Here is a 56017-nt window from a genome sequence, read left to right on the forward strand (position 1 = left end):
GGCGGCCGGACGGTCCCGGCATGACGCCAGGGCAGGAAGTGAGAGATTTACCGATGGACGCAGCCGTTCATGCCCATCCGGCCGAAGCCATCCCGCATCCGCCCCGCTGCGGCGTGGTCGATCTGGGCTCGAACTCCGTGCGGCTGGTGGTCTTCGAGGGGCGGGGCCGCAACCCGGTGCCGATCTTCAACGAGAAGGCCGTGCTGGGGCTGGGGCGGGGCCTGGAGACCACGCGGCGCCTGAACGAGGAGGCGGTGGAACAGGCGCTGACCGTGCTGGAGCGCTACCATGCCGTGGCGCGGGCCATGGCGGCCGATCCGCTGGAGATCCTGGCCACCGCGGCGATGCGCGACGCCGAGAACGGCCCGGCCTTCGCCGCCGCGCTGCGCGAGCGCATGCCGGGCGTGCCGATCACCGTGCTGAGCGGGGAAGGCGAGGCGACCCTTTCCGCCGAGGGCGTGCTGCTGGGCTTCCCCGAGGCCGACGGCATCCTGGGCGATATCGGCGGCGGCTCGCTGGAGGTGGTGGACCTGAGGCACGGCCGGGTCGGCGATTCCGCCAGCCTGCCGCTCGGGGTGATCCGCCTCGCGGAACGGGCCGGGGGCGACATGGCCCAGGCGCGCGCCATCGCCGAGGCCGAGCTGGCCCGGGTCCCCTGGCTGTCGAATGGCAAGGGGCGGGACCTGTACCTCGTGGGCGGCGCCTGGCGGGCGATCGCCAAGGTGCACATGGTCGAGGCGAACTACCCCCTGTCCATCGTGCACCACTATGTCCTGACGCGGGAGGAGGCGCGGAACCTCTGCGGCACGCTGATCGGCGCCAAGAAATCGGCGATCGAGAAGGTGCCCGGCGTTCCGGCCAAGCGCGCCGGGGACCTTCCCTTCGCCGCCGTGGCGCTGCGCCGCCTGTTGCGCGCGACCGGGGCCGACCGCGTGGTGTTCAGCGCCAACGGGCTGCGGGAGGGCTGGTATGCCCGCCACATCGCCCCGTCGGTGCGGGCCGAGGACCCGCTGCTGGCCGCGAGCTACGAGATGGCGGCCCGGTTCGGGCGCGACGACAGCCTGCCGCCCGCCCTGTTCGACTGGACATCGCCGCTCTTTCCGGAGGAGACCGCCTATGACCGCGCCCTGCGGCTGGCGGCCTGCTGGCTGTCCGACACGGGCAGCCACGATCATCCGGACTACCGGGCGGAGCAGTCCTTCCTCCGCATCCTGCGCCAGCCCGGGGTGGGGCTGGACCATCACGCCCGGGCCTTCCTCGCCCTGGCCGTGGCGCTGCGCTACGAGGCGGCCCCTCCCGCCGCGACCCTGGCGCCGGCGCGGGTGCTGCTGGGGGCGGCCGAGATGCGCCGGGCGGAACTGCTCGGCGCCGCCCTGCGGCTGGCCTATACGCTCTCCGGCGGGACGCTGGCGCTGCTGAACGCCGCCGCGCTGTCCGTGGCGGACGGAACCCTGCATCTGACGCTGCGGCAACACAGCGGGCTCTTCGCCGGGGAGGGCGCGCAGCGGCGGCTGGACCTGCTGGCCGGGATGCTGAACCTGAAGGCCGGGATCGGGGTCGGCTGAGCCGGGCGGGGGCCACCCCCCCCCCCGCTTCAGCCGCGCGGGCGGCGTTCCTGCATGATCTCCAGCTGAAGCTGCTGGATCTCCGCGAGCCTCTCCCATTGCCGCATCAGCAGGTGATCGAGCTTCTCGTGGAGGTTCCGCACCTCCAGCTCGACCTTCAGGTTCACGGCATAGTCGTTGAGCGCCCGGGCGCGGTCCTTCGCCTCCTGCCGGCGCTGGCTCATCATGATGACCGGCGCCTGGATCGCGGCCAGGCAGGACAGGACCAGATTGAGCAGGATGAAGGGATAGGGATCGAAGGACCCCTCGCCCCTCCAGAGGTTGTAGGCCATCCAGGCCAGGAGCACGACCGCGAAGCTCAGCAGGAAGGACCAGGAGCCGCCGAAGCTGGCCATGACGTCCGCCAGCCGCTCGCCCAGGCTGCGATGCTCGTCGTAGTCGTCGTCGGTGTTGGTGGAGAGGGTGGAGGAACTGGCGAGGCTCTGCGCCACCTTGTGCTCCAGCGCGCCCAGCTCGCCGCGCTCCTGCTCCAGCATCTCCTCGACGCGGGCGGCGCGCAGCCGGGCGACCTCGCCGCGCGAGACCAGCGATTCCTCCGTCAGCCCCGGATACTGCTGCATGAAGCGTTCGGCCAGGGAGGGGCGGAGCAGGGCCAGCGGCACCAGGTCCTTGCGCGAGAGCGTGCGGCCGGTGATGGCGCAGACCCCTTTCCTGGGCGGCGGCCCGGCGCGTGACGGATCGGCGGAAGCGGGGTCTTCGGCGGTGTCGTCGGGCATGGGGCCGTTCCGGGGGATGATTCTGCCGCGCTGCGGCATGTCCCCGATCCCAGAAAACGGGCCCGGCGGGCAATGGGAGAAGCCGGGGATGGCCTCGCCCTGGCCGCACGTCTGGCATGCGGAGCCTTGACCGTGGCGTGGCACCGCCGCCAGAAGGATGCCTGACCGGCGCTGGGCCGGCGCGCCATCCCGGCGGCCGGACCGCGGCACCCGCGACGGTTCTCGCACCCCGGCACCCGAAGGCATTCCCGTTCCGCCCGTCCTGTCTTCACGAGGGGCTTTCCGGGCGAGGAATGTCCTGGAAGAAGCGGCCGGCGCGCACACCTGTCCCCGTGCCCAGGGCGCGGTGGCGGGCCGCGGGATGGGAAGGGAGCAGGATAGCGTTCATGTCGCCGAACAACACGCCGGAAGCGCCGATGGCGGCCCCCCTGGTTTCCTCGAACCGCCACCTGCGCCTGACCATCGCTGGCGCCATGCTGACCATGATCCTGGCGGCGCTCGACCAGAACATCGTCAACACCGCCCTGCCGCGCATCGTGGCCGATCTCGGCGGCGCCTCGCACCTGTCCTGGGTGGTGACGGCCTTCCTGCTCACCTCCACCGCCACCACGCCGCTCTACGGCAAGCTCAGCGACATGTACGGGCGCAAGCGGCTCTTCTACCTCGCCATCGCCGTCTTCCTGATCGGCTCCGTGCTGTGTGGCCTGGCGCAGAACATGCTGCAGTTGATCCTCTTCCGCGCGCTGCAGGGGCTCGGGGCAGGCGGGCTGATGACCCTGGCACAGACCGTGGTCGGCGATGTGGTGGCGCCCCGCGACCGCGGCCGCTACCAGGGGCTCTTCACCGGCGTCTTCGCCGTCAGCTCGGTGGCCGGGCCGCTGGTGGGCGGCGTGCTGACCGAGGCGCTGTCCTGGCGCTGGGTCTTCTATGTCAACCTGCCCGTGGGCGCGGCGGCGCTGGCGATGATCGCGATCGGCCTGCGGCATCCGCCCGCGCTGAGGCGCCGGCAGATCGACTATCCCGGCGCGGGGCTGCTCGCCGCCGGCACCACGGCCCTGCTTCTCCTGCTGAGCTGGGCTGGGACGCTCTTCGCCTGGGCCTCCATGCCGATCCTGTGGCTGGGCATCGCCGCGGCCGGCTTCTTCGTGGCCTTCGTCCTGTGGGAGCGCCGGGCGCCGGAGCCGATCATCGGGCTGCACCTCTTCCGCGAGCGCGTCTATGTCTCCGGCGTGGTGGCCTCCGCCATGCTGGTCTTCGCCATGATGGGCACCACCGTCTTCCTGCCGCTCTACTTCCAGCTCGTGCTCGGCATGACGCCGACCCAGGCGGGGCTGATGATGCTGCCGCAGGTGGCGGGCATGATCTTCTCCTCCATCCTCGGCGGCAGGCTGGTGTCCGCCACCGGGCGCTACAAGCCCTTCCTGATCGCGGGCGTCGGCGCCGAGGCCATCGGGCTTTGCGGCCTCGCCATCCTGGCGCGCCTCGCCGCGCCCTTCTGGGCCTTCGAGTTCTGCATGCTGGTCCTCGGCCTGGGCATGGGCGTGGCCATGCCGAACATCACCACCTCCGTGCAGAACGCGGTGAACCCGCGGGAACTGGGCGTCGCCACCTCCTCCATGTCCTTCCTCCGCTCCCTGGGCGGGGCGCTGGGCGTGGCGCTGTCCGGGGCGCTGATGATGGCCTGGCTGAACAGCATCCTGGCCAACACCGTGCAGGGCCTCGACGTGCAGGCGCTGCTCGAACACGGCGTGCGCGCGCTGGAGGGGCTGGGCGCGGAGGAGCAGACCCTCGTCGCCTCGGCCTATCGCGGCGCCATCGCCATGAGCTTCACCATGAGCGGTGTGGTGATGTGCTGCGCCTTCCTCCTCGTGCTGACCCTGCCGGCCCTGGCGCTGCGCAAGGCTCATGAAGGCCCGGCTCCCGGTGCCCCGCAGGCCCCCGCCCGGCAGGCGGCGGAATAGGCCCGGCCGCGCGGGCACCAGCGCTTGTTGATGCGGGCGGTGGCGTGCAGGACCTTCAGGGGCACCACGGTCCGGCGCCGTCCGCCTTCACGGGGCCGGGCCTTCCGCCATGCGGGCCGGTTCAGGCTTTAGGGTTTTAGCATTTTAGGCTTTTAGCCCTTTATCCGCCCGGACGAAGGCGGGGCGAACGGGGGCTGCCCTGGATTCTCGCCCAAAGGAGCGATGAGGCTGGGGCGGGAAATGCGCGATGCGCATGACCAGCCGGGATGTGCGCGGATCATGTGATGGTGTTGATTATATTCCTATAGCCGGGGCGGGGTGCGGGAAGCAAGGGTTGTTGGGGTGCGTGTTCCGATCCGTGCAGCGGGATGTGTGGCCCGGGGGGGAAGGCTCTGCCTTCGCCCCCGATACCCCCCATCCGCCAGGACGCTGCGCGCCCTCGACCCGGGGATTGGGCGCCTGCTGAGGCCGGATCGCGCCGGAGAGCCATGCTCTCCGGCGGCGGTGGGTGCCGCGCGTGCCAACACATGGGGTCCAGGGTGCGCAGCATCCTGGCGGAGAGGGGGTCCGGGCGGAGAGGCGGAGCCTCTCCCCCGGGGCTGGCCCAGGGAGCGTGGCACCGGAGCGTGGGAGGCGCTGCGTGGGGCGAGGTGTTCCGTTGTCCGGATGACACCGGCCAGCGGGGGCTGCGGCCTTACCGGTTGCCCCCCTGGCCGACGCGGCGGGACACGGCCTCGCCGACGATCAGCAGGGCAGGGCCGCCCCGGCTCCAGTCCGGGCCTTGCGCCGCCAGGTCCGGCAGGGTGCCGGTCAGCACGCGCTGGCTGTCCCGCCCGCCATTCTCGATCAGCGCCGCCGGGGTGGCGGGGTCCAGCCCCGCGCCCAGCAGCCCGTCCCGGATGCGCGGCAGGGTGACGACCCCCATGTAGATCGCCAGCGTATGGCCGGGCCGGGCCAGGGCGGCAAAGTCCAGCCCGACATCCCCGTTGCGGGTATGCCCGGTGGCGAGCACCAGGGCCTGGGCACAGTCGCGATGGGTGAGCGGGATGCCCGCCCCGGCGGCGCAGGCCAGGGCGGCGGTGATGCCGGGCACGGTGGCATGCGGGATGCCGGCGGCGTCCAGCGCCTCCGCCTCCTCGCCGCCACGACCGAAGACGAAGGGATCGCCGCCCTTCAGCCGCACCACGCGCTTGCCCTCGCGCGCCAGGGACACCAGCAGCGCGTTGATCCGGTCCTGCGGCACGCAGTGGTTGGAGCGGGCCTTGCCGACGAAGATGCGCTGCGCGTCGCGCCGGGCGAGGTCCAGCACCTCCTCCGGCACCAGCCGGTCATGCACGATGACATCGGCCTCCCCCAGCACGCGCAGGGCCCGCAGCGTCAGCAGGTCCGCCGCGCCCGGGCCGGCGCCGACGAGATGCACGAAGCCGCGCGGCGCGGCATCGGCCTGTTCCAGCGCGGCGGCGACGGCGCTCTCGGCCTCCGTCGTGTGGCCGGCCAGGGCGAGATCGGCCTCCGGTCCGGTCAGCACACGCTCCCAGAAGCGGCGGCGGGCGCCGGTCTCGGGCAGGGCGCGGCGGGCGCGTTCCTTGAAGCGTTCGGCCAGGGCGCCGAGCCGGGCGAGGCCGGGCGGCAGCACCGTCTCGATCCGCTGGCGCAGCAGCCGCGCCAGCACGGGCGCGGCGCCGCCGGTGGAGATGCCGATCGTCACCGGATCGCGGTCCACGATCGCACCGGTGATGAAGGAGCAGAGTTCCGGCCGGTCCACCACATTGACCGGCAGGCCCCGGGCGCGGGCGGCGTCGGACAGGGCGCGCAGCTCCTCCTCCGGTGCCCCGGCGGCGAAGGCGGCGGCGCAGCCGTCGAGCAGGCCGGGATGGAAGCGCGCCGCCCGGCGGAACTCGGCCCCGGCGGCGCGGGCGAGGGCCTCCTTGGCCTCCAGCGCCTCGCCTTCCCCGAGCAGCAGGACCAGCCGGCCGCGGAGATCGAGAAAGGCAGGGAAGTGACGCATCAGGCCGGTTCCGGAACAGGACTCTCCGCGGCCGGGGCTTCCGCCTGGACACGGGCGAGCAGCGCGGCGATCTCGGGGCGGCAGGCGCCGCAATTGGTGCCGGCGCGCGTGGCCTCGCCGACCGCCGCGACGCCACAGGCCCCGGCGCGGATCGCCCCGCATATAGCGTCCTCCCGCACGCCGTGACAGACGCAGATGGCGGGGGAGGGGGGTGGCCCGCCCACGGGGCGCCCGGCCAGCAGCGCGGCGCGGCGGGTTTCCGGCACGCCGCCCGCGAGCAGCGAGGCCAGCCAGTCGCGCGGCGGCAGCGCCGCGTCCGGCGCCACGGCGATGGCGGCGACCAGCCTGTCGTCCTCGATCAGCACGGCGCGGTGCAGCCCGGCGGCGGCATCCTCCAGCAGCATCCATTCCCCCGCTGGCAACAGGGCGCGGAGGCGCGCGAAGGCCTCGGCCGGGGCTTCCCCGCCCGCCAGCTCGTGCCGCCAGCCGCCCTCGACCGGCGACACGGCGCACCAGGGGGCGAGGTCCGTGCCGTGGTTCTCCCGCCCGATCAGGAAGCCGTGCCAGGCCGCCGCGAAGGGGCTGGCGCGGAAGGGGACGTGCTTGAGCTCGGGCTGGCCGCTCACCGGGTCGGGCGTGCCGCCCATGCCGGCATTGACCCGCGCCGCCGGGGCGAAGCGGGCCGTCCAGTGCATCGGCACGAAGCCGCAGCCGGGCTGCATCCCCACATCGAGCTTCAGCCGCAGCACCGCCGCGCCATGCGGGCTTTCCACCCGCACCAGGCTGCCATCGGGCGCGGGCGCGTCGCCGGGGTTCAGGGTGAGCAGCGGTTCCGGTGCCTGCGCCATCAGGCGCGGCACGGCGCCGGTGCGGGTCATGGTGTGCCACTGGTCGCGCAGCCGCCCGGTCATCAGGCGCAGCGGGAATTCCGCGGAGACGCTCTCGGCCGGGGCGCGGAAAGGCGTGGCCACGAAGCGCAGCCGGTGCGCCAGCGGGTCCTCCGAGCCGAGCAAGCGGGCCGGGGCCGGTCCCTCCACCGGGCAGGGCCAGCGGGTCGGCGGCATGGCGTCGTAGCCGGCCTCGTCCAGCGCGGCGAGGGCGGAGATGTCGAAGCGGCGCGTGCCGCCGTTGCCGAGGCCCGACAGGGTGGCGTGCTCGCGGAAGATGTCCGCCGGCCCTTTCCAGGCGAAGCCGTCATGCCCCAGGCGCTTGGCCACCTCGGCCAGGATCCACCAGTCCTGCCGCGCCTCGCCGGGCACGGGCAGGAAGCGGCGCTGGCGGCTGATGACGCGCTCGCTGTTGGTGACGGTGCCGTCCTTCTCGCCCCAGGACAAGGCGGGCAGGCGCACATGCGCCATGTCCAGCGTTTCGGAACGCCAGGAATTCTCCGACACCACCAGGAAGGGGGCGTCGCGCAGGGCGGCGCGCACCGCGTCGCCGCGCGGTAGGGAAACGGCGGGGTTGGTGCCCATCACCCAGAGCGCGCCGATGCGGCCGGCCCCCAGCGCGTCGAAGAGGTCCACCGCCTTGAGGCCCGGCTTCGAGGGCAGGGCGGGCGCGCGCCAGTAGTCGCGCAGCAGCGCCACATTCTCCGGCCGGTCCTGGCGCAGATGCGCGGCGAGCATGGTGGCCAGCGCCCCGACCTCCCGCCCGCCCATCGCGTTGGGCTGGCCGGTGATGCTGAAGGGCCCCATGCCCGGCGCGCCGATGCGGCCGGTGAGGAGATGGCAGTTGATCAGCGCATTGGCCTTGTCGGTGCCGGCGCTGGACTGGTTCACGCCCTGGCTCCAGAGCGTCACCACCTTCGGGTGCCGCGCGAAGAGGCTGCAGAAGGCGGCGACCAGGGAGGGGGCGAGGCCGGTGAGATCCGAGGCCCGTGCCGCCACCGGACGCGCCGCCTCCAGGGCCGCGTTCAGCCCCTCCGTGCGCGCGGCGAGGAAAGCCGCGTCGGCATGGCCGTTGTCGTGCAGATAGACGAGCAGCGCGGCGAAGAGCGCGACATCGCTGCCGGGGCGCAGCGGCAGGTGCAGCGTGGCGCCCTCGCAGCTCGCGGTGCGGCGAGGGTCGAGCACGATCAGCTTCATTTCCGGCCGCGCGGCGCGGGCGGCGACGAGGCGCTGGTAGAGCACCGGATGGCACCAGGCGAGGTTGCTGCCGACCAGCACCACGAGATCGGCGAGTTCCAGGTCCTCGTAGATGCCGGGGACCAGATCCTCGCCGAAGGCGCGGGTATGGGCGGCCACGGCGCTGGCCATGCAGAGGCGCGAGTTGCTGTCGATATTCGCCGTGCCCAGCACCGCCTTCGCGAGCTTGTTGGCGGCGTAGTAGTCCTCGGTCAGCAACTGCCCCGAGACATAGAGCGCCGTGCCCTCCGGCCCATGGCTGGCCAGGGCGCGGCGGAAGCCTTCCGCCACCGCGTCCAGCGCGGCGTCCCAGGAGGCGCGCCTTCCGTTGACCTCGGGATGCAGCAGCCGGTCCGCGAGGCCGATGGTCTCGGCCAGGGCCGAGCCCTTGGAGCAGAGCCGCCCGCCACTCGCCGGATGCGCCGCATCGCCCGCGACCGGGCTGCCATCCGGCTTCGCGAGCACGCCGCAGCCGACGCCGCAATAGGGGCAGGTGGTGCGGACGGCTTCCATCTCAGTACACGTCCCGCAGGTAGCGGCCCTGGCGCGCCAGCGCGACGATCCAGTCGCGCGCCGCATCGGCATCCATGCCGCCCTGCGACATGGCGACCTCGCGCAGCGCCGTGTCCACGTCCTTGGCCATGCGAGCGGCGTCGCCGCAGATGTAGAAGCGGCCGCCCTCCTGCAGCCAGCGCCAGAGATCGGCGCCCTGCTCCCGCATTCGGTCCTGCACGTAGACCTTGCGCTTCTGGTCGCGCGACCAGGCGAGGGAGAGCCGCTCCAGCGTGCCGTCCCGCTGCCAGGCCTCGATCTCCTCACGGAAAAGGAAGTCGCTGGCCTCGTGCTGGTCGCCGAAGAAGAGCCAGGTGCGGCCCTTGAGCCCCTGCGCCGCGCGGTGCTGCAGGAAGGCGCGGAAGGGCGCGATGCCGGTGCCGGGGCCGCACATGATCACGGGGATGGCGGGGTCGTCCGGCAGGCGGAAATGGCTTTCCTGCATATGCGCCGGGAGCGGCACGCATTCGGGCAGCACGCGCTCGATGTCGTGCGGCTCGGCATGGGCGCCGCCCTCGGCGAGCGGCAGGGCACGGAAGCCCAGATGCGCCGAAGCCACGCCGTCGCGCACCCGCCCGCGGCGCGGCGCGCGCACCACGCTGACGCAGAGCTCCACGCGGCCCGGCACGGCGAGCGGCGAGGAGGCGATGGAATAGAGCCGCGGCTTCAGCCCCGGCAGCGAGGCGGCGAGGTCGGCCAGCGGCGGGCGGGCGGAGGGGAAGTGCTCCAGCAGGTCCAGCAGGTCGGCATCGGCGGGCCCGGCGCCATCCTCGCCCTCCGCCAGCCGGCGCAGCGTGGCGGCCTCGCCCGGCTCCTTCGCCGCGCCGGCCAGCAGGTCCAGCGTGCGGTCGAGCGGGCGGGCGATGGCGAGGTGCAGCGAGAAGGCCTCGCGCAGCGGGCGGCTCTCGCCATCCGGGCAGGGCACGGCTTCCTCGCCCGTGGCGCCGAGCGCGGCGATGCTGGCCTCGACCAGCGCCGGATCGTTGGGCGCCAGCAGGCCGAGGCTGTCGCCGGGCAGGTAGTGCAGCCCGCTGCCCTCCAGCTCCAGCACCACGTTGCGCACATCCTTGGCCGAGCCCGGGCCGGTGAGGCGGCGCGAGGCGCGCAGGCGGATCGGCACCAGCGCCGGTCCCTTTGCCCCCGGGGATGGCTTCGCGGCTTTCGGCGCGGCGGCGGGGGCCTCGGCCAGCAGCGCCTTCAGCATCTTCTGCGTCGCCTTGCCGCCGGGCACGCAGAGGCCGAGCGAGGCTTCCTCGCCCCCGGCCAGCGCCTCCGCATAGGTCTGGCAGACATAGCCGCACTGGCCGCAATCGAGCTGCGCCATGGCCGCCATCAGGCGGCGCGGCTGCGGCCTGCCCTCGGCGAGCTTCAGCCGCTCCTCCATCCCCAGCGCCGGGTCGTGCCAGGGGAAGTCCTCTTCCTCCTGCGGCGCGGGCTGGGACATGTTCTCCGCCGCCCCGCCATAAAGGCCGGCGAGGAAGCCGTTCAGCCAGGCGCGCTGGACGGGGCTGAAGGGCGCGCTGTCGGGGATCAGCGGCACCGGGGCGGGCTGGCCGAAGCTCTGGGGAAGAAGGGCGTTCATGCGGCGCTCTCCAGCAGGCAGGCCTCGGCGATGGCGCGCAGCGCGGCCTCGTCATGCCGGGCGGCGAAATCGTGGAAGGAGGCTTCGGGGTCCTCCTCGGCCCAGGCGCGCAGCAGGTTCAGCACCATCGGGCCGAGCTCGTCATGCGCGACCTTGGGGCGGATCAGCCGGCCGATGCGCTGCTGCGACCCGGCGCCGCCGCCGACATGCAGGTCATAGCCCTCGACCTCCTCCTCGCCGCGTTCCACCTTGGCGCCGATCAGGCCGATATCGCCGATATAGTGCTGGGCGCAGGAGTTGTGGCAGCCGGTGAGGTGGATGTTCACCGGCTGCGGCACGGTGATGCGGGCATCGAGATAGTCCGTCAGCGCCGCGCCGTGCTGCTTGGTGTGCGCGGCCGCGAACTTGCATCCCGCCGCGCCGGTGCAGGCGACGAGGCCGCCGCGGATATGGCTCGCCTCCCAGCCCAGGCCGAGCGCCGCGATTTCCGCCTGCACCTGCGGCATCGCCTCGCGCGGGATGTCGATGATCAGGATGTTCTGCCAGGGCGTCAGGCGCAGGTTGCCGGAGCCGTGGCGGTCGGCGATCGCGGCGATCCCGCGCATCCGCTCCGCCGTCACGCGGGCCATGGGCAGGGTCAGGCCGATATACTGCAGACCCTCCTGCCGCTGGTCGTGCACGCCGAGATGGCCGTGCTTCTCCTGTGCGGAGAAGTCCACGATGTTCTCCGCCCGGCGCAGGGGCGCGCCGAGCTGCTTCTCGACCTCGGCGACGAACTTCTCGAAGCCCCAGGCGTCGAGCACGTATTTCAACCGCGCCTTCTTGCGGTCGGTGCGGTCGCCGCTGGCGACGAAGACGCGCAGGATGGCGTCGGAGACCTTCACCGCATCGCCGGGCGGCAGCACCACGCCGGTGTCGCGGGCGAAGTCCTTGTGTCCGGTGATGCCGCCCAGAGCCAGGCGGAACAGCGGCTCGCCTTCCACCCGCACGGCGGTGAAGGCGACATCCGCCGTGTCCTCCAGCACGGGGATGCGCCCGCCGCCGTCGAAGGAGATGTTGAATTTGCGCGGCAGGCCGAACAGGTCGCGCGTGTGCAGGATGTGGACGTGCAGCGCCCGTACCATCGGACGGACATCGATGATCTCGTGCGGGTCGATCCCCGCCGTGGGGGTGGCGGAGATGTTGCGGACATTGTCCGCCCCCGTACCCTTGGGCAGGATGCCGATCTCGCCCAGGCGCTCGATCACCTCCGGCCCCTTGGCCGCCGGGATCATGCGGATCTGCAGGTTGCAGCGGTTGGTGACGTCCGTGTAGCCGCCGCCGCATTCCTCGGCGATCGCGGCGATGCCGCGGAACTGGTGCGTGGTGATGTAGCCGCCCGGGATGCGCAGCCGGCACATGAAGGCATCCTGCGTCGGCCCCACGAAGAAGAGCCCGTGCCAGCGGGTCAGCAGGTTGTCCACGCCGTGCGGGAACTTGCCCTGCTCCGCGCGCGCCACGACCTCGTCCCAGCGGTCCAGCGGGTGCTTCTCGCGCTTGGCCTTCTCCTCGGCCGTCAGCTTGCCGCCCCGGGCGAGGGCGGCATCCTGGGCCGCGCGCATCGCATCGGCGGGCGCATTGCCGCCGGCACCGCCGCCCGCGGGGGCGAGGCTGCCGCGCCGGGCCTCGACGCCCGCCATGAAACCCTTGAGGTAGTTCTGCTGCTCGTCGCTGAACTGCTCGTTCATGCCGCGTGCTCCAGGTAGTCCGGGCCCAGCACCAGACCCGCGCGGTCCGGCCCCACGGGCCGCCCGCTGACGATGAGGTCGAGATAGAAGGCGGAATCCCCGGCATCGCCGTAGAGCACGGCGCCGACGAGGCGGCCGTCGCGCAGCCAGAGGCGGCGGAAATGGCCGGAGACGGGGTCGTTGAAGGTGATGGCCTCGGCATCGGGTGGCGCGATCTGCCCGCCTGACCAGACCGCGACGCCGGAGACCTTCAGCGCCGCCGCGTCGGGGCGGGGCGCATAGGCACCGGCCTCGCCCGCGATGGCTGCCGCCGCCGTCTCCGCCATGGCGAGCGCGGGCGCGACCAGGCCGACCACGGCGCCGTTGTGCTCGGCGCATTCGCCCACGGCATGGATCGCCGGGTCCTCGGTCCGCATCGTGTCGTCCACCAGGATGGCGCGGTTGACCGGCAGGCCGGCGGCGGCGGCGAGCGAGGGATCGGGCCTGACGCCGACCGCCAGCACCACGATCTCCGCCGGGATCAGCCTGCCATCGGCGAGGCGCAGGCCCGTGGCCCGGTCCTCCCCCTCGATCGCCGCGGTGGCGGCGGGCATGGCGAAGTCGATGCCGCCCCGGCGCAGCCAGCCGGTCAGCAGCCCGCCCGCCGTGGCGTCGAGCTGCCGTTCCATCGGCCAGCCCAGCGGATGCACCACCGTGACCTTCAGCCCTTGGCGGGCGAGGCAGTCGGCGGCCTCCAGCCCCAGCAGTCCGCCGCCAACCACGGCGGCATGGCGCGCGCCGCCACGGGCGAGGCGCAGCATGGCCTGCACGTCGTCCATGGTGCGGTAAAGGAAGACGCCGGGCAGGCCGGCACCCGGCAGGGGCAGGCGCACGGCGCGCGAGCCGGTGGCGAGGACCAGCCGGTCATAGCCGATGCGCTCGCCCTTCCCGGTCACGACCTCCCGCGCCGCGCGGTCGATGGCGGCGATGCGCGTGCCGGGGCGGAAGCGGATGCCGAGATCGCGCAGACGCTCCCGCGGATGGGTGATCAGCGCCGGCGGCTCGTCCTTGCCCGACAGCACGCGGCCCAGCGCCACGCGGTCATAGGGCAGGGCACGCTCCTCGCCGATCAGCGTCACCTCGGCCCCGGGCAGGCGCTGCGCCACCCGTTCCGCCACCCGGGCGCCCGCCGGCCCGGCCCCGATCACGACGACCCGCATCGCCCCGTTTCCCTCAGTGCGCGGCCGGGAGGGAGTGGCGCTCGTGCAGGAAGCGCAGCACCGCCTCGCGGGCATGGAGGAAGTTCGGATCGGAGGCGAGCGCCAGCCGGTCGCGCGGGCGCGGCAGCGCGACATCCAGGATCTCGCCCACCTGGGCATTCGGCCCGTTGGTCAGCATCACGATGCGGTCGGAGAGCAGCACCGCCTCGTCCACGTCATGGGTGATCATCATCACCGTGGTGCCGAGCCGGGCATGGATGTCCATCACCTGGTCCTGCAGATGCGCGCGGGTCAGCGCGTCCAGCGCGCCGAAGGGCTCGTCCAGCAGCAGCACGGAGGGCTTCATGGACAGGGCGCGGGCGATGCCGATGCGCTGCTTCATGCCGCCGGAGATCTCGGCCGGGCGCCGGTCCTTCGCATGGGTCATGCGGACCAGCTCGATATTCTCCAGGGTCCAGTCGTGCCGCTCGGCGCGCGACATCTTCCGCCCCACGGTGCGGTCCACGGCAAGGCGGACATTCTCGTAGCAGGTGAGCCAGGGCAGCAGGCTGTGGTTCTGGAACACCACGGCACGGTCCGGCCCTGGCTGGTTGACCTCGCGGCCCTCCAGCACCACGCCGCCGAGCGAGGCGGGCAGCAGCCCGGCCACCACGTTCAGCAGCGTGGACTTGCCGCAGCCGGAATGGCCGATCACCGAGATGTACTCGCCCTTCGCGATGCGCAGGTCCACGTTGCTCAGCACCGGGATGTTGGTGCCGAAGCGGATGGAAAGGCGGGTGATGTCGAGGAAGGCGGGGCCGTGCGGGGCCTGGATCTGGGTGTTCATGACGCTCGCTTCCTTCAGGCCGTGGCCGTGCCACGGGTGACGAGGCGGCCGATCAGGGCGACGAGGCGGTCGAGCAGGAAGCCGACCACGCCGACATAGACCAGCGCCACGATGATGTCGGAGAGGTTGGAGGAGTTCCAGGCATCCCAGATGAAGAAGCCGATGCCGACGCCGCCGATCAGCATCTCCGCCGCGATGATGGCGAGCCAGGACAGGCCGACGCCGATGCGCAGCCCGGTGAAGATGTAGGGCGCGGCGGAAGGGATGACGATGCGCAGGAACCAGTCGGGCAGGCTCATCCGCAGCACCTTCGCCACGTTGCGGTAGTCGGCGGGCACGTTGCGCACGCCGACGGCGGTGTTGATGATGATCGGCCAGACCGAGGTGATGAAGATCACGAAGATCGCCGAGGGCTGCGCCTCGCGGAAGGCGGCGAGGGAGAGCGGCAGCCAGGCCAGCGGCGGCACGGTGCGCAGCACCTGGAACAGCGGGTCGAGGCCACGCATGGCGAAGTCCGAAGTGCCGATCAGCATCCCCGTGGCGATGCCCACCACCACCGCGATGGAGAAGCCCATGGCGACGCGCGACAGCGAGGCGGCGAGGTGCCAGAACAGGCCCTTGTCCAGCCCGCCGCGGTCGAAGAAGGGATCGACGATCAGGTCGTGGCTGTCCGACCAGACCTTGGTGGGGGAGGGCAGGGTGGCGTCGGGCTGCGAGCACAGCACCTGCCAGACCAGGCCCAGCACCAGCAGCACCACCAGCGGCGGCACCACGTGCTGCGCCACATGGCGGGCCTTCAGCGCCAGGGCGGAGGGCTGGCGGAACTCCGGGGGCGCGCTGGTCGGGCCGCCCGCGGGCACGCCCTTGATCGGGGTCACGGCGTTCATCGGGCTCAGGCTCCGGCCAGCTTCTTGATGGAAAGGGAGTCGAGATAGGCGCGCGGATTGGCCGGATCGAAGCGCTTGCCGTCGAAGAAGGTCTCGACGCCACGGCTCTCGCCCTGCGGCACCTCGCTGTCCGGCACGCCCGCGCGGGCGGCGGCGGCGCGCCAGACATCGGCGCGGTTCACCTGCGCCACGAGCGCCTTCGTGTCGGTGTTCTCCGGCAGCACGCCCCAGCGGATATCCTCGGTGAGGAACCACAGGTCGTGGCTGGCGAAGGGGAAGGAGGCGTTGTCGCGCCAGAACTTCATCAGCAGCGGCGAGGATTCCACCTTGCGCCCGTCGCCGTAGTCGATGTTGCCGCGCGAACGCTCCAGGATGTCGGCCACCGGCACGTTGAACCAGGCGCGCTTGCCGATGATCGCGCACATCTCGGCCTTGTTGGCGTCGGCATCGCACCAGCGCTGCGCCTCGATGACGGCGGCGGTCATCGCCTCGGCGGCCCGGGGATTGGCCTTCACCCAGTCGGCGCGCAGCGCGAAGGCCTTCTCGGGATGGTCCTTCCATAGCTCGCCGGTGACGGCGGCGGTGTAGCCGAGCTTCTGGTTCACCGTCTGGGCCGGCCAGGGCTCGCCGACGCAGAAGGCATCCATGGTGCCCACCTTCATGTTCGCCACCATCTGCGGCGGCGGCACCACGATGGTCTGCGCGTCCTTCTCCGGGTCGATGCCGGCGGCGGCGAGCCAGTAGCGGATCCACAGGTCGTGCGTGCCGCCGCGGAAGGTCATGGCGACCTTGCTGTCGGGCGTGAGCGCCGGCTTCAGCGCGGCGGCGTCGATGGTGGCGCCCTTGTGCTTGGCGGCGACGCAGAGGCCCTGGCCGTTCACGTTCAGCCGCGCCAGGATGTTCATCGCCAGGGGCTGGCTGTTCTGCGTGATCCTGCCGGCCTGCAGCAGATAGGCCATCGGCGTCAGCAGATGCGCGCCGTCGATGCCGCCGGCCCCGCCGCCGAGCACGAGGTTGTCGCGCGTGGCGCCCCAGGAGGCCTGCTTCACCACCTCGACATCCGGCATGCCGTATTTCGCGAAGAGGCCCTTCTCCTTCGCCACGATCAGTGGCGCGGCATCGGTGAGCGCGATGTAGCCCAGCGTGGCCTTGGTCACCTCGGGCGTGGTCGTGCCCTGGGCGAAGGCACCGCGCGGCGTGGCAGCACGGGCGGCGGCGAAAAGGGCGGCGGTGGCCGAAAAGGCGGCGCGGCGGGAGATCGTCATGCCGGTCTTCGTCATGCTTGGGGCTCCGGGCGGGAAGGGGCGGGTTCGGGTTCGGCGAGACGGGCGGCGGCGTCGCGCCACAGGCCGTCGTCATAGGGGGCGAGGGCCTCGGCCTCTTCGATCCCGGCGGGCAGGTGCCCCCAGCGCCGCATCTGGCGCAGCCACCAGTCCGCGCTGTCCGCGCGCGGCAGGGTGGCGGGGCGGAAGCGCAGACGTGCCTCCTCCGGCAGCGGGGTTCCGTCCGGCAGCACGCCGTCCAGGGCCAGGGCGATGGTCTCGGGGGCGAGGCCCGGAAAGGCACGGGCGCGCAGGATGGCGACGGCGTCGTCGCGGTTCGCCGGGTCGTCCAGCCAGCGTGCGGCGGCGATCACGGCGGCGGTGCAGGCGATGGTCTCCTCGCGTCGCGTGGCGACGAAATCCTCGGAGAAGGCCAGCATCTTCTCCGGATGGCCTGCCCAGATCTCGCCGCTGCTCAGCACGACGTGGCCGGCGCCGCGCACCGCCGCCTCGCTGCCCCAGGGCTCACCGGCGCAGAAGCCGTCGATCTCCCCGGCCGCCAGCGCCTCGCCCGCCCGGGAGGGCGGCAGCACGGAGAGATGCAGGTCCTGGTCGGGGTTGAGCCCGCCCAGCGCCACCCAGTGTCGCAGCAGGTAGTTGTGCGAGGAGAAGGGGAACACCACGGCGATGCGCGGCGGCGCCTGCAGTCCGCGCACCAGCGCTGCAAAGCCCTCGGGCGTCAGTGGAATGGCCGGATCGAGCTTCCCGGCCAGCGCGTTGGACAGGACCAGCCGGTTGCCGTTGAGGCCGAGCCCGGCGCCGACCACCAGCCGGCGCCTCACCCCGCCCAGGCCGCAGGCCAGCGCGATGGGCATCGGGCCGAGCAGATGCGCCGCATCCAGCCCGCCAAAAGCGATCTTGTCGCGCACCGCCGCCCAGGACGTCTCGGCCGAGAGTGCGACACGCAGCCCGGTGGCGGCGAACATGCCCAGTTCCTGTGCGACCAGCAGCGGCGCGGCATCGGTCAGCGGCACGAAGCCCAGACGGAGCAGGCCGGAATTCTGTTCGCTGAGCAGAACGGGACGGGGAGGGGCGAGGGTTGCGACGGGCACGCGGATCGGGTCCAGACCCCAGGCGGGGTGGCTGGCGATCCGTCCTTGGACCGCGGGTCTCGATCCGGGTTGGCGTGCCGTGCGCATCCTTGAGCGCGGCCCCGGTAAGACCTGCTTAGATCACGGGCAAAAGGAGAGAAGCAAAGGTTTTGTGATTCTGAAAGGAGCAAAAATGGAGTGTCCTTTCAGAAAAGCCCAAAAAATAATCTTTTGCCTATGAATTGCTCATAATTTCTGCTGCGAGATCGATCAGTCTGATCCGCCGCTCCATGGCTATCCGGCGCAGGCGCTTGTGCGCCTCCGGCTCGCTCAGCTTCGCACGCTGCATGAGCCGCAGCTTGGCGGCGTCGATCAGCTTGCGTTCCGCGAGGCTGGCCCGTGCCTCCTCCAGCTCACGCCGCAGGGCCTGATGGGCGCGGAAACGCAGGATGGCCACCTCGATGACCGGGCGGACCCGCTCTGGCGACAGACCTTCCACCACATAGGCGGCCACCCCGGCCTCCAGCGCCGCCTGGATCTGGTCCGTGTCGCCACGCGCGGCGAAGACCACCACCGGGCGCGGTTCGTCCCGATGCAAGGCTCCCATGCTTTCCAGCGCATCGCGCGACGGATCGTCCAGCGCGCAGACGATGACGTCGGCGCCGCTTTCCCGCACGCGGCGGGTGAGCTGCATCGCATCCGGCGCCACGGCCACCACCGTGCAGCCGGCGGCGGTCAGCCCGGCGCTGACCGTGGCCGCGCGGTCCTCTTCGTCATCCACCAGCAGCACGCGCAAGCGGGGCTCCTGCTTATCCCGGCTGTGCCGTTCCAGTTATTGTGCGGTGCAACGACAAGCAAGGAGGGTGCCGCGCCCCTGCCCGGGCGGGCAGGGCGGCCCGTGCCGCGCGGCGAGGCGGGACCGGTTCAGGAAGCCAGGAAACTGGCGCCGAAAGCGGCACCCTGTTCCACCAGGGCTGCAGCCTCCCGCGCCAGCGCCACGCCCAGCACGCCGGCCGGGATGGAGAAGGCGAGCTGCCGCGTCCGCCATTGCACCAGCACCGCCAGTGCCGCTCCGCCCAGCCCGGCGGGGCCCTGCATCCAGAGCGCGGGGGCGACATAGGCGACGAAGAGCGGGCCGGGCAGCTCCCGCAGCATGGTTTCCACGAAGGGCGGCAGGCGGAAGGCCTGGCGCAGGATATGGCCACCGATCCGGCACAGGAAGGTGACCAGGCCCATGCCCAGCACGGCGATCAGCACGTCGCCGCGCAGCAGCCAGGGAGAATGGGTCATGATCCGGTCCTGCGGCGCGTGGCCAGCCAAGCCGCGAGGGACGCGCCACCCAGGGCGCCGGAGAGCAGCGGCACGGGCGTCGGCGCGCCGAGGAGGAAGAGGCCCAGCGACAGGATGGCCGCCAGGAGCCAGGGCAGCAGGTCCCGCCCGAAGCCGCGCCAGAGCGGCACCAGCAGCGAGATGAAGGCCGAGACGGAGGCGAAGTAGAGCGCATGGCCGGGCGGCAGCACCACGGCGCTGCCCAGCATGTGCCCGGCCACGCAGAAGACGACCCAGCCGACCCAGGTGACGAGGCCGAGGCCGAGCAGGAAGCCCGCATCGACCCGCCCCGCCCGTTCCTCGGTGACGGAAAAAGCCAGGGCATGGTCGGTGACGGTCGCCAGCGTGCCCCAGACGCGCCAGCCGCGCAGCCGCACGAACCAGTGCGACAGGGAGGCCGTGATCGGCAGGAAGCGCAGGTTCACCACCAGCGCCGCCACCATCGTGGCCACCACCGGCACCGGATCGGCCCAGAGTTCCAGCGCCAGGAGCTGCGAGGCGCCCGCGAAGACCGTGGCGCCCATCAGCCCGGTCTCCAGCAGCGACAGGCCGCGCCCCTGGGAAATGACGCCGATCACCAGGGCGAAGGGCAGGTAGCCGATCAGCAGCGGCAGGGCGGTGCGGCTGCCGCGCCGGACCCCCTCGCGGGTGAAGGGGGCGCGTGGGGCCGCGCCGTTCGCCGGTTCCGCCATGCCCGCCTCAGTCGCGGCGCGCAGCGAGGAGGCGGTCGGTGGCCTCTTCGGGGGAAAGGTCCAGCGCGCGTTCGGCGATGTCGCGCGGGAAGCCGGCGCGCGCCAGGGCGCCCAGCGCCTTCAGCCGCGCAGCCTCGTCCGCTGCGCCTTCCTGCGCGGCACCAGGGGCGAAAGGGCCCTGCCGCCTGCGGCGCAGATGCGCCAGCGCGGCATCGAGCTCGTCGGTGGTGCTTTCCTCCAGCACCGTGCCCGCCGTTTCCGACGCCACGCCCTTGGCCGCCAGATGCGCCGCCACGGCGCGGCGGGAACGCCCCGCCCGGCTCAGCCGCCGGGCCCGGGCGGCGGCGAAGGCGGCATCATCCACCGCGCCGGCGGAGACCATGTCGCGCGCCGCCTGCGCCGCCATCTCCCGCGCCGCCGCGACGCGCCGGGTGACTTCCTCCGGCGGCTGGCCCTCGCGTTCCGCACGCTGCGCCCAGCGGGCGATGCGCCGCTGCAATACGCGGACGAGGTTGCTTTCCGTGCTGGCGAAGCGGGCCAGGTGGTTCAGCGCGGCCTCCCGCAGAGAGGCCGCGTCCGGGGCCGGGCCGGCCGGAATCTCGCGCGGGAGCCGCGGGGCACGCGATGGTCCCGCCGCCCTTCCTCCCATGCCTCGTGCCTTCCGGCCGGGCCGTTCCTGATCACCTTGCGCCACGCCGGCATAGTGGCATGGAAGCCGTGGGTTGGCCTATCGCGCCCGGTCCCCGGCGGATGCGGCGGGGCCGGGTTTTCGCGCATGGCGCGCATGAACGATTCGCAACCGTGGCCGGGCGGGGCGCGTTCCAGCGGCATCGGCGAAACCCAGTCCGGAGAGATATGCAACGATGCGCAAGAACCTCCTCAGCATGACCGCCGTGGCCGCGATGCTGGCCCTGCCGGTGATGGCGCAGAACACTTCCACGCCGCGCGATGGTACGCCGGGCAACCCCCCTTCCACCGCTACGCAACGGGCGGCGGATTCCGCAACCGGCAGCACCACCCCCGCCGACGGCACGCCCGGCAATCCGCCGGGCACGGCGCTGGGCCGCGCGGCGGACCGCGCGCTTGGCACGAACATGACCGGCGCCTATCCGCAGAACAGCGACGGCACGGCCAACAACCCGTCCGGCACCGCGGCCAGCCGCGCCGCCGACCGCGCGACCAACGACACGGGCACCAACAATGCCGCCCGCAGCGGGACCATGGGCATGACCCATGCCGCCCAGTCCGACCGCGCGAGCAAGGTGATCGGCTCCAACGTCTATAACGACCGCAACGAGACCATCGGCTCGGTGGACGACCTGCTGATCGGCACCGGCAACGCGCCCACGGCGATCCTGTCGGTGGGCGGCTTCCTGGGCATCGGTGCCAAGCTGGTCAGCGTGCCCTTCGATCAACTGCGCTGGAACAGCGAGAATGATCGCTGGGTGCTGAATGGCGTGACAAAGGAAAGCCTGACCGCCCTTCCGTCCTTCAGCTACGACGCCACCCGCAACCGCGGCTGATCTGCTGCCGGACATCGTGAGCGGCCCGGGCGCCCAGGCGTCCGGGCCGTTTCCATGTGTGGCCTTCCGGTATGCTCTTACGTCGCCGTAACTTCTTTGCGCGGAACCCTCTTCGCCGGGCAACGTTGCGGTCATGTCCCCCCGTTGGGGCAAGAACAGATCAGGAGTTCCTCTGGGATGATCCATCGCCCGATGCTACGCGGCCTTATCGCCTTCACCGCCCTGGCCGGTCTGGCCGCCTGCGATCATGGGCCCGGCAGCCGGGGCAATCCGCCCGGGACGGCAGCGGAGCGGGCCCTGGACCGTGCCGCCGGGACGAACACCTCGGGCGCCTATCCGGCGCAGTCCGACGGCACGCGCGTGAACCCGCCCGGGACGGCGGCGGAGCGGACCCTGGACCGCGCCGCCGGGACCAACACATCCGGTGCCTATCCGCAGCAGCGCGACTGCACGCCCAACAACCCGCCGGGCACCGCGGTCAGCCGCACGCTTAATACCACCGATCCGAACGACTGCCGGCGCTGAGACCTGGGCCTGCCGGGGCGACAGCCTATTGCGCCAGGATGAGGCGGAACGAAGGGGGCTGGCACGCCAGCCCCCCTTTTTCATGCCCTGGGGAGGCAGCGAGCGAATTTTTCGCGGTCCCCGGCCGGTCCACGCTTTGACCGTCTTTTGCCTTTGCGGCATGGTCTTGACTCCCCGCCCGGCTGCGGCCGTCGCACCGGGCCGGGAGTCGATTTCTGGATGAACTGACACGTGATCCCCGCCTTGATGCCGACCTACAACCGCGCCGACCTCGCCTTCGAGCGGGGCGAGGGCGCTTGGCTGTGGACGGCGGACGGGCGACGATTCCTCGATTTCGGCGCCGGCATCGCCACCACCAGCCTTGGCCACGCGCATCCGCACCTGACCGCGGCCATCGCCGAGCAGGTCGGCAAGGTGATGCACGTCTCCAACCTTTACCGCGTGCCGCAGGCCGAGCGCCTGGCGCAGCGGCTGGTGGAAAGCTCCTTCGCCGACAGCGTCTTCTTCTGCAATTCGGGCGCCGAGGCGAACGAGGGCATGATCAAGGCGGTGCGCAAGCATTATGCCGAGACCGGGCGCCCCGAGCGTTTCCGCATGATCTGTTTCGAGGGGGCCTTCCACGGCCGCACCCTGGCCACGCTCTCGGCCACGGGCAACCCGAAATACCTGGCCGGCTTCGGCCCGCCGGTGGACGGCTTCGATCACGTCCCCTTCGGCAACATGAACGCCGTGCGCGATGCCATCGGGCCGAACACCGCCGGCATCATGATCGAGCCGATCCAGGGGGAGGGCGGCGTGCGTCCTGCCGACCTGCGCTTCCTGCGGGAGCTGCGCGCCGTTTGCGACGAATACGGCCTGCTGCTGGCGCTGGACGAGGTGCAGACGGGCATGGGCCGCTCCGGCAAGCTCTGGGCGCACCAATGGGCCGGGATCGAGCCGGATATCATGTCCTCGGCCAAGGGCATCGGCGGCGGCTTCCCGCTCGGCGCCGTGCTGGCGCGGGAGCATGTGGCCAAGTATCTCGTGCCCGGCACCCACGGCACGACCTATGGCGGCAATCCGCTGGCCTGCACCGCCGGCAATGCCGTACTGGACGTGATCCTCGCCCCGGGCTTCCTGGATGGCGTGGACCGGGTCGCGCGCCATCTCTGGCGTGGGCTGCAGGATCTCGCCGCGCGGCATCCGCGCGTGGCGATGGGCGTGCAGGGCGCCGGTCTGCTGATGGGCCTGCGGCTGCGGGAGGATGTCTCCAACACCGCCATGCAGGCCGTGGCGGTGGAGGAAGGGCTCCTCACCGTCGCCGCCGGGATGAACGTGCTGCGCCTGGCGCCGCCGCTGATCATCACCGAGGCCGAGGCCGACGAGGCGCTGCGCCGCCTCGACCGTGCCGCGATCCGCATGACGCCCGCCCGGAACGAGGTGGCAGCCCAATGAGCGCCGCGCTCAGGCCGGTGCGGGGGGAGGGGAAACCCTCCCTCCGGCACTTCCTCGACCTTTCGGACCACGATTCCCCGACGCTGCGGCACATGCTGGACCTCGGCATGCGCTGCAAGCGCGGTGAGATGGCGAACAAGCCGCTGGCCGGCAAGACCGTCGCGCTGATCTTCGAGAAGCCCTCCACCCGCACCCGCGTCTCCTTCGAGGTCGGCATCCGCCAGCTCGGCGGCGACGTGGTGGTGCTGAGCGGCAAGGACAGCCAGCTCGGGCGCGGCGAGAGCCCGGCCGACACGGCCCGCGTCCTGTCCCGCTACGTGGACGCCATCATGCTGCGCACGGATTCCGCCGGGAAGCTGCGCGAACTGGTGGAGCATGCGACGGTGCCGGTGATCAACGGCCTCACCGACCTGTCGCATCCCTGCCAGATCATGGCGGATGTGATGACCTTCGAGGAGCATCGGGGCCCCATCGCGGGGCAGGTCGTGGCCTGGACGGGCGATGGCAACAACGTCGCCCGCTCCTTCATCCAGGCCGCGGCGCGCTTCGACTTCACGCTGCGCGTCGCCACGCCGCCGGAACTCTCGCCGCCGGCACAGCTGGTGGACTGGGCCCGGGCCGAAGGGGCGCGGATCGAGGTGACGGACGATGCGGTGGCCGCCGTGCGCGGCGCGCGATGCGTGGTGACGGACACCTGGGTCAGCATGTCGGATGAGGAGGACGGCACCGCCGCCCGCCGCCAGAACCTGCTGGCGCCGTACCAGCTCAACACCGCCCTGCTGCGTCATGCGGCACCGGACGCGATCGTCATGCACTGCCTGCCGGCGCATCGCGGGGAGGAGATCACCGACGAGGTGATCGACGGCCTGCAATCCGTGGTCTTCGACGAGGCCGAGAACCGGCTGCATGCCCAGAAGGGCGTGCTGCTCTGGGCTCTGGGCGCCGGCTGAACCCGGGCGAGGGGGTTCGGCCCCCTCGCGATCGCTTCGCTCCCTACCGCCCCACCGTGGGCATCCGCACCACCGCATCCGGATCAACCACCGGTGCGGCGGGTGCCGCCTGCACGGGTGTCGGCGGCGCGGGCGGTTGCGAGAAGGCGGAGGCATTGGTCTGCTGGCTGACCGGTAGCATGCTCGACTGCGGCCGCCGCATGCAGCCCCGGATAATGGGCTCGCAGACCCCGTCCTCGCCCACCATGCGGTCGTTGTTGCCGCTGTAGAAAAGGGCGGCGACCTTGTTGTCCACCAGCCGGAAATTGGCCGTGCAGCTCGATCCGCTGCCGCCGATCGTGTAGCCGCCGCCGATGATCGGCAGCGTCACCTCGATGCCGCCTGTGGAGTCGTTCTTCAGGGCATAGGTGAAGATCTGCGTGTGAGCGTCGATCTTGCTGGTCTTGTCCGGCACCCCCGCGCAGGACTGCAGATCGGCCGCGGTCATGCCCACCATGTTGATCTGCGCCTGATGCGCCGTGTCGGAGGCCCCATAGCCGCAGCTCGCGAGGGCCAACAAGGTAGGGAGGATCAGGGAATGCCGCATGGATGCTCCTGTCAGTTTCGCATCCATTGAGCGCATGCTGCGCTGCGGTGAAAGGCTGGCCTCAGCCGCCTCACGGGCTTCTGAGGCCGGCGGAAACGGAACGATTCGGGTTCCCAACATTGGAAGCCAGGACAACCAAGAGGCGGGGAAAGTGGAGCGGGCGATGGGAATCGAACCCACGACATTCAGCTTGGGAAGCTGACGTTCTACCTCTGAACTACGCCCGCAGCCGAGGTGCCGCCCTTCTACCCTGGCCGCGCGGAGCGGGCAAGAGACCCGCGTGCCGCCGGGCCATCGGCCGTCACATCTCCGCCCAGCGCCGGAGGAGGTTGTGGTAGCTCGCGGTCATCGCCAGCACGCCGGGATGGTCGTCGGGCAGGGAGCGGCGGAGCTCGATGATCCCCATGTCCAGGTCGTAGAGATGGGACCGCTGGCCGTCGTCCTTGATCATGGACTGGCTCCAGAAGAAGCAGCCCCAGCGCGAGCCCCGGGTGATCTCGGTCACGCTGTGCAGGCTGGTGGCCGGATAGACCACCATGTCCCCCGCAGGCAGTTTCACCCGCTGCTCGCCATAGGTGTCCTGCACCACCAGCTCGCCGCCGTCATATTCCTCCGGCGGTGTCAGGAAGATGGTGGAAGAGACATCGGTGCGGATGCGCATGCCCGCGCCGGGCACGAGGCGCACGGAATTGTCCACATGCGCGCCGAAGGTCATGCCCACATCATAGCGGTTGAACATCGGCGGATAGACCCGCAGCGGCAGGGCAGCGGTGGAGAAGAGCTGGCTGCGCCCCAGCGCCCGCAGGACGAGATCGCCCAGTTCGCGCGCCACGGGGGAGTTCTCGGGGATCTGGAGGTTCTTCTTCACCAGGGCCGATTGCGCGCCGGCGGTGGTGCGCCCGTCCTCCCAGGCCGCGGCCTCCAGCCGCTGGCGGGCATAGGCGACTTCCTCGGCCGTCAGGACCTGGGGAATGCGCACGAGCATCGGAGATCACCTCCATCCTTGGCGAAGAGGGGACGCGCCGGGACGGCGGCCCCCGGAACAGGCGAGGAGGCACTCGCGATGCGGCTTCGGCATCGCGGGCACCCCCTGTCTTCCGGCACTCGGGGACCGCCGGCAGGTCGTGCCGGCGTGCCGTATCAGAAGTTCGCCGCCAGCGACACCAGGACGGTGCGGCCCGCTGCCACCACGACGCGGTTGCCGAACAGCGCTTCGTAGTTCCGCGCGTCGGTCAGGTTATAGCCATTCACCGACAGCGTCAGGTTCTGGTTCAGCTTGTGCGACACCAGCGCGTCCAGCGAGAAGTTGGACGGCGCCTCGGCCGTGTTGGCCGCGTTCAGATAGACCTGGCTACGATAGATGATGCCGCCACCCACCGTGACATTGTAGGGCGTGTCGCGCGCGATCTCGTAGGTGGTCCAGACCGAGGCCGCGTTCTTGGGCACGTACTGGACCCGCCTGCCGACATTCGCCGCCGTGGTGGAGGAGCGGGTCTCGCTGTCCATGTAGGTGTAGTTCGCGTTGATTGTCCATTCCGGCAGGATCTTGCCGGTCAGGCCGACTTCGACGCCCTGGTTGCGCTGCCGGTCGCTGGTCTGCACGACCGAGTTCGGGTCGTTCGGGTCCGTCTGCAGCGCGTTGCTCTTGTCGATCCGGTACAGCGAGCCATAGAGGCCGAGGCGCCCGTCGAACAGGCCGAACTTGGCGCCGACTTCATAGATCGTGTTGCGCTCGGGCTCGAAATTGCTGCGGTACTGCGTGACTGAGGCGGGGGTCGTGGTGAAGTTCACGCCCGGCGGGGTCGAGGAGGTGGAGTAGCTGAAGTAGTAGGTCTGGTTCTGCGTCGGCTCCCAGACGATGCTGGCGGTCGGATCGACGAAGTTGTTATTGGCGTTGATGTCGGTGGTCAGCGCCTGGCCCGGCGTCCCGGCCGTGTAGTCGATCTGGTTGCGCGTCCAGCGCAGCCCGCCGATCACCGACAGCTCGGGCAGCAGCCAGAGGCGTTCCCGGGCGAAGAGGGCGAAGTTGGTGGCTTCCGTGTTGCGCTGGTTGTTCGCCGCGCTGCGCGTCAGGCTGAGGCCGTTATCCGGATTCAGGAAGGAGACGGTCGGACGCGTGATCGTGTAGCCGTAGCCCGTGCGGTCGGTTTCCTCGCGCCAGACATCGATGCCGGCGGTCAGCTCGTGCCGCAGGAAACCCGTGTTGAACTTCGCCACGGCGGTGGTGACGTTCTGGATGCCCCAGGTGCTCTGCGAATAGGGGTTGCTGGCGCCGCTGATGGTGATCTGGCTGTCGCGTCCGCGCAGGAGGCTGTCGGCGCAGGTGACAGCGCAGCTCGGGATGGAATAGGCGAAGTCGCGGTCCACCCAGGTGGAGCGGAGGTCGTTGCTCAGCGTCAGCCAGTCGTTGACGCGGTGGCTCAGCCGGGCGGTGATGCGGTCCACCGTCACCTCGTCCCGGTCGGTCTCCACCCCGTACCAGTTGGCGCGGCGCAGCCCGTACTCGGTCGCGGGCCGGCCGATCGTGCGGCCGGTCGGGGTGATGACGGGCACGCCCGCATCCGTCGCCCGGTCATCCTCGAAGTGATAGTATTCGACGGTGAGCGTGGTGTCCTTGCCCAGGCCGAAGGCGACGGAGGGCGCGATGCCCCAGCGCTGCGTGTCCTGCTTGTCCCGGTCCACCAGCTTGCTCGACTGGCCCATGATGTTCAGGCGGACGGCGGTGCTTTCGTCCACCTGCACGTTCACGTCGCCCGTGGCGCGGGCATAGGGGCCCATGCCGCCGGTCGCCACGCCGTTGTAGCTGTTGCCCAGGTGCGGGGTGCGGCTGATGATGTTCACGCCGCCGCCCACCGTGCCGGCGCCGCCCAGGGCGAAGCCGGACGGGCCCTTGAGCACGTCCACCTGCTCATAGGTGAAGGCGTCGCGCTGGAAGCTGCCGAAGTCCCGCAGTCCATCCACGAAGAGGTCGTTCTGGGCGTTGAAGCCGCGGATGCGGAACTGGTCGCCGTTCACGCCGCCATTGCCCTCGCCGATCGAGGAGGTGATGCCCGGGACGTTGCGCAGCGCCTGGTCGAGGGTGGTGACGTTCTGCTCCCGCAGCAGCTCCTGCGGGATGACGTTGATCGTCTGCGGCGTGTCCTGGACCGTGCCCGGCAGGCGGTCGAGCCCCGTGCTGCTCCTCAGCGTGTTGGGCGGCGCTGCGCCTTCCACATTCACCTGGGGGATGATCAGGGGCGAGGGGCTGAAGGCCGGGGCCTGGCTCTGCACCGGCGCCGTGCTGCCCGTCGCCGGGCTGGCGGTTTGCGCCTGGGCCATGGCCGAGGCGGAAACGGCAAGCCCGGCCACCAGCGCGCCCTGGGTCACCAGATCGCGCACTCCACTACGAGTCACCACGTAACACCCTCACGAATTGATAATGCGAGTGGTTATCACTATTGAATTCGTGAACGGTTACAAGCCGGCAATACGGGGAAATGTAAGCCTGGCTGTGAAACCGACCGCCCTGGTATGCTTTCTGCGTAATTTGTGACTTTTTTGCATCATAACGGCTGCTGGGCCACAGGGGTGCGGCCCGGCGCGGAAACCCGGAGGGGAGGGTTCCCAGCCGCCCCGGATCTGCTCTAGAAGCGCCTCTGTGCCTGGGAAGGCACCCTCGCGATTTGTCCGGCCAGCTTGCGGCGAGGTGAAAGAAGCGCGCTAAACGGCCGTGGCGCCGTTTCCGCGGCGCCCGACCGGGCCGGCTTCGTCCGCAGGGAACCCGGTTGATGGCCAAGCCCCTTTCCGACAAGCCGCTCCGCCCCGCCACGCTGCTCGTGCGCGGCGGCCAGGCCCGAAGCAATTTCGACGAGACCTCCGAGGCGCTCTTCCTCACCTCCGGCTTCGTCTATGACAGCGCCGAGCATGCGGAGGCCGCCTTCACCGGCGCCGCGCCGCACTACCAGTATTCCCGCTTCGGCAACCCGACCGTGACGGCGCTGGAAGCCCGGCTGGCGGCGCTGGAAGGGGCGGAGGCCTGTCGCGCGGTCGCCACCGGCATGGCCGCCGTCTCCGCCGCGCTGCTCAGCCACCTCAAGACGGGCGACCGCGTGGTGGCCTCCCGCGCCCTGTTCGGCTCCTGCCACTGGATCGTCTCCACCCTGCTGCCGCGCTACGGCATCCGCACGGAATTCGTGGAGGGCAGCGACCTCGAAGCCTGGCGCGCGGCGCTGGCGACCCCGGCCGATCTCGTGCTGCTGGAGACCCCGTCCAATCCGATGCTGGACGTGGTGGACCTGCGCGCCGTGGCCGACCTCGCCCATGCCGCGGGGGCGCTGGTGGTGGTGGACAACGTCTTCGCCACGCCGCTGCTGCAGCGGCCGCTGGAATTCGGCGCCGACGTGGTCGTCTATTCCACCACCAAGCATTTCGACGGCCAGGGCCGCACCCTCGGCGGCGCGGTGCTGGGGCGGCAGAAGTGGATCGAGGAGGTGCTGCAGCCCTTCACCCGCAACACCGGCCCAGCCCTGTCCCCCTTCAATGCCTGGGTGATCCTCAAGGGCCTGGAGACGCTGCACCTGCGCATGCCGGCGATGTGCCGCTCGGCCGAGGCGGTGGCGCGGTTCCTGGAAGGGCGCCCCGAGGTGTCGTGCACCCGCTATCCGACCCTGGAATCGCATACGCAGCGGGAACTGGCGATGCGCCAGATGTCGGCAGGCGGCACGATGGTCACCTTCGACCTCGCCGGCGGGCGCGAGGCCGCCTTCGCCTTCATGAACGCCCTGGGGGTCGTGGACATCTCCAACAACCTGGGCGACTCGAAGAGCCTGATCACCCATCCGGCCACGACCACCCATATGCGGATCGGCGCCGAGGAGCGGGCCAAGCTCGGCATCGGCGACGGCACGGTGCGCCTGTCGGTCGGGCTGGAGGACGAGCAGGACCTGATCGAGGACCTGGAAACCGCCCTGGGCGCCATCCGCCGCTGAGGCCGCTGCCCCGCCAGGGGGTGGGGCAGCCATCCCGTGACCGCAGCGCCGCCCCTCGCAAAGAGGGGCGGGGCCGCATCTCGCAGGCGGAACGGGCAGCGCCTATCTAGGCGCGGTGAAAGACGTCACCGATCCCTCCGCCACGCCCGACTTCCTGAACCACGACCGTCCCCCCGTGCCGGACCTGGTCGTGCCGCGCGGCGTGCAGCCCTTCCACCTCGCCAACCGGCCCGTGCGCGGCCGGCTGGTGCGGCTCGGCCCGCTGGCCGAGGCGCTGATCTCCCGACATGGCTACGCGCCCGATGTCGCGCGGCTGCTCGGCCAGTCGCTGGCGCTCACCGCCGGCCTCGCCGCGGCGCTGAAGTTCCGGGGGTCCTTCTCGCTCCAGGCCAAGGGCGATGGGCCGATCGGCATGCTGCTGGCCGACTGCACCGATACCGGCAGCCTGCGCGGCTATGCCCGGATCAGGGACGGTGCCGAGGGCGTGCCCAGGGGCGAGGCCGCGGCGCTGCTGGGCAAGGGCTACCTGGCCTTCACCTGCGACCAGGGCCAGGACATGGACCGCTACCAGGGTATCGTCGCCATCGAGGGCGAGACGCTTTCGGCGATGACCGACCGCTATTTCGAGACCTCCGAGCAGCTCCGCGCCTGGGTGCGCCTCGCCGCCGCGAGGACCGCCTCCGGCTGGCGCGCCTCTGCCCTGATCATGGAGCGCGTGGCGGGGGAGGGCGGCATCGGCACGCTGGACGAGGAGGAGCAGGAGGAGGCCTGGCGCACCGCGACCATCCTGGCCGGGACGCTGAAGGACGAGGAGCTCCTGGACGACACCCTGCCGCCGGAACGCCTGCTGCACCGTCTCTTCCACGAGGAGGAACTGGTGACCGACCGCGCCCGTTCGCTGTCCTATGGCTGCCGCTGCTCGCGGGCGCGACTCGCTTCGGTGCTGCAGTCCTTTCCGGGCGACGATCTCGACCACATGGCCGAGGACGGGCAGATCACCATGACCTGCGAGTTCTGCAACGTCGAGTTCCGCTTCGACCGCGCGGATGTGCGCTCTGGTGCGGGACGGGCCTGATCGGCTAACCCTCTCGCCCCACTTGCCTTTTCCTCCGGAGCCGCGAATCCGCATGATCGGCCGACGCCAAGCCCTGCTGCTGCCGTTGCCACTCCTGGCGGCCGCCTGCTCCGGTGGGGAGGCACCGGTGACACGGCCACGCCGGCTCGAAGGCTATGCCTGGCTCACCGCGCTGCGCCTGAACGTGGCCGGGCTCGACTTCCCGCCGCCGCAGCCGGGCGCGGTGATCCGGGCCGACCCGCCGGCGCCGCTGGTGCCGGCCACGGAGGTCGAGCGCATGGGGCGCGACCGCCTGTCCGCCGCCGGCACCAACGGCCGGGCCGTCTTCACCGTGGAGACCGCGGCCCTGACCCGCAGCCGCCAGTCGGGCGGCATGTTCACCGATGCCAGCGAGCGACTCGACTGCGTGCTGCGCTGCCGGCTCGCCATCCTCGGCGCGGACGGGCAGCAGCTCGCCTTCGCGGAGGCCGAGGCGCGGCGGGGCGCGGTGATGAACCTGGGCAGCGGCAACACCGCCGCCGGCAATGCGGAAGACGTGGTCGGCAAGGCGATGGACGACCTGAACGTGGAGTTCGAGGTCCAGGTGCGCCGGAACCTGCGCGACTGGGTGCAGGAGACGACGCCGGCCGTCCCCACCCCGGCGCCGGGCAGTATCGAGCGCGAAGAGCTTCCGCCCGGCTGAGAACAACCGCAGGATGGTGCTCCTGGAAAACCCGGAGCCGCTGCCCGGGGCGTGCGTGACGCCGCCATGAGGCATCCGGCCGCCGGGCCATCAGCCGGAGGAGTACCAGCATGGGAATCATCACCACCTCGAACCCCGAGGGCCTGCACGCGCCCCACGCGGCCTATTCCCATGCGGTCCTCATCCAGGGCGCCAGCAGGCGGCTCGTGGTCAGCGGCCAGGCGGGCGTCACGCCCGATGGCCGGATTGCCGCCCATGCGGACGAGCAGATCGACCAGGTCTTCCGCAACCTCGATACCGTCCTGAAGGCGCATGACATGACCCCGGCGAATGTCGTGCGGCTGACCGCCTATCTGGTGCAGCGCATCCATATCGGCCCCTGGCGCCGGCGGCGGGACCAATGGCTGAAGGGCCATCAGCCCGCCGCGACGCTGGTGCTGGTGAATGGCTTCGCCGACCCGCGCTTCGTGGCCGAGGTGGAGCTGGAGGCGGTAGCGTGAGCATGGCCTGGCCTGCCTCCCGGCCTGTTTCCCGAAGGGCTGCCTGGGGCGCCGGGCTGCTCCTGCTTGTCCTGGGCGGATGCGCGGCGGCCCCGGCGCCGGAGCCAGCCAACTCGGTGCCCCGGCCCCCGCCGATCGGCGACCGGCCGAACGCCCCTGCCGCCTCCGGTGGCCCCCGCGCGGAGACGGGGGCGCCGGTGGTGGCCGCATGGGGCCGCTCATGAGCCGGGCCGTGCTGGGCGTGGTGTTGGCGGCCGCGGCCCTCCTGGCGGGCTGCGCGCCGCCCGCGGTCCAGCCCGCGCCGCAGGGCTACCGGACTCCCTATCAGCCCCCGGAAACGCCGCAGCGGAACACCTGGGAACGGCCCTATGCGCCGCCCCCGGCCGTGCCGCAGCCGGACTACTACGCCAATCCCCAGGCGCCGGCCGTTTCCACCGGGCTGCGCTGAGGAGGCCCCGGCCCGGATGAGTCCGGTCCGGGGGGCGGCTCCGGCCTCAGATGATCGGCGTGGCCCTCGGGGCGCCGATCATGGCGAGGAATTCCTGCCGCGTGCTGCGCTGGTCGCGGAAGGCGCCAAGCATGCGGCTGGTGACCATGGTCACGCCCGGCTTGTGCGCGCCGCGCGTGGTCATGCACTGGTGCGCGGCCTCCACCACCACGGCGACGCCGTAGGGGTTCAGCACGTCCTGGATCGAGTTGGCGATCTGCGCCGTCAGCTTTTCCTGGATCTGCAGGCGCTTGCCATAGGCATCCACGACGCGCGCCAGCTTGGAGATGCCGACCACGCGGCCCCGCGGCAGGTAGCCGACATGGGCGCGGCCGATGATCGGCGCCATGTGGTGCTCGCAGGTGCTTTCCAGCCGGATGTCGCGCAGGACGACCATCTCGTCATAGCCTTCCACCTCCTCGAAGGAGCGCTGGAGCAGCTCGACCGGGTCCTCCTCGTAGCCGGCGAACCATTCGCGATAGGCCTTGGCCACGCGCTTGGGCGTGTCAAGGAGCCCCTCGCGGCCGGGATTGTCGCCCGCCCAGCGCAGCAGCGTCCGGATGGCGTTCTCCGCGTCCTGCTGCGTCGGCAGGGGCTCGTCCGGCTCCTGGTACGGAGGGAAGGGTGTGCTGATCAAATTCCGTTCCTCTGTTTCCATCCCCGGCCGGGGGACGGGGTGCGGCCCGCGCGGCGTCCGCCGGCATCCGGCGGGGCTGGCCGTTGCAGCGCCCGCTTCCGTCCGGCAACCGGTTTTGGCAGGGGTGCGGGAGGTTCCGCAACCATGGCGCGTATCAGTTCAGGATGACGCGCCCTTCGGGACTGTCCAGGCTGAAGGCGGGGATCTCGACATCGAAATTCTCGCCCGAGCCGGTGGCCACCATGTGATAGGCACCGCGCATGAAGCCCGAGGGCGTGGGCAGCGGTGTGCCGGAGGTGTATTCGAAGCTCTCCCCCGGCTCCAGGATCGGTTGCTCGCCCACCACTCCGTCGCCATGCACGCGCTGGGTGCGGGCCATCGCGTCGGTGATCAGCCAGCTTCGCTTCAGGAGCTGCACGGTCTCCCGACCGCCATTCTCGATCTCGACGCGATAGGCCCAGACGTAGCGCCCTTCCTCCTCCGAGGACTGGTCGGCCAGGTAATAGGTCCGCACGCTGACGCGGATTCCACGCGTGACGGCGACATAGGCATCTTGGCCAGCCATTCTGCTCAGCCTCCCGGAATCAGGTATGGCAACAGCCAGATAGGCGGAAACGGAAGCGGAATCGAGCTTCACGCAGAAGTTTCCCTGGATCGGGCGGCCCGGCCCGGCCCGGGGCTTGGCCCGGGCGCGGGGAGCGACGAGGCTGCGGCGCCCAGGGTGATGCCTGGGGGCCGCCCAGGGTGCCACGCGCGCCCCGGGGCGGCGGAGCGGGGCCTGCCGCACCTGTTCCGGCCCCCTATCGGGAGACGCCCTTCTTGCTTCTGCTGACCCGCCGCGCCGGCCTGTCGCTCCTGCCGCTGCTTGCCCTGCCGCTGGCTGCCCTGCCTCTGCGGGCAGGGGCGCAGCAGGGGCCGCCGCCCAGCCTCCAGGCCGCCGGGCGCCGGCTCGTGCTGAACGGCACCGGCCGGCGGCGGGTCTTCCTGTTCGAGGCCTTCCGCGCGGCGCTCTACCTGGAGACGCCCAGCCACGACGCGGAGTCCATCCTCGCCTCGCGGCAGGTGAAGCTGCTGATCCTGCGCTATTCCCGCGACATCCCGCGCGACCGGCTGGTGTCGGGCTGGGAGGACGGGTTCCGCGAGCGCTGCGCCTGCGCCATGCCGGACGACTTCCGCGCCCGGCTGCGCGACCTGCGGGAAGGGGAGGAGGAGACCTGGCTCTTCCTGCCCGACTATGTGGAGATCGCCTATGCGGGCGAGCGCCCGGTGCGGATGAACAATCCCCTGGGCGCGCGCATGCTGTCCGCCTTCATCGGCCCCAAGGCCCAGAGCAGTGCCCTGAGCCAGGGGCTGCTGGGGCTGTCCTGACCGCCCGCGACGCCGCCCGCCGGTGGCCGGGGGCCCATGCCGATGTGCCCCCTGGCCGATGGAGGTTCCGGCTTGGCTCCCTGGAGCCGGCCGGACGGCATGGCGCCGGAGGCATCTGTCCCTTCATCCTTGCCGCAGGGGCGTGCCACCATGTGCGTCACTTTAGGGTTTTAATCTTTTAGGATTTTAGGCCTTTATTTGACCGGGTGGGTAGTGGTCAACCTTCGGAGTGGTTGAAGCCTTGCCAGGATAGTTTAAGGATTAAATTCCTATACCCTGCGGCGGGTGGGAAGGCAAGGAAGGCTTGCGGAGCGATGGCCCTGCCCGTCCGCGCGGCGAGTCCGGCTGCGGCGCTCGTGGCCCGGGGGAAGGCTCCGCCTTGCCCCCGATAACCCCCATCCGCCAGGAGCCGGTGGCTCCTGGACCTGCCTTTCATTGGCTCCGGCTGCGGCCGGATCGCGCTGGAGAGCTTCGCTCTTCGGTGACGGCCAGTTCCGGGAGCGCGGAGAGGGTGTCTTCAGCTTCTTGGTGCCTGCCGTGCCCGCCAGTCCTGTGGGATGAACCGGCGGGGCTGTGGCGGAAGTGGCGGGCGCCAGGGCATCGGGTGCAGGGCCCGCAGGGTCCTGCCGGTGAGGGGGGGCCGGGGCGAGAGGCGGCGCCTCTCCCCCGGGGCTGGCCAGGGGATGCCGCGCCGGACCCTCGCCGGCGCGTTCAGCCGGTGGTGTCAGCCGGTGGTGTCAGCCGGTCTGGCGGGGGACGGCTTCGTGGTGGCGGATCACCTCCTTCACCACGAAGGCCAGGAACTTCTCGGCGAATTCCGGGTCCAGCTTCGCGTCGACGGCCAGGCGGCGCAGCCGCGCGACCTGCTCCGCCTCCCGCGACGGGTCGGCGGGCGGGAGGTGGTGCTCGGCCTTCAGATGGCCGACGCGCTGGGTGCAGCGGAAGCGTTCCGCCAGCATGTGGATGATCGCCGCATCGATGTTGTCGATGCTGTCGCGCAGGGATCTGAGTTCCGGCAGGATGGCCGGTGCCGCTTCTGTCATCGGCGAAGCCTTCTTGATGAGATGTCGGGCGCCTCGCGCGGGCGCCTCCGCACCCCCCGATTAGACCAGGGGCGTTCCGGCGGGAACGCCGTGGCGCCCCGGCTTAAGCGGGGGGCAGGGCGCGCGCGTCAGGGTGCGAGCAGCGCCCGGACCGCCTCCATCTCCACCTCCTCGATCCGGGCGGGATGCCAGCGCGGCGACTGGTCCTTGTCCACCACCACGGCGCGCACCCCTTCCGCGAAGTCCGGCTGGCGGATCACCCGGCGCGCCAGGGCACGCTCGGTGCGGAGGCAGGTGGCGAGGTCGTGTCCGCCGCCGATGCGGAACAGTTCCCGCGTGACGCAGAGGCTCATCGGCGACATCCGGCGCAGCGTGGCGATCTGCTCCGCGGCCCAGCCGGTCCCCTCGGCCTCCAGCGCCTCCAGGATATGCGGCACGGTGCCGGCGGCGAAGCAGCGGTAGATGGCCTCCGCCTGCGTCGTCACCGCGCCATGCGGGGCCGGACGCGTATGGGCCGTGATGGCGGCCTCGGCGTCGCCTTGCAGGAGGGCCTGGCGCAGGGCCGGCAGTTCCTCCGCCGGGCAGAAATGCGTGGCCAGCCCGGCCTCCACCGCCTCGGCCCCGCGCAGCCGGGCGCCGGTCAGGCCCAGCCAGTTCCCGAGCGCGCCTTCCAGGCGTGGCAGGCAGTGGGAGGTGCCGACATCGGGGAAGAAGCCGATCGCGGTTTCCGGCATGGCGAGCAGCGCCTTTTCCGTCACCACGCGGTGGGAGCCGTGCAGCGAGACGCCGATGCCGCCGCCCATGCAGATCCCGTCGATCAGGCTGACCCAGGGCTTGGGGAAGGCCGCGATGGCCCCGTTCAGCGCGTATTCGGTGGCGAAGAAGTGGTCGGCCGCCACGCCGTCCCCGTCCAGAACCGACTGCCGGATGAGGCGGATGTCGCCGCCCGCGCAGAAGGCGCGGCCGCCCAACCCTTCGAGGAGCACCAGCCGCACCGACGGGTCCTCGCCGAAGCGGCGCAGGGCCTCGGCCAGCGCGTCGATCATCGTCTGGTCCAGCGCGTTCAGCGCCTTCGGCCGGTCGAGCTGGATCACCCCGGCGGCGCCCTCGATCCGCGTGGCGATTCCCGTGGCGTTCCCCATCTGGCCCTGGCTCATCCGCATTTCCTCCTGTCCGTCGCGCATCATGGCACCGGAGAGGCGGTTGACGGCAACCGGGGGGACCCGCAGTTTCCGCGGCCATGACGACCCATCTGGTGCGCTTCGAGGATGTGGAGAAGCGCTACGACGCCGGCGCGCCGGCGGTGCGTGGCCTCAACCTCTCCATCCGGCGGGGGGAGCTGCTGACGCTGCTGGGTCCCTCCGGCTCGGGCAAGACCACGACGCTGATGATGCTGGCGGGCTTCGAGCAGCCGAGCCAGGGGCGCATCCTGCTGGACGGCAAGGACATCGCCCATACCCCGCCGCACCGGCGCGGCATCGGCGTGGTGTTCCAGTCCTATGCTTTGTTTCCGCATATGACCGTGGCGGAGAACATCGCCTTTCCGCTGGAGGCGCGGGGCGTGGCGAGGGCGGAGCGCGAGGCCCGCGCGCGGCGGGCGCTGGAGACGGTGCGCCTGCCGGGCCTGGGCGACCGGCGGCCGGCGCAGCTTTCCGGCGGGCAGCAGCAGCGCGTCGCCCTGGCGCGTGCCCTGGTCTTCGAGCCGCCGATCGTGCTGCTGGACGAGCCGCTGGGCGCGCTGGACAAGTCGCTGCGCGAGGAGATGCAGTTCGAGATCCGCCGCCTGCACCGCGAGCTCGGCGTGACGATGATGTATGTCACCCACGACCAGGGGGAGGCGCTGGTGCTGTCCGACCGCGTGGCGGTGTTCCGGGGTGGCCGCATCCGGCAGCTTGCCCCGCCGCGCGACATCTACGACCGGCCGGCCGATGCCTTCGTGGCCGGCTTCGTCGGGGAGAACAACAGCCTGCCCGGCCATGTCCTGGCCATGGAGATGGAGGAGGCGCGCATCCGGCTGGATTGCGGCGTGGTGGTGCGGGCCACCGCCGCGGTGGGCGTGGGGCCCGGCAGCCGCTGCATCGTCGCGATCCGGCCGGAGCGTCTGGCGGTCGCGCCCATGCGGGCGGAGGAGATGGGCGAGGATGCGGTGCCGGCGCGGCTGGAGGAGATCGTCTTCGGTGGCGACCACCTGCGCCTGCGCCTCTCGATCGGCGCAACAGGGGGCGGCGAAGGGGAGGGGGCGCGGGCCGAGGTGATCGCCAAGCGGCCCGCGACCGGCGTGCTGCCCCAGCCCGGCGGCCCGGCGGCCCTGGCCTGGGATTTGTCGCAGGCCATCGCCTTTCCCGTGGAATGACGGCGCCCTCTGTTGGGGGCGTGCCGGGTCAGCCCTGCAGGAGGTTCGGCGGCAGCAGCGCGGCGCGTGGCCCGATGGGCTGCCACTCCATCCGGCGCGGGTTCCGCCGCAGGAGGCCGTGGCCCAGCCGGGCCTCGACCGTGCGCCGCAGGCCCGCATCGAGGGTGACGCGCGGCACCCAGTTCAGCAGGTTCCAGGCGGGCCGGGTGTCCACCGCCGTTTCCAGCTCGTGCGGGCGGGGCGGCAGGGCGCCGTAGACCGGCTCGACCGAGGGGTCGATCAGGTCCACCAGCTTCTGCACCACGTCGCGCACCGAATGGGCGACGCCGGTGCCGACCTCGATGCTCCGGCCGAGCGCCGCCTTGCTGACGCCGGCATGCACCAGCGCGCCGACGATGTCGTCCACATAGGTCCAGTCGGCGAGGCGGGCACCGTTGCCCAGATGCGGCGCCCGGCCATGGCGCAGCTCCTCGATCACGTAGGGCACCAGCTTGCTGGCGTCGCGCTGGCCGGGGCCGTAGGTCATGGCGATCCGGATATCGACGCAGCGCATGTCGTAGAGGCTGTCGAACAGCCGGGCATAGGCGGTGGCGGCGGCCTTCGAGGCGGCGTAGGGCGAGCGCGGCGCCTCGTCCGGCGCCGAATGCGCCTCGACCGAGCCGGCCAGCACCACGCGCTCGACGCCCCGCCCGGCGGCGGCCAGCAGGATGTTGACGGTGCTCACGAGGTTGTCGCGCAGCGTGGGCAGCACGGCTTCGGCGCTGCGCGAGCCGGTCACCGCGGCGCTCATGTGGAAGATGATCTCGGGCTGCGTCAGGCGGAGGAGCGACTCGATCTCGCCCGGCACCGCCGGGTCGCAGCGCCACCAGAGCGGCGCGGCCTCGCCGTCCTCGTCCTGCGGGATCTCGCCGCGGGTGGTGCCATGCACCTCGGCGCCGGCTTCCAGCAGGGCACGGCACAGGGCGCTGCCGATGAATCCGCGCGCACCCGTCACGAGAACGGAACGGCCCCGCAGGGCGGCCAGGATCGGATCATCGCTGCCGGGTCGGATCATCTCACACCCATGATCAGTCATTCGGAGTGGATCAAAATTGATATGATTCGAGCCGTTTATCAAGAATTTCGTTTCTTTTTATGGATCATGCCGCGAAATCTTGCTGCGATGCAAAAGTTTTCCGTGCTTGCGCCGCGCGGCCGGCGCCGGACTCCCCGGCCGCCCATTCCGCCGCCGTTTCCGCTGGCGATGCTTTGCTCTAGCCTTCGCCGGCAGGGCAGGGAGGCAGAACCATGATGCCGCGAAGCATGTTTCCGGTCGGGCACGGCGCCGGGAGGGCAGGCATCGCCCGAAGGCGCGTTTTCCGGGCGGCGTGGCTGGCGGCCTGCCTTCCCGTCCTGGTCCCCCTCCTGGCGGCCTCCCCGGCGCGGGCGCAGCAGCGCGACCTGACCGTGGTGTCCTGGGGCGGCGCCTATCAGGACGCGCAGCGGGAGGTCTATTTCCGCCCCTTCCAGACGAAGACGAACACGCGGCTGCTGGAGGAAAGCTGGGATGGCGGCGTCGGCGTGCTGCGCGCCAAGATCCAGTCCGGCGCCAACAACTGGGATGTCGTGCAGGTCGAGAGCGAGGAACTGCTGCTCGGCTGCGACGAGGGCCTGTTCGAGAAGATGGACTGGGCGGCCATCGGCGGTAAGGACCACTACATCCCGCAGGCGGTGGGCGAATGCGGCGTCGGCACGATCCTCTATTCCTTCGTGCTGGCCTATGACCGCAACCGGATGGCGAACGGCCCCGCGAACTGGGCCGATTTCTTCGACACGAAGAAATTCCCCGGCAAGCGCGGCCTGCGCCGCGGGCCGAAGACGACGCTGGAGATCGCGCTGCTCGCCGACGGGGCGAAGCCGGAGGAGGTGTACAGGCTGCTGGGCACGGAGGCCGGGGTGGACCGCGCCTTCCGCAAGCTCGACAGCATCCGCGACAGCCTGGTTTGGTGGGAACGCGGCGCGCAGCCGCCGCAGCTCCTGGCCTCGGGCGAGCTGGCCATGGCCGTGGCCTATAACGGCCGCATCGACGCGGCCAACAGGCAGGATGGGCAGAACTTCGCCATCTCCTGGCCCGGCAACCTCTACACGCTGGATTCCTGGGTGATCATGAAGGGCACGCCGAACCGCGACCGGGCCCTGCAGTTCCTGAACTTCGCCGGCCAGCCCGAGATCCAGGCCGAGCTGCCGCCGAAGATCCCCTATGGCGTCACCGCGAAGGGCGCCAACGACCATATCGCGCCCGCCGTGCTGGCCAACCTGCCGACCACGCCGGAGCACATGGAAGGCGCGCTGCGGATCGACGACCAGTTCTGGCTCGACAACCTCGACCGGCTGAGCCAGCGGTTCAACAACTGGCTGTCGCGCTGATCGCGGGGGCGCCCCCGATATGGTCCATGCGATGCTTCATGCGATGCCTCCCCGGCGGCTTTCCGCCGGGGGCGGAGGGTGGTAGCCGGGGCCGCCCCGCCACCACCGCCTTCCGCCGCCGGGGCGCCCCGGAGCCCGGATGAGGGCCGGGACGGCCGGCGGACCCTTTCCTCGGGAGATCCATGCCGAACCGCCGCGAACGCCTCGCCGCCGCCCTGCTGGTCGCGCCGCTGCTGCTCTTCCTGCTGGGCGTCTTCCTGCTGCCGATCGGCGCCTTCCTCTGGCGCGCGGTGGCGGAAACGGATGTGGCGCCGGCCCTGCCGCGCACCCTGGTCGCGTTGCGGGACTGGGATGGGCGGGACCTGCCGGGCGAGGCCGCCTTCGAGGCGCTGGCGGCGGACCTGCGGGCGGCGCGCGCGGCCGATCAGGCAGCGGGCGGCGGCGGCCTGATCCCCCGCGCCGCGGCGCGGCTGAATGCCGAGATCCCCGGCTTCCGCTCCACCCTGCCGGCCACGGCGCGGCGGCTGGCCAGCCCGGAGGCGCCGGCCCGCGAGACCATCCTGGCCGCCAGCCCGGACTGGTCGAAGCCCGGGAGCTGGGCCGCCATACGGCGCACCGGAGGGCCGCTTTCCGACCTGAACCTGCTTGCCGCGCTCGATCTCCGGCGCGATGCGGCGGGGAGCGTCGCCGCGGTGCCGCCCGATCAGGCGGTGTTCCGGGGCGTGCTGCTGCGGACGCTCTGGATCTCCCTGCTGGCCACGCTGCTCAGCCTGCTGCTCGGCTATCCGCTGGCCTATCTGATCGCCACCGCGCCGCCGCGCCTCGCCCTGTGGATGCTGGGCGCGGTGACGCTGCCGCTCTGGATCAGCGACGTGCCGCGCATCGCCTCCTGGATCGTGCTGCTGCAACGGGACGGCGTGGTGAACACGCTGCTCACCGCCACCGGCCTGCTGCGGGAGCCCGCCTCCTTTCTCTTCACGCGCGGCACGGTGCTGCTGGCCACGGTGAACCTGCTGCTGCCCTTCGCGGTGCTGCCGATCTATGCCTCGCTGCGGGCGCTGGACTGGCGGCTGCCGCGGGCGGGGCTGTCGCTGGGGGCATCGCCGTGGCGGGTCTTCCGCCGCGTGACGCTGCCGCTCTCCATGCCGGGGGTGGGGGCCGGGGCGCTGCTGGTCTTCATCCAGGCGCTGGGATTCTATGTGACGCCGGCGCTGCTGGGCGGGCCGAACGACCAGATGCTGCCCTATTTCATCGGCTTCTACGCCAACCGCACGGTGAACTGGGGGCTGGCGGCGGCGCTGTCGGTGGTGCTGCTGCTGGCGGTGGCGATCGTCGTGGCGCTCTATGCGCGGCTGGTCGGGTTCAACAAGGTTCGCATGGCATGACCCGGCTGCCTGCCTCCCGCCTGCTGCTCTGGCTCTTCGGCCTGCTGGTGATGCTGTTCCTGCTGGGGCCGCTGCTGGCGATCGTGCCGCTCTCCTTCTCCGCCGGCTCCTTTCTCACCTATCCGCTGCCGGGGCTGTCGCTGCGCTGGTATGCCGACTTCCTCACCTCCGACTTCTGGATGCCGGCGCTGCGCAACAGCCTGGTGATCGGGCTGGGTGCCTCCGCCATCGCCACGGTGCTGGGCACGGCCGCGGGTTTCGGCCTGTGGCGCGCGCGCTTTCCGGGGCAGATGCTGGTGCTCGGCGTGCTGATGACGCCGCTGGTGATGCCCTCGATCATCGTGGCGGTGGCGCTGCTCCTGGCCTTCGGGCCGCTGGGGCTGACCAGCAGCTTCACCGGCATGATCCTGGCCCATGCGGCGCTGGGCGCGCCCTTCGTGGTCACCACCGTCTCCACCGCCCTGGCGCAGTTCGACCCGGTGCTGCTGCGCGCCGCCTCGGCCTGCGGCGCGGGGCCGGGGCTGGCCTTCCGCCGCGTGGTGCTGCCGCGCATCGCGCCGGGCGTGGCGGCGGGGGCGCTCTTCGCCTTCGCCACCTCGCTGGACGAGGTGGTGGTGGCGCTGTTCATCTCCGGCCCGGCGCAGCGCACCCTGCCGCGCCAGATGTTCTCCGGCCTGAACGACCAGATCAGCCTGACCATCACCGCCGCCGCCACGATCATGGTGGCGCTGGCGCTGGTTCTCCTGCTGGCGCTCGGCTGGCTGCGCCGGGGGCGCTGACGCGCGGCGCGGCGGGCCGCTCAGGGGGCGGCCAGCAGGTCGCCGATCCGGGCCGCCAGGGCCTCGCTGGCGAAGGGCTTGGTCATGATGTGCATGCCCGGCGCCAGGTTGCCGTCGCCCACCACGGCCGCCTCGGCATAGCCGGTGATGAACAGCACCTTCAGATCCGGCCGCACGATCCGCGCGGCATCGGCCATCTGCCGGCCGTTCATCCCGCCGGGCAGGCCGACATCGGTGACCAGCAGGTCGATCCGCCGGCCGGATTGCAGGAGGTTGAGGCCGACGGAGCCCTCCGCCGCCTGGAGCACCTCGTAGCCCCGGTCCTCCAGCAGTTCCGCCAGCAGCATCCGCACGCTGGGCTCGTCGTCCACCACCAGGATCACCTCGCCGGCGCCCTCGCGCGGCGCCGCCACGGGCTCCCGCGGCTCCGCCGCCGCCGCCGGGCGCGCATGACGCGGCAGGAAGAGGCAGACCGAGGTGCCGCGACCAGGTGCCGACCGGATATGCGCCTGGCCGCCCGATTGCCGGGTGAAGCCGTAGATCATGGACAGGCCCAGACCCGTGCCCATGCCCAGCGGCTTGGTGGTGAAGAAGGGGTCGAAGGCCTTCGCCACCACCTCCGGCGGCATGCCCGCGCCGTCGTCGGAGACACACAGGCGGATATAGGGGCCGGGGGACAGGTCGCGTTCCCGCGCCGCCTCCTCGCCGAGGGCGACGTTCTTCGTCGCGATGCGCAGCGTCCCGCCCTCCGGCATCGCGTCGCGCGCGTTGATGCAGAGGTTGAGCAGCGCGTTCTCAAGCTGCGGCGGGTCCACGAGCGTCATCCAGAGCCCGGGCTCCGGCGTGACTTCGATGGCGATGTCGGGGCCCATGGTGCGGCGGATCAGCTCCTCCATCCCGGCCACGAGGCGGTTCACGTCGGTGGGCCGGGGATCGAGCGTCTGGCGGCGGGAGAAGGCCAGCAGCCGGTGGGTGAGCGCCGCCGCGCGCCGGGCCGCGTCCAGCGCCGCCTCCGTGTAGCGGCCGACCTCGGCGGGGCGGCCCTGGGCGATGCGGGTGTTCGTCAGCTCCAGGCCGCCGATGATGCCGGTGAGCAGGTTGTTGAAGTCGTGCGCCAGCCCGCCGGTGAGCTGGCCCACCGCCTCCATCTTCTGCGCCTGCCGCAACTGCTCCTCGGCCCGTTTCAGGGCTTCCGCCTGTTCCCGCTCGGCGGTCACGTCGCGGCCGATGAAGACCACCACGTCATCTCCCGCCGTGGCCGACCAGGAGATCCAGCGGTGGCCGCCGTCCCGGTGCCGGCAGCGGCTGTTGCCGAAGAGCAGTCGCTCCGGGGCCCGGAGGCGCGCGATGTCGCCCGCCGTGGCGGCGGCATCCTCCGGCCGCAGCAGGTCGGGCAGGCGCCGCCCGATCAGCTCCGCCTCGGTCCAGCCCAGGCAGGCCGTCCAGGCGGGGTTCACCGCCTCGATGACCGCGTCGGGCCGCATCACCGCCATGAGGTCGCTGGAAAGCTGCCAGAGGTGGTTCCGCTCGCGCGTCCGCTCCTCCACCCGCTGCTCCAGCGTGGCGTTCAGCTCCTTCAGGCGCGCCTCGCTCTCGCGGAGCGCCAGGTCGGCCCGGGCGCGGGCGGTGACGTCGGCGCCCTCCACGAAGATGCCGTTCACCTGGCCGGAATCGTCCCGGATCGGCTGATAGACGAAATCGACGTAGCGCTCGTCCACGGGCCCGCCCGGCACCGGTTCGGCCGCGAAGCGGGAGCCGGTCGCCACAAAGGGCTCGCCGCTCCGGTACACCTTGTCCAGCAGGGCCAGATAGCCCTGGGCGACCGCATCCGGCAGGGCCTCGGCCACCGTCCTGCCGAGGATCTCGCGCCGCCCGACCAGGGCGCGGTAGCTGGGATTGGCGAGCACGAAGCGGTGCTCCGGCCCTTGCAGCAGGGCCATGAAGGTCGGCGCCTGCTCGAAGAGGCGCGACATCCGTTCCTGCTCCTCCGCGACGCGGCGCTCGGCCAGGACCCGCTCGGTGATCTCGATCCCCTGGTTCAGCAGCCCGGCGATGCCTCCGTCCTCGCCACGGATCGGGGTCGCGGTGAAGAACCAGTGGGTGATCTCGGGCCGGCCCCGCCGGATCATGGGGAGCTCGACATTCTCCTGCGCGAAGCCGCGCCCGGTCGCCATGGCCTGGAGGAAGGGCGAGGCGATCTGATCCCAGGTGCTGCCCCAGACCTCGGCCACGGGGCGCCCCAGGGCGGCGGGATGGCGGTCCGCCATCGAGGGGATGTAGCTGTCGTTGTAGAGCATCCGCAGCTCCGGGCCCCAGAGGATGGTGCCGAGCAGCGGGGAGTTCAGGCAGGCCGACAGGGTGGAGCGGAGCGACTGCGGCCAGGTGTCCGGCGACCCGAAGGGCGTGGCCTCCCAGTCATGGGCGCGCATCCGGGCCCCCATCTCGCCACCGCCCGCCAGGAAGGGCCAGCGGCCCGCCCGATCCTCAGCCACGCAATGCTTCCCGTCTCCCTCGCCGGTCCGGTCGGTGCCCCCCCGCCCGGTGCTGATGTTCAAGGCCGAAGCCCATCCGGGCCGGGGGTCCGGCGGGTACGGCCCGCGGATACCGGCGGATATAGGGGGAAAGCACGGCGGGCGACAGGCTGACCCCGGACGGCGCCGGCCTGGACGGGGGGCAGACCGGGCTCCAGGCCGGTTCCACGCGCCCCTTTCCCACGCGCCCCTTTCCCACGCGCTTGGGATCGGCCGCCATCTTCCGCGTCCCGCGCTCTCCCCGCAGGATGACGGAGGCCGGGCATCCCTCGGCCGGGCGGTGCGGGGGAGAGCGGGATGGCCTGGGCCATGGTGGTCGTGGCGGGGTTGCTGGAGATGGTCTGGTCCTATGCGGCCAAGCAGTCGCAGGGCTTCACCCAGTGGGGCTGGGGGGCTTTGACGATCCTGGCCTCGCTCGTCAGCTTCCTGCTGCTGACCTTCGGCATGCGCGGCCTGCCGCTCGGCACGGCCTATGCGGTCTGGACGGGCATCGGGGCGATCGGCACCTTCATCGTCGGCATCCTGCTGCTGGGCGAGTCCACCAGCATCTGGCGGATCGCCAGCGGGCTGCTGATCGTCGCGGGGGTGATCGGCCTGCGCCTGACGAGTTCCGAATAGCGGCGTCCGGCGCCTCCGGCGGCGCTCTCCAGCCTGTGTTTCAGTTCCGCCGAAACCCGCATCCGCCTGCCGCGAGGCGCGTTCAGCCGGTACGGGCCCGGCCCGCTTCCCCGGAGGAGCCATGCCGGCGGCGGGAGGGCCGGGGCCCACCAGAGTGCCCGCCAGCAGGAAGGAACGGAGCGTCATGAACCCAGCACTCGGCCGCCGCGGCTTCGCCCTCGGGGTGGCTGCCCTTGCCACGGCCCTTCCCGGCCTGCGTTCCGGCGGTGCCAGGGCGCAGGCGCTGTCTCCCGGCCCCCACACGTTGCCGCCGCTGCCTTATGCCTTCACGGCCAACGAGCCGCATATCGACGCGCAGACCATGGAGCTGCACCACGACAAGCACCATGCGGCCTATGTGAACAACCTCAACGCGGCGCTGAAGGATCACGGCCAACTGGCGGCCCTGCCGTTGCAGCAGCTCCTGGCCCGGATCGACAGCGCGCCGGAGGGCATCCGCACCGCGCTGCGCAACAATGGCGGCGGCCATGCCAACCACACGATGTTCTGGGAGATCATGGGGGGCAAGGGGGGCGCCCCGTCCGGGGAGCTTGGCCAGGCGATCGAGCGCGACCTCGGCGGCTTCGACAAGTTCAAGGCGGAGTTCAACCGGCGGGGCGGGGCGCGCTTCGGCTCCGGCTGGGTCTTCGTCACCGTGGACCGGGACGGGAAGCTGGCGCTGACCGACTTGCCGAACCAGGACAGCCCGCTGATGTCCGGGCAGATGGTGCTGATGGGCAACGATGTCTGGGAGCACGCCTACTACCTGAAGTACCAGAACCGGCGCCCCGAATACCTCCAGGCCTGGTGGAACGTGGTGAACTGGGAGAAGGTGGCGCAGCGCTATGCCGCCGCGAAATCGGGCAGCCTGACGATCTGACGGGGGGCGCCGGGCGCCCCGAGGGCAGGCTCTGGGGGCAGGTTCTGGGGGCAGGGGGCGGGAGCCGGTTTGCATCCGGCTGCGCCTCGCCATTCCGGTGTGATGTCTTATATGATTATCGCACCGGAGGTTCCGTCATGCTCGCCCAGCTCCCGCCCAAGCCCGAGATCCTCGCACGGCAGGAAGAGATCGTGGCGGCCCTGCGCGCCATCATCCCCGCCGGCCCGCGTGGCGAGGGGGTGATCGGCGAGCCGTTGCGCCTGCGCGCCTATGAGACGGACGGGCTGTCCGCCTATCGCCAGCCGCCGCTGGCCGTGGTGCTGCCGGAAAGCACGGAGCAGGTGGCGGCGGTGCTGCGGTATTGCCACCGGAACGGCATCCGGGTGGTGCCGCGCGGCGCGGGGACCAGCCTGTCGGGCGGGGCGCTGCCCATGGCCGATTCCGTGGTGATCGGCATGATGCGGATGAACCGGGTGCTGGAGGTGGATTTCGAGGACCGGCTGGCCGTGGTGGAGGCCGGGGTGACCAATATCGGCATCACCAAGGCGGTGGAGGGGGAGGGGTTCTTCTATGCCCCGGACCCGTCCTCGCAGCTCGCCTGCATGATCGGCGGCAACGTGATGATGAATTCCGGCGGGGCGCACTGTCTGAAATACGGTGTCACCGCCAACAACCTGCTGGGCGTCACCTTCGTCACCATCGAGGGCGAGGTGATCCGCATCGGGGGCGGGCACCTGGATGCGGCGGGCTATGACTGGCTTGGCCTGATCACCGGCTCCGAGGGGCAGCTCGGCCTCGTCACCGAGGTCACGGTGCGCATCCTGCGCGGGCCGGAGGGGGCGCGGGCCATGCTGGCGGCCTTTCGCGGCGTCGAGGTCGCGGGCCAGGCGGTGGATGCCATCATCGCCAGCGGCGTGATCCCCGTCGCGCTGGAGTTCATGGACAAGCCCTGCATCCATGCCTGCGAGGCCTTCGCCCATGCGGGCTATCCGCTGGAGGCCGAGGCGATGCTGATCATCGAGGTCGAGGGCAGCCCGGAGGAGCAGGACATGCTGCTGGGCCGCATCAAGGACATCTGCGCCCGCTTCGACCCGATCAGCATGAAGGTCTCGCAATCGGCCGAGGAGAGCATGGCGATCTGGAAGGGCCGCAAGGGCGCCTTCGGGGCCGTCGGGCGCATCTCGCCGGATTATCTCTGCATGGACGGCACCATCCCGACCGGGGAGCTGCCGCATGTGCTGCGCCGGATGGAGGAGATGTCGGAGGCCTGCGGGCTGAAGGTCGCCAATGTCTTCCATGCGGGCGACGGCAACCTGCACCCGCTGATCATGTTCGACGCCAACGACCCGGAGAGCTTCCGCAAGGCCGAGGCCTTCGGCGCCGATATCCTGAAGCTCTGCGTCGAGGTCGGCGGTTGCCTGACCGGCGAGCATGGCGTCGGCGTCGAGAAGCGGGACCTGATGAGCGTGCAGTTCACGCCGAGGGAGCTGGCGCAGCAACGCCGCATCAAATCGGCCTTCGACCCGGACTGGCTGCTGAACCCGTCCAAGGTCTTCCCGCTGGAGCCGGCGCCCGGGATCGCCGCGGAGTGACGATGAGCGACATCCCGGTAGGCAATATCCCGGTGGGTGACATCCTGGCGCCGGCGGAGGAAGCCAGCGTGGCGCGCGTGGTGGCCGAGGCCCATGCGGCCGGCGAGCCGCTGCTGGTCGAGGGTGGCGGCACGAAGCGCGCCGCGCTGCGCCCGGTGCAGGCGGCGCGCAGCCTGTCGCTGCGGAACCTGTCCGGCATCACCTTCTACCGGCCACAGGAGATGGTGATCTCCGCCCTGGCCGGCACGCCGATCCCGGAGATCGAGGCCGCGCTGGCCGAGCGGGGGCAGCAGCTCATCGCCGAGCCACCCGACCCGCGCCCGATCTTCGGCGGCGAGGCCGCGGCGACGCTGGGCGGCACGGTGGCGGCCAACCTGTCCGGCCCGCGCCGGATCAATGGCGGCGCGATGCGCGACCATGTGCTGGGGGTGCGCTTCGTGAACGGGGAGGGGGAGGTGCTGCGCTCCGGCGGGCGGGTGCTGAAGAACGTCACCGGGCTCGACCTGTGCAAGCTGCTCTCCGGCTCCCACGGCACGCTGGGGGTGATGACCGAGATCACGCTCAAGGTCCTGCCCGCTTCCGAGGCCACGGCGACGCTGGCGGTGCGGGTGCCGGACCTGAAGCATGGCGTGGGTGCGCTCGCCGCGGCGCTGGGCAGTCCCTTCGGCGTTTCCGCCGCCGCGATCCTGCCCGAGGGCCATGCGGCGCTGGGGCTGGACGGGGTGCTGGCGGTGGCGCGGCTGGAGGATTTCTCCGAGTCCGTGCGCTACCGTGCCGAAAGGCTGCGCGAGGCGCTGGGCCTCTACGGTGCGCTGACGCTGATCGAGGGCGAGGATTCCCGCGCCCTGTGGCGCGCGGTGCGTGATGCCGTGCCGCTCGGGGCCGCGCCGGAGGAGGCGGTCTGGCGCGTTTCCCTCCGCCCCTCCGCCGCGCCGGGCGTGGCCGAGGCGCTGCGGCGGGAGTTCGGCGCGAGGCTGCTGCTCGACTGGGGCGGCGGGCTGGTCTGGGTGGCGGGGCCGGCGAGCGAGGCCGCCCATGCGGCGGTGATGCGGGCCGCGCTGTCGGCGGGGGGCACCTTCCTGCTCTTCCGTGGGCCGGAGCCGCTGCGTGCCGCGGTGCCCGTGATCCCCGAGGAGGTGCCGGCGCTCGCCGCCCTCTCGCAACGCGTCAAGGCCGCGCTCGATCCGCGCGGCATCCTCAATCCGGGCCGCCTGCGGGCGGCCTGAGCACGAGACGGACATGCAGACCAGCTTCACCGCCGAGCAGCTCGAAGATCCCGACACGCGGGACTCGAACACGATCCTGCGCACCTGCGTGCATTGCGGCTTCTGCACCGCGACCTGCCCGACCTTCGTGCTGCTGGGTGACGAGCTCGACAGTCCGCGCGGCAGAATCTATCTGATCAAGGACATGCTGGAGAGCGGCAAGCCCGCCACGGAGGAGGTGGTGCGGCATGTGGACCGCTGCCTCTCCTGCCTGTCCTGCATGACCACCTGCCCCTCGGGCGTCCACTACATGCATCTGGTGGACCATGCCCGGCACTATATCGAGGAGACCTATACCCGCCCGCTGCCGGAGCGCCTGCTGCGCCGCGTGCTGGGCTGGGTGCTGCCGAGCCCGGCGCGCTTCCGGCTGGCGCTGACGGGCGCGCGGCTGGCCCGGCCCCTGCGCGGGCTGATCCCCGGGCGTTCCGTCACGTCGCAGCGGCTGCGCGCCATGCTCGACCTGGCGCCGGCCAGCCTGCCTGCCGCCAGCCCGATGCAGGCGCCGCAGGTCCACCGGGCGGAGGGCGCGCGGCGCGGGCGGGTGGCGCTGCTCACCGGCTGCGCGCAGCAGGTGATCGGACCTTCGATCAACGAGGCGACGATCCGCCTGCTGACCCGCATGGGGCTTGATGTGGTGGTGACGAAGGAGCAGGGCTGCTGCGGCGCGCTGAACCACCACATGGGCCACCACGATCCCGCGATGGCGCAGGCACGGGCGAATATCCTGGCCTGGAGCCGCGAGATCGAGGGGGAGGGGCTGGACGCCATCGTCATCAACACCTCCGGCTGCGGCACCACGGTCAAGGATTATGGCCACATGTTCCGCGAGGAGCGGGAAAGCGAGCGCGCCGGCAAGGTGGCCGCGCTGGCGATGGATGTCTCGGAGGTGCTGACGCGCTTCGGCTACAAGCCTTCCCGGTCCGCGCCGGGGCTGAGCGTCGCCTATCACGCCGCCTGTTCCCTGCAGCACGGGCAGAAGATCACCGCCCTGCCGAAGGACCTGCTGAAGCGCGCCGGCTTCACCGTGAAGGAGGCCGCGGAGGGGCATCTCTGCTGCGGTTCCGCCGGCACCTACAACCTGATGCAGCCGGAGATCGCGGGGCAGTTGCGGGAGCGCAAGCTGGGCAACATCGACCGCACCGGGGCGGACCTGATCGCGGCGGGCAATATCGGCTGCCTGACCCAGCTCGCGGGCGGTGCGCGCCCGACGGTGCACACGGTGGAGCTGCTGGACTGGATGGCGGGCGGGCCGGAGCCGGCAGCGGTGACGGGGCTCGCGGCGCGCCGGGCTGCCTGAGGGGCTGCCTGGGGGTGGGGCCGGAAAGGCATCTTTCCAGCGTGGAAACGGCAAGCTAAAGATTCCGTAAGGCCGGCACATCCGAGATGCCGCCGATGGAAACGGGACAAGAATGAATCGTCGCAAGTTTCTCGCGGGTGCCGGGCCCGCGCTGGCCCTGCCCGCCGCCGTCGCGGCCACAGGCCTGGCGAAACCGGCGATCGCGCAGACCGCCCCGGAGATCCGCTGGCGCTGCGCTTCCTCCTTCCCCAAGTCGCTGGACACCATCTACGGCGCCGCGGATTTCATGTCGAAGCGCGTGGCGGCGCTGACGGACGGGAAGTTCCGCATCACCGTCTTCGCCGCGGGCGAGATCGTCCCCGGGCTGGCGGTGGCGGATGCGGTGCAGAACAGCACCGTGGAATGCGCCCATACCGCCTCCTACTACTTCGTCGGCAAGGACCCGACCTTCGCGCTGGATGCCACCATCCCCTTCGGCATGAACACGCGCCAGACCAATGCCTGGCTGCATGCCGGGGGCGGGCGGGAGGTGCTGCGCGAGTTCTTCGACGGCTACAACATGGTCTCCATCCCCACCGGCTCCACCGGGGCGCAGATGGGTGGCTGGTTCCGCAAGGAGATCAAGACCGTCGCGGACCTCAACGGGCTCAAGATGCGCATCGCCGGCATCGCCGGGAACATGCTGCAGAAGCTGGGCGTGGTGCCGCAGCAGATCGCGGGCGGCGACATCTATCCGGCGCTGGAGCGCGGCACGATCGACGCCGCGGAGTGGATCGGCCCCTATGACGACGAGAAGCTCGGCTTCAACCGCGTCGCGCCCTTCTACTACTATCCGGGCTTCTGGGAGGGCGGGCTGAACCTGTCCCTTTATGTCGGCAAGGCGCGCTACGAGGAACTGCCGCAGGCCTACAAGGACGCGCTGGAATCCGCCTGCCGCGACGCGACCATGGAGACCATGGCGAAGTACGACATGCAGAACCCGCAGGCGCTGCGGCGGCTGGTGGCGGGCGGCGCGCAGCTCCGGCCCTTCCCGCGCGAGGTGATGCAGGCGGCCTACAAGTCGGCCTTCGAGCTCTATGACGAGATCTCGGCGTCCAACCCGCGCTTCAAGAAGGTCTATGATCACTTCAAGGGATTCCGCGACACGCAGCTCCAGTGGTTCCGCGTCGCCGAGAACACCTACGACAACTTCGTCTATTCCATGCAGGCACAGGAACAGCGCCGCTGATGCCGCGTGCCGCCACCCGGAGGACCGGATGAAACCCCTTCTCGCCTTCTCCCGGGTGGTGGACGGCATCAGCACGTTCTGCGGCCGTGTCGCGGAGTGGCTGGTGCTGCTGGCGGCGGTGATCAGCGCCGGCAATGCGGTGGTGCGCTATCTCTTCTCCTGGTCCTCGAACGGCTGGCTGGAGGTGCAGTGGTATCTCTTCGCCGGCGTGGTGATGCTGGGCGGCGCCTATACGCTGCTGCGCAACGGCCATGTCCGCGTGGACCTGATCTACGGCAACATGTCGGAACGCGGCCGGCTGTGGACCGACGTGCTCGGCATCCTGTTCTTCCTCTTCCCGGCCATGCTGCTCCTGGTCTGGATGACCTGGCCCTTCTTCCTGGACTCGCTGAACCGCTGGGAGGGCAGCTCGAATGCGGGCGGGCTGCTGCGCTGGCCGGCGAAGCTGCTGTTGCCGGTGGGATTCCTGCTGGTCTTCCTCCAGGGGGCCTCCGAGCTGATCAAGCGCATCGCCCTGCTGCGCGGCCTCCGGCCGGAGGGCGAGGTCGCCCTGGCCTACGAGAAGCCCATGCAATGAGCCGCCGCCCAAGGAACGGATCCCCCATCGCATGAATGTCGAGCTCATGCCGCCCCTGATGTTCGGCGGCCTCGTGATCTTCCTGCTCTTCGGCTTCCCGGTGGCCTTCAGCCTGGCGGCGGTCGGCCTGTTCTTCGGCTTCCTGTCGGTGGAACTGGGCTATTTCGCCTTCGGCTTCCTGGCCAACCTGCCGCTGCGCGTCTTCGGCGTGCTGTCGAACGAGCTGCTGCTGGCCATTCCCTTCTTCACCCTGATGGGCGCGATCCTGGAGCGCTGCGGGCTGGCCGAGGACCTGCTGGAAGGCACCGGACAGCTCTTCGGCAAGGTGCCGGGCGGCCTCGCCATCGCGGTGGTGCTGGTGGGCGCGGTGCTGGGCGCCATCACCGGCACGGTCGCCGCCTCGGTGATCGCGATGGGCATGATCTCGCTGCCGATCATGCTGCGCTACGGGTACGACCAGAAGATCGCGACCGGCGTCATCGCCGCCTCGGGCACCATCGCGCAACTCATCCCGCCCTCGCTGGTGCTGATCATCCTGGGCGACCAGCTCGGCCGCTCGGTGGGCGACATGTATGCCGGGGCCATCGGCCCCTCCATGCTGCAGGTGCTGCTGTTCCTGCTCTTCATCGGGGCGGTGGCGATCTTCGCCCCGCACAAGGTGCCGCCGCTGCCGCCCGAGGCCCGGCAGCGCCACGGCTGGGCCCTGTACTGGAAGGTGCTGCGGGGGATGCTGCCCTCCCTGGTGCTGATGTTCCTGGTGCTGGGCACGATCTTCCTGGGCCTCGCGACGCCGACCGAGGCGGGGGCGATGGGCGCGATGGGCGCCATCTTCCTGGCGGTGATCAACGGCCGCTTCACCTATGCGCTGCTGCGGGAGGCCATGGCCAACACCGCGCGCATCACCGCCATGGTGGTCTTCCTGCTGCTCGGCGCCACCGTCTTCTCGCTGGTCTTCCAGGGCGTCGATGGCGGCCTCTGGATCGAGCACCTGCTGTCCCACCTGCCGGGCGGGCAGACGGGCTTCCTGCTCTTCACCAATGTCTTCATCTTCTTCCTGGCCTTCTTCCTCGATTTCTTCGAGATCGCCTTCATCGTCGTGCCGCTGCTGGCGCCGGTGGCGGCCAAGCTGAACATCGACCTCGTCTGGTTCGGCGTGCTGCTCTGCGTGAACCTGCAGACCAGCTTCATGCACCCGCCCTTCGGCTTCGCGCTCTTCTACCTGCGCTCCGTCGCGCCGCCGGAGGTGCGGACCAGCCAGATCTACTGGGGGGCCATCCCCTGGGTCTGCCTCCAGATCATCCTGGTGGGCATCGTGATCTTCTGGCCGGAGAGCGTGACCTACTGGCTGGATTCCGGCACCAAGGTGAACCCGGCCTCGGTCGTCATCGACGTGCCGACCCCGGGCATGGGGGAGGACGAGCCGCCGCCGGTGATCTTCAAGTAGGCGTCCGGCGCGTCCGGGCATCGCACTCGGGAAAGGGGGGGGGCGGCGTTCACCGGGCGCCGTCCGGGTGCGCCGCCTTGGCGTGACCGGCCGCGCCGGACGTCCCAGCCATCCCGTGCGGGAAGGGCGGATGCGTGGAAATCCGGCCTCAACCTCTCGCGAGGCGCGGCGTTCACCGGGGGAGATACCCAGACAAGGGAGTAACCCCGACCATGGCCAAGCCCCATCGCAAGCCGTTGCGCCAGCAGGTGATCGTGCTCACCGGCGCCACCTCCGGCATCGGCCTCGCCACCGCGCGGCTGGCGGCGGAGCGGGGTGCCTCGCTGGTCCTGGCCGCCCGCAACGAGGATGCCCTGCGTTCCCTGCGGGACGAGCTGCGCGCCCGGGGCGGGCGCACGGAATACGTGGTGGCCGATGTCGCCGATGCGGAGGCGGTGGAGAAGGTCGCGCAGAAGGCCATCGACAGCTTCGGCGGCTTCGACAGCTGGGTGAACAATGCCGGCGCGGCCATCTATGGCCGGATCGAGGACACGCCGCTGGAGGACCAGAGGCGCCTGTTCGACGTCAACTACTGGGGCGTCGTGAACGGCACCCAGGTGGCAGCGAAGCACCTGAAGCAGCGCGGCGGCACCATCGTCAATGTCGGCTCCGTCCTGTCCGACCGGGCGATGGAGCTGCAGGGCGTCTATTCCGCCTCCAAGCACGCGGTGAAGGGCATCACCGATGCCTTCCGCATGGAGTTCGAGGAGGCCGGCTACCCGATCTCCGTCACGCTGGTGAAGCCCAGCTCGGTGGACACGCTGTTCCCGGAGCATGCGCGCAACGTGACGGACAGCGCCGGGCTGAAGCTGCCGGCGCCCGTCTATCATCCGCGTCTGGTGGCCAAGGCGATCCTGCATGCCTGCGAACACGCGCCCCGGACCCTGGTGGTGGGCATGGGCGGCTATGCCATCGCCCTGCTGGGCAACCACGCCCCGCGCCTGACCGACCGCTTCATGGAAGCCTTTGGGCGCCGCAGCCAGACGCGCCAGAGCCCGGGCCGCAAGGACCGCCACGACAACCTCTACGAGCCGCGGGCCGACCTCGCCGAGACGGGTGCGATCAAGGACCAGCCGGCCCCGCGCCGGAGTTCGGTGCTGCTGGAGGCGCAGATGAACCCGCTCGGCACCACCGGGGTGCTGATCGGCCTGGGCGTGCTGGCGGCCGGCGTTGCGGTGGGCGTCCATTACAGCCGCAAGTCCCGCGACCGCGCCCTGCTGCGTGAGGCCGAGGAGGCGATGCGCCGGGGCCGCTGGAGCTTGTCCCGCCTGGGAAGCGGGAAGGGTGACGAATGGGCCGGCCTGTCCCGCAAGGCGCGCCGCCGGGCGGAGCAACTGGCACGCGAGGCGGAGAGCAGGGCCTCCCGCGGCGGCAGCCTGCTGGGCGGGCTGTTCGGGCGGGCACGGCACGATGCCCGCGATCTGGCGGAGGACACCTCCTCCCGTGCCCATTCCCTGTGGGGGCGCTGGCGCGGCCAGGCGGACGATTTCGCCGAGGAGTCGCAGGATCGGGTGCAGTCCTGGCGCGGCAGCGCGATGGGGCTGATCGGACAGGCGCGTGGCCGGGCCGGGGATCTGGCCGAGGACGCGCAGGATCGGGCCGACCGCTACCGCGATGAGGCACGGTCCTTCCTGGGGCGGGTCCGGGGCCGCGCGGAGGATGCGGCGGAGACGGCCTATGACACCGCCGGGGAGTATCGGGACAGCGCCCGTTCCTTCCTGGGCCGGGCGCGTGGCCGGGCGGAGGACGTGGCCGATACGGCGCAGGATCGCGCCAGCGCCCTGAGGGGTGGCGCCATGTCCCTGCTGGGCCGGGGACAGGACCGGGTGGAGGGCTTCGCCGGGGATGTCCGGGAGCGCGTGGAGCACATGCGTGACGAGGCCCAGGGGAAGGCCCAGGGCCTGTTGCGTGGTGGGCGCCGCAAGGCCCGGCGTCGGGCGCGGCGTGGCGAAAGCGTCCTGGTCTCCTTTCTCTGCTCGCTGCGACAGGGCCTGGACGGGGTGGTGGACCGGCTCTCGGGCCGTCCTTCGCGCCGTTCCGCGGGCTGGATGGATCGGGCCTCGGAGCTTGGGGAGACGCTGCGCGACACCGCCTCCCATGCCGGGCATGACGCGGCCGAGCTCGCGGGGCGTGCCCGCAAGCGCGGCGATGCCCTGGTGCGCGACCTGCGGCGCGAGATCCGGCGCTGGGCCTGAGGCCCTGCCGCCTGGAAGCCAGCCTGCGGGGC

At 71.3% G+C, this 56017-nt stretch carries 49 protein-coding genes, 1 tRNA gene and 1 riboswitch; of the genes, 26 read left to right on the forward strand and 24 right to left on the reverse strand.

Translation table 11 applies throughout. The features are described from left to right. Positions 1-53: 53 nt before the first annotated feature. Positions 54-1565, forward strand: coding sequence for a Ppx/GppA family phosphatase (locus tag RGI145_RS04720; protein ID WP_075797445.1), 1512 nt, complete (start codon positions 54-56; stop codon positions 1563-1565). Positions 1566-1594: 29 nt separating this feature from the next. Here RGI145_RS04720 and RGI145_RS04725 read toward each other — a convergent pair whose 3' ends face one another. After that, positions 1595-2341, reverse strand: a complete 747-nt coding sequence (locus RGI145_RS04725) for a DUF1003 domain-containing protein (RefSeq protein ID WP_075797446.1) — start codon at positions 2339-2341, stop codon at positions 1595-1597. A 386-nt stretch (positions 2342-2727) separates the two neighbouring features. Here RGI145_RS04725 and RGI145_RS04730 point away from each other — a divergent pair, with 386 nt between their 5' ends. Beyond that, a complete protein-coding gene (locus RGI145_RS04730) occupies positions 2728-4302 on the forward strand; it encodes an MDR family MFS transporter (RefSeq protein ID WP_075797447.1) in 1575 nt (524 codons plus the stop codon). Between the two features lie 694 nt (positions 4303-4996). Here RGI145_RS04730 and cysG read toward each other — a convergent pair. From cysG to RGI145_RS04795, 13 genes are all read right to left on the reverse strand, one after another. Next, positions 4997-6310, reverse strand: coding sequence for a siroheme synthase CysG (gene cysG / locus RGI145_RS04735; protein WP_075797448.1), 1314 nt, complete (start codon positions 6308-6310; stop codon positions 4997-4999). Further along, positions 6310-8946: a nitrate reductase gene (locus RGI145_RS04740; protein ID WP_075797449.1), complete on the reverse strand. Its 2637-nt coding sequence runs from the start codon at positions 8944-8946 to the stop codon at positions 6310-6312. The genes cysG and RGI145_RS04740 overlap by 1 nt, the downstream gene beginning before the upstream one ends. A 1-nt stretch (position 8947) precedes the next feature. Continuing rightward, positions 8948-10567, reverse strand: coding sequence for a sulfite reductase subunit alpha (locus tag RGI145_RS04745; protein ID WP_075797450.1), 1620 nt, complete (start codon positions 10565-10567; stop codon positions 8948-8950). Next, complete coding sequence (locus tag RGI145_RS04750; protein ID WP_075797451.1) at positions 10564-12294, reverse strand: NirA family protein; 1731 nt, start codon at positions 12292-12294, stop codon at positions 10564-10566. Before RGI145_RS04750 ends, RGI145_RS04745 begins: the two co-directional genes overlap by 4 nt. Next, on the reverse strand, positions 12291-13493 hold the full coding sequence (locus RGI145_RS04755) for an NAD(P)/FAD-dependent oxidoreductase (RefSeq protein WP_075797452.1): 1203 nt from the start codon (positions 13491-13493) through the stop codon (positions 12291-12293). The genes RGI145_RS04750 and RGI145_RS04755 overlap by 4 nt, the downstream gene beginning before the upstream one ends. 13 nt (positions 13494-13506) lie before the next feature. Further along, positions 13507-14319 carry an ABC transporter ATP-binding protein gene (locus RGI145_RS04760; protein ID WP_075797453.1) on the reverse strand — a complete coding sequence of 271 codons (813 nt, stop codon included), beginning with the start codon at positions 14317-14319 and terminating at the stop codon, positions 13507-13509. Between the two features lie 14 nt (positions 14320-14333). After that, complete coding sequence (gene ntrB, locus RGI145_RS04765) at positions 14334-15206, reverse strand: nitrate ABC transporter permease (protein WP_075797454.1); 873 nt, start codon at positions 15204-15206, stop codon at positions 14334-14336. Between the two features lie 5 nt (positions 15207-15211). Beyond that, on the reverse strand, positions 15212-16486 hold the full coding sequence (locus RGI145_RS04770) for a CmpA/NrtA family ABC transporter substrate-binding protein (protein WP_075797455.1): 1275 nt from the start codon (positions 16484-16486) through the stop codon (positions 15212-15214). Continuing rightward, the gene (locus RGI145_RS04775; RefSeq protein WP_167668231.1) at positions 16483-17580 is read right to left on the reverse strand and encodes a CmpA/NrtA family ABC transporter substrate-binding protein; all 1098 of its coding nucleotides are present in this window, start codon (positions 17578-17580) and stop codon (positions 16483-16485) included. Before RGI145_RS04775 ends, RGI145_RS04770 begins: the two co-directional genes overlap by 4 nt. Positions 17581-17794: 214 nt before the next feature. Continuing rightward, on the reverse strand, positions 17795-18349 hold the full coding sequence (locus RGI145_RS04780; protein WP_237183273.1) for an ANTAR domain-containing response regulator: 555 nt from the start codon (positions 18347-18349) through the stop codon (positions 17795-17797). Positions 18350-18483: 134 nt separating this feature from the next. Then, the gene (locus RGI145_RS04785) at positions 18484-18849 is read right to left on the reverse strand and encodes an AzlD family protein (RefSeq protein ID WP_075797457.1); all 366 of its coding nucleotides are present in this window, start codon (positions 18847-18849) and stop codon (positions 18484-18486) included. Continuing rightward, positions 18846-19580, reverse strand: a complete 735-nt coding sequence (locus RGI145_RS04790) for an AzlC family ABC transporter permease (RefSeq protein ID WP_075797458.1) — start codon at positions 19578-19580, stop codon at positions 18846-18848. Before RGI145_RS04790 ends, RGI145_RS04785 begins: the two co-directional genes overlap by 4 nt. 7 nt (positions 19581-19587) lie before the next feature. Then, positions 19588-20229 carry a RecX family transcriptional regulator gene (locus RGI145_RS04795; RefSeq protein ID WP_083670417.1) on the reverse strand — a complete coding sequence of 214 codons (642 nt, stop codon included), beginning with the start codon at positions 20227-20229 and terminating at the stop codon, positions 19588-19590. A gap of 214 nt (positions 20230-20443) precedes the next feature. Here RGI145_RS04795 and RGI145_RS04800 point away from each other — a divergent pair, with 214 nt between their 5' ends. The 4 genes from RGI145_RS04800 to argF all read left to right on the forward strand — a co-directional run bounded on the left by RGI145_RS04800 (position 20444) and on the right by argF (position 24012). Further along, positions 20444-21103, forward strand: coding sequence for a PRC-barrel domain-containing protein (locus RGI145_RS04800; RefSeq protein ID WP_075797459.1), 660 nt, complete (start codon positions 20444-20446; stop codon positions 21101-21103). A gap of 177 nt (positions 21104-21280) precedes the next feature. Then, positions 21281-21628 (forward strand): hypothetical protein, encoded by a 348-nt coding sequence (locus RGI145_RS04805; RefSeq protein WP_075797460.1) that lies wholly within the window; start codon positions 21281-21283, stop codon positions 21626-21628. 231 nt (positions 21629-21859) lie between these two features. Further along, on the forward strand, positions 21860-23062 hold the full coding sequence (locus RGI145_RS04810) for an aspartate aminotransferase family protein (protein WP_075797461.1): 1203 nt from the start codon (positions 21860-21862) through the stop codon (positions 23060-23062). Next, positions 23059-24012 carry an ornithine carbamoyltransferase gene (gene argF, locus RGI145_RS04815; RefSeq protein WP_075797462.1) on the forward strand — a complete coding sequence of 318 codons (954 nt, stop codon included), beginning with the start codon at positions 23059-23061 and terminating at the stop codon, positions 24010-24012. The genes RGI145_RS04810 and argF overlap by 4 nt, the downstream gene beginning before the upstream one ends. A gap of 43 nt (positions 24013-24055) precedes the next feature. On the opposite strand, the gene RGI145_RS04820 is transcribed toward argF, so the two are convergent. The 4 genes from RGI145_RS04820 to RGI145_RS04835 all read right to left on the reverse strand — a co-directional run bounded on the left by RGI145_RS04820 (position 24056) and on the right by RGI145_RS04835 (position 27991). Next, on the reverse strand, positions 24056-24598 hold the full coding sequence (locus RGI145_RS04820) for a hypothetical protein (protein WP_075797463.1): 543 nt from the start codon (positions 24596-24598) through the stop codon (positions 24056-24058). Between the two features lie 152 nt (positions 24599-24750). Next, a tRNA-Gly gene (locus tag RGI145_RS04825) sits at positions 24751-24825 on the reverse strand. A 74-nt stretch (positions 24826-24899) separates the two neighbouring features. After that, positions 24900-25583: a Fe2+-dependent dioxygenase gene (locus RGI145_RS04830; RefSeq protein ID WP_075797464.1), complete on the reverse strand. Its 684-nt coding sequence runs from the start codon at positions 25581-25583 to the stop codon at positions 24900-24902. 155 nt (positions 25584-25738) lie between these two features. Next, the gene (locus tag RGI145_RS04835) at positions 25739-27991 is read right to left on the reverse strand and encodes a TonB-dependent receptor (protein ID WP_237183207.1); all 2253 of its coding nucleotides are present in this window, start codon (positions 27989-27991) and stop codon (positions 25739-25741) included. A 251-nt stretch (positions 27992-28242) separates the two neighbouring features. Then, positions 28243-28321: riboswitch (SAM riboswitch) on the forward strand. A 44-nt stretch (positions 28322-28365) separates the two neighbouring features. Here RGI145_RS04835 and metZ point away from each other — a divergent pair. The 5 genes from metZ (at position 28366) to RGI145_RS04860 (ending at position 32270) form a co-directional block, all read left to right on the forward strand. After that, positions 28366-29565, forward strand: a complete 1200-nt coding sequence (gene metZ / locus RGI145_RS04840) for an O-succinylhomoserine sulfhydrylase (RefSeq protein WP_075797465.1) — start codon at positions 28366-28368, stop codon at positions 29563-29565. A gap of 115 nt (positions 29566-29680) precedes the next feature. Then, positions 29681-30640 (forward strand): Hsp33 family molecular chaperone HslO, encoded by a 960-nt coding sequence (gene hslO, locus RGI145_RS04845; protein WP_075797466.1) that lies wholly within the window; start codon positions 29681-29683, stop codon positions 30638-30640. Between the two features lie 52 nt (positions 30641-30692). Then, positions 30693-31322, forward strand: coding sequence for a hypothetical protein (locus RGI145_RS04850; protein WP_075797467.1), 630 nt, complete (start codon positions 30693-30695; stop codon positions 31320-31322). A 110-nt stretch (positions 31323-31432) separates the two neighbouring features. Beyond that, positions 31433-31822, forward strand: a complete 390-nt coding sequence (locus RGI145_RS04855) for a RidA family protein (RefSeq protein WP_075797468.1) — start codon at positions 31433-31435, stop codon at positions 31820-31822. 220 nt (positions 31823-32042) lie between these two features. Further along, positions 32043-32270, forward strand: coding sequence for a hypothetical protein (locus tag RGI145_RS04860; protein WP_156878438.1), 228 nt, complete (start codon positions 32043-32045; stop codon positions 32268-32270). A gap of 46 nt (positions 32271-32316) precedes the next feature. On the opposite strand, the gene folE is transcribed toward RGI145_RS04860, so the two are convergent. Further along, entirely contained in the window at positions 32317-32946 is a 630-nt protein-coding gene (gene folE / locus RGI145_RS04865) for a GTP cyclohydrolase I FolE (protein WP_075797470.1), read from the reverse strand. A gap of 154 nt (positions 32947-33100) precedes the next feature. Then, the gene (gene apaG, locus RGI145_RS04870) at positions 33101-33511 is read right to left on the reverse strand and encodes a Co2+/Mg2+ efflux protein ApaG (RefSeq protein WP_075797471.1); all 411 of its coding nucleotides are present in this window, start codon (positions 33509-33511) and stop codon (positions 33101-33103) included. Between the two features lie 254 nt (positions 33512-33765). On the opposite strand from apaG, the gene RGI145_RS04875 reads away from it, so the two are divergent. Further along, the gene (locus tag RGI145_RS04875) at positions 33766-34314 is read left to right on the forward strand and encodes a chalcone isomerase family protein (RefSeq protein ID WP_075797472.1); all 549 of its coding nucleotides are present in this window, start codon (positions 33766-33768) and stop codon (positions 34312-34314) included. A 737-nt stretch (positions 34315-35051) separates the two neighbouring features. Here RGI145_RS04875 and RGI145_RS04880 read toward each other — a convergent pair. Together RGI145_RS04880 and RGI145_RS04885 are read right to left on the reverse strand one after the other, a co-directional pair. Continuing rightward, complete coding sequence (locus RGI145_RS04880) at positions 35052-35357, reverse strand: chorismate mutase (RefSeq protein ID WP_075797473.1); 306 nt, start codon at positions 35355-35357, stop codon at positions 35052-35054. A gap of 128 nt (positions 35358-35485) precedes the next feature. Next, a complete protein-coding gene (locus tag RGI145_RS04885; protein ID WP_083670423.1) occupies positions 35486-36514 on the reverse strand; it encodes an enoyl-CoA hydratase/isomerase family protein in 1029 nt (342 codons plus the stop codon). A gap of 83 nt (positions 36515-36597) precedes the next feature. On the opposite strand from RGI145_RS04885, the gene RGI145_RS04890 reads away from it, so the two are divergent. Continuing rightward, positions 36598-37710 (forward strand): ABC transporter ATP-binding protein, encoded by a 1113-nt coding sequence (locus RGI145_RS04890; RefSeq protein WP_075797474.1) that lies wholly within the window; start codon positions 36598-36600, stop codon positions 37708-37710. Between the two features lie 28 nt (positions 37711-37738). On the opposite strand, the gene RGI145_RS04895 is transcribed toward RGI145_RS04890, so the two are convergent. After that, positions 37739-38764 carry an NAD-dependent epimerase/dehydratase family protein gene (locus RGI145_RS04895; RefSeq protein ID WP_075797475.1) on the reverse strand — a complete coding sequence of 342 codons (1026 nt, stop codon included), beginning with the start codon at positions 38762-38764 and terminating at the stop codon, positions 37739-37741. Between the two features lie 9 nt (positions 38765-38773). Here RGI145_RS04895 and RGI145_RS25390 point away from each other — a divergent pair, with 9 nt between their 5' ends. From RGI145_RS25390 to RGI145_RS04910, 4 genes are all read left to right on the forward strand, one after another. Beyond that, on the forward strand, positions 38774-39001 hold the full coding sequence (locus RGI145_RS25390; protein ID WP_167668232.1) for a hypothetical protein: 228 nt from the start codon (positions 38774-38776) through the stop codon (positions 38999-39001). Then, the gene (locus RGI145_RS04900) at positions 38998-40116 is read left to right on the forward strand and encodes an ABC transporter substrate-binding protein (RefSeq protein WP_237183208.1); all 1119 of its coding nucleotides are present in this window, start codon (positions 38998-39000) and stop codon (positions 40114-40116) included. Before RGI145_RS25390 ends, RGI145_RS04900 begins: the two co-directional genes overlap by 4 nt. A 182-nt stretch (positions 40117-40298) precedes the next feature. Next, complete coding sequence (locus RGI145_RS04905) at positions 40299-41501, forward strand: ABC transporter permease (protein ID WP_075797476.1); 1203 nt, start codon at positions 40299-40301, stop codon at positions 41499-41501. Continuing rightward, a complete protein-coding gene (locus tag RGI145_RS04910; protein ID WP_075797477.1) occupies positions 41498-42280 on the forward strand; it encodes an ABC transporter permease in 783 nt (260 codons plus the stop codon). The genes RGI145_RS04905 and RGI145_RS04910 overlap by 4 nt, the downstream gene beginning before the upstream one ends. A gap of 20 nt (positions 42281-42300) precedes the next feature. Here the strand turns inward: RGI145_RS04910 and RGI145_RS04915 are convergent, their stop codons facing one another. Beyond that, entirely contained in the window at positions 42301-44772 is a 2472-nt protein-coding gene (locus RGI145_RS04915; RefSeq protein WP_237183209.1) for a PAS domain-containing protein, read from the reverse strand. Between the two features lie 336 nt (positions 44773-45108). On the opposite strand from RGI145_RS04915, the gene RGI145_RS04920 reads away from it, so the two are divergent. The 9 genes from RGI145_RS04920 to RGI145_RS04960 all read left to right on the forward strand — a co-directional run bounded on the left by RGI145_RS04920 (position 45109) and on the right by RGI145_RS04960 (position 55985). Then, positions 45109-45429: a DMT family transporter gene (locus tag RGI145_RS04920; protein ID WP_075797478.1), complete on the forward strand. Its 321-nt coding sequence runs from the start codon at positions 45109-45111 to the stop codon at positions 45427-45429. Positions 45430-45613: 184 nt separating this feature from the next. Beyond that, positions 45614-46348 (forward strand): superoxide dismutase, encoded by a 735-nt coding sequence (locus tag RGI145_RS04925; protein ID WP_075797479.1) that lies wholly within the window; start codon positions 45614-45616, stop codon positions 46346-46348. A gap of 137 nt (positions 46349-46485) precedes the next feature. Next, positions 46486-47940, forward strand: a complete 1455-nt coding sequence (locus tag RGI145_RS04930; protein WP_075797480.1) for an FAD-linked oxidase C-terminal domain-containing protein — start codon at positions 46486-46488, stop codon at positions 47938-47940. A gap of 2 nt (positions 47941-47942) precedes the next feature. Then, positions 47943-49166, forward strand: coding sequence for an FAD-binding protein (locus RGI145_RS04935; protein ID WP_075797481.1), 1224 nt, complete (start codon positions 47943-47945; stop codon positions 49164-49166). 13 nt (positions 49167-49179) lie between these two features. Further along, positions 49180-50502 carry a glycolate oxidase subunit GlcF gene (gene glcF / locus RGI145_RS04940; RefSeq protein WP_075797482.1) on the forward strand — a complete coding sequence of 441 codons (1323 nt, stop codon included), beginning with the start codon at positions 49180-49182 and terminating at the stop codon, positions 50500-50502. Positions 50503-50614: 112 nt separating this feature from the next. Then, entirely contained in the window at positions 50615-51730 is a 1116-nt protein-coding gene (locus RGI145_RS04945) for a TRAP transporter substrate-binding protein (RefSeq protein WP_075797483.1), read from the forward strand. Between the two features lie 28 nt (positions 51731-51758). Beyond that, complete coding sequence (locus tag RGI145_RS04950) at positions 51759-52307, forward strand: TRAP transporter small permease subunit (RefSeq protein ID WP_075797484.1); 549 nt, start codon at positions 51759-51761, stop codon at positions 52305-52307. A gap of 31 nt (positions 52308-52338) precedes the next feature. After that, positions 52339-53751 carry a TRAP transporter large permease gene (locus RGI145_RS04955; protein ID WP_075797485.1) on the forward strand — a complete coding sequence of 471 codons (1413 nt, stop codon included), beginning with the start codon at positions 52339-52341 and terminating at the stop codon, positions 53749-53751. Between the two features lie 212 nt (positions 53752-53963). Further along, positions 53964-55985, forward strand: a complete 2022-nt coding sequence (locus RGI145_RS04960) for an SDR family oxidoreductase (RefSeq protein WP_075797486.1) — start codon at positions 53964-53966, stop codon at positions 55983-55985. Positions 55986-56017 lie beyond the last annotated feature (32 nt).

Source organism: Roseomonas gilardii, from assembly GCF_001941945.1.
Lineage (GTDB): Bacteria > Pseudomonadota > Alphaproteobacteria > Acetobacterales > Acetobacteraceae > Roseomonas.

What these genes read in the sequence shown, in the direction of transcription:
- RGI145_RS04720 (WP_075797445.1), top strand. Translation starts at nt 54, where the DNA reads ATGGACGCAGCCGTTCATGCCCATCCGGCCGAAGCCATCCCGCATCCG.
- RGI145_RS04725 (WP_075797446.1), bottom strand. Translation starts at nt 2,341, where the DNA reads ATGCCCGACGACACCGCCGAAGACCCCGCTTCCGCCGATCCGTCACGC.
- RGI145_RS04730 (WP_075797447.1), top strand. Translation starts at nt 2,728, where the DNA reads ATGTCGCCGAACAACACGCCGGAAGCGCCGATGGCGGCCCCCCTGGTT.
- cysG (WP_075797448.1), bottom strand. Translation starts at nt 6,310, where the DNA reads ATGCGTCACTTCCCTGCCTTTCTCGATCTCCGCGGCCGGCTGGTCCTG.
- RGI145_RS04740 (WP_075797449.1), bottom strand. Translation starts at nt 8,946, where the DNA reads ATGGAAGCCGTCCGCACCACCTGCCCCTATTGCGGCGTCGGCTGCGGC.
- RGI145_RS04745 (WP_075797450.1), bottom strand. Translation starts at nt 10,567, where the DNA reads ATGAACGCCCTTCTTCCCCAGAGCTTCGGCCAGCCCGCCCCGGTGCCG.
- RGI145_RS04750 (WP_075797451.1), bottom strand. Translation starts at nt 12,294, where the DNA reads ATGAACGAGCAGTTCAGCGACGAGCAGCAGAACTACCTCAAGGGTTTC.
- RGI145_RS04755 (WP_075797452.1), bottom strand. Translation starts at nt 13,493, where the DNA reads ATGCGGGTCGTCGTGATCGGGGCCGGGCCGGCGGGCGCCCGGGTGGCG.
- RGI145_RS04760 (WP_075797453.1), bottom strand. Translation starts at nt 14,319, where the DNA reads ATGAACACCCAGATCCAGGCCCCGCACGGCCCCGCCTTCCTCGACATC.
- ntrB (WP_075797454.1), bottom strand. Translation starts at nt 15,206, where the DNA reads ATGAACGCCGTGACCCCGATCAAGGGCGTGCCCGCGGGCGGCCCGACC.
- RGI145_RS04770 (WP_075797455.1), bottom strand. Translation starts at nt 16,486, where the DNA reads ATGACGAAGACCGGCATGACGATCTCCCGCCGCGCCGCCTTTTCGGCC.
- RGI145_RS04785 (WP_075797457.1), bottom strand. Translation starts at nt 18,849, where the DNA reads ATGACCCATTCTCCCTGGCTGCTGCGCGGCGACGTGCTGATCGCCGTG.
- RGI145_RS04790 (WP_075797458.1), bottom strand. Translation starts at nt 19,580, where the DNA reads ATGGCGGAACCGGCGAACGGCGCGGCCCCACGCGCCCCCTTCACCCGC.
- RGI145_RS04795 (WP_083670417.1), bottom strand. Translation starts at nt 20,229, where the DNA reads ATGGGAGGAAGGGCGGCGGGACCATCGCGTGCCCCGCGGCTCCCGCGC.
- RGI145_RS04800 (WP_075797459.1), top strand. Translation starts at nt 20,444, where the DNA reads ATGCGCAAGAACCTCCTCAGCATGACCGCCGTGGCCGCGATGCTGGCC.
- RGI145_RS04805 (WP_075797460.1), top strand. Translation starts at nt 21,281, where the DNA reads ATGATCCATCGCCCGATGCTACGCGGCCTTATCGCCTTCACCGCCCTG.
- argF (WP_075797462.1), top strand. Translation starts at nt 23,059, where the DNA reads ATGAGCGCCGCGCTCAGGCCGGTGCGGGGGGAGGGGAAACCCTCCCTC.
- RGI145_RS04820 (WP_075797463.1), bottom strand. Translation starts at nt 24,598, where the DNA reads ATGCGGCATTCCCTGATCCTCCCTACCTTGTTGGCCCTCGCGAGCTGC.
- RGI145_RS04830 (WP_075797464.1), bottom strand. Translation starts at nt 25,583, where the DNA reads ATGCTCGTGCGCATTCCCCAGGTCCTGACGGCCGAGGAAGTCGCCTAT.
- metZ (WP_075797465.1), top strand. Translation starts at nt 28,366, where the DNA reads ATGGCCAAGCCCCTTTCCGACAAGCCGCTCCGCCCCGCCACGCTGCTC.
- RGI145_RS04850 (WP_075797467.1), top strand. Translation starts at nt 30,693, where the DNA reads ATGATCGGCCGACGCCAAGCCCTGCTGCTGCCGTTGCCACTCCTGGCG.
- RGI145_RS04855 (WP_075797468.1), top strand. Translation starts at nt 31,433, where the DNA reads ATGGGAATCATCACCACCTCGAACCCCGAGGGCCTGCACGCGCCCCAC.
- RGI145_RS04860 (WP_156878438.1), top strand. Translation starts at nt 32,043, where the DNA reads ATGAGCCGGGCCGTGCTGGGCGTGGTGTTGGCGGCCGCGGCCCTCCTG.
- apaG (WP_075797471.1), bottom strand. Translation starts at nt 33,511, where the DNA reads ATGGCTGGCCAAGATGCCTATGTCGCCGTCACGCGTGGAATCCGCGTC.
- RGI145_RS04880 (WP_075797473.1), bottom strand. Translation starts at nt 35,357, where the DNA reads ATGACAGAAGCGGCACCGGCCATCCTGCCGGAACTCAGATCCCTGCGC.
- RGI145_RS04885 (WP_083670423.1), bottom strand. Translation starts at nt 36,514, where the DNA reads ATGAGCCAGGGCCAGATGGGGAACGCCACGGGAATCGCCACGCGGATC.
- RGI145_RS04890 (WP_075797474.1), top strand. Translation starts at nt 36,598, where the DNA reads ATGACGACCCATCTGGTGCGCTTCGAGGATGTGGAGAAGCGCTACGAC.
- RGI145_RS04895 (WP_075797475.1), bottom strand. Translation starts at nt 38,764, where the DNA reads ATGATCCGACCCGGCAGCGATGATCCGATCCTGGCCGCCCTGCGGGGC.
- RGI145_RS25390 (WP_167668232.1), top strand. Translation starts at nt 38,774, where the DNA reads ATGATCAGTCATTCGGAGTGGATCAAAATTGATATGATTCGAGCCGTT.
- RGI145_RS04900 (WP_237183208.1), top strand. Translation starts at nt 38,998, where the DNA reads ATGATGCCGCGAAGCATGTTTCCGGTCGGGCACGGCGCCGGGAGGGCA.
- RGI145_RS04905 (WP_075797476.1), top strand. Translation starts at nt 40,299, where the DNA reads ATGCCGAACCGCCGCGAACGCCTCGCCGCCGCCCTGCTGGTCGCGCCG.
- RGI145_RS04910 (WP_075797477.1), top strand. Translation starts at nt 41,498, where the DNA reads ATGACCCGGCTGCCTGCCTCCCGCCTGCTGCTCTGGCTCTTCGGCCTG.
- RGI145_RS04920 (WP_075797478.1), top strand. Translation starts at nt 45,109, where the DNA reads ATGGCCTGGGCCATGGTGGTCGTGGCGGGGTTGCTGGAGATGGTCTGG.
- RGI145_RS04925 (WP_075797479.1), top strand. Translation starts at nt 45,614, where the DNA reads ATGAACCCAGCACTCGGCCGCCGCGGCTTCGCCCTCGGGGTGGCTGCC.
- RGI145_RS04930 (WP_075797480.1), top strand. Translation starts at nt 46,486, where the DNA reads ATGCTCGCCCAGCTCCCGCCCAAGCCCGAGATCCTCGCACGGCAGGAA.
- RGI145_RS04935 (WP_075797481.1), top strand. Translation starts at nt 47,943, where the DNA reads ATGAGCGACATCCCGGTAGGCAATATCCCGGTGGGTGACATCCTGGCG.
- glcF (WP_075797482.1), top strand. Translation starts at nt 49,180, where the DNA reads ATGCAGACCAGCTTCACCGCCGAGCAGCTCGAAGATCCCGACACGCGG.
- RGI145_RS04945 (WP_075797483.1), top strand. Translation starts at nt 50,615, where the DNA reads ATGAATCGTCGCAAGTTTCTCGCGGGTGCCGGGCCCGCGCTGGCCCTG.
- RGI145_RS04950 (WP_075797484.1), top strand. Translation starts at nt 51,759, where the DNA reads ATGAAACCCCTTCTCGCCTTCTCCCGGGTGGTGGACGGCATCAGCACG.
- RGI145_RS04955 (WP_075797485.1), top strand. Translation starts at nt 52,339, where the DNA reads ATGAATGTCGAGCTCATGCCGCCCCTGATGTTCGGCGGCCTCGTGATC.
- RGI145_RS04960 (WP_075797486.1), top strand. Translation starts at nt 53,964, where the DNA reads ATGGCCAAGCCCCATCGCAAGCCGTTGCGCCAGCAGGTGATCGTGCTC.